General features: G+C 71.0%; 44 protein-coding genes (1 of these 44 cut by a window edge). 21 read left to right on the top strand and 23 right to left on the bottom strand.

Annotation, left to right across the window (positions count from 1 at the left end; genetic code table 11):
- The 6 genes from ABT352_RS17900 to ABT352_RS17875 all read right to left on the bottom strand — a co-directional run.
- Positions 1–78: the 5' portion of an ABC transporter family substrate-binding protein gene (locus ABT352_RS17900; RefSeq protein ID WP_350945942.1), read on the bottom strand. Its footprint begins 1,626 nt before the window's first position; 78 of the gene's 1,704 nt are visible here — the first part of the coding sequence; its start codon is at positions 76–78; its stop codon lies off the left edge, out of view.
- 28 nt (positions 79–106) lie between these two features.
- Positions 107–2,344: a dipeptide ABC transporter ATP-binding protein gene (locus ABT352_RS17895; protein WP_350945941.1), complete on the bottom strand. Its 2,238-nt coding sequence runs from the start codon at positions 2,342–2,344 to the stop codon at positions 107–109.
- Positions 2,341–3,255 (bottom strand): ABC transporter permease, encoded by a 915-nt coding sequence (locus tag ABT352_RS17890; RefSeq protein ID WP_350945940.1) that lies wholly within the window; start codon positions 3,253–3,255, stop codon positions 2,341–2,343. The genes ABT352_RS17895 and ABT352_RS17890 overlap by 4 nt, the downstream gene beginning before the upstream one ends.
- A 7-nt stretch (positions 3,256–3,262) precedes the next feature.
- Positions 3,263–4,246 (bottom strand): ABC transporter permease, encoded by a 984-nt coding sequence (locus ABT352_RS17885; RefSeq protein ID WP_350945939.1) that lies wholly within the window; start codon positions 4,244–4,246, stop codon positions 3,263–3,265.
- Positions 4,247–4,362: 116 nt separating this feature from the next.
- Positions 4,363–6,729, bottom strand: coding sequence for an AAA family ATPase (locus ABT352_RS17880; RefSeq protein WP_350945938.1), 2,367 nt, complete (start codon positions 6,727–6,729; stop codon positions 4,363–4,365).
- Positions 6,730–7,234: 505 nt separating this feature from the next.
- Complete coding sequence (locus ABT352_RS17875; RefSeq protein ID WP_350945937.1) at positions 7,235–9,055, bottom strand: CHAT domain-containing protein; 1,821 nt, start codon at positions 9,053–9,055, stop codon at positions 7,235–7,237.
- 414 nt (positions 9,056–9,469) lie between these two features.
- Here ABT352_RS17875 and ABT352_RS17870 point away from each other — a divergent pair, with 414 nt between their 5' ends.
- A complete protein-coding gene (locus tag ABT352_RS17870; RefSeq protein WP_350945936.1) occupies positions 9,470–11,026 on the top strand; it encodes an MFS transporter in 1,557 nt (518 codons plus the stop codon).
- 148 nt (positions 11,027–11,174) lie between these two features.
- Positions 11,175–11,948: a DoxX family protein gene (locus tag ABT352_RS17865; RefSeq protein ID WP_350945935.1), complete on the top strand. Its 774-nt coding sequence runs from the start codon at positions 11,175–11,177 to the stop codon at positions 11,946–11,948.
- A 119-nt stretch (positions 11,949–12,067) separates the two neighbouring features.
- Here the strand turns inward: ABT352_RS17865 and ABT352_RS17860 are convergent, their stop codons facing one another.
- Positions 12,068–12,415: a winged helix-turn-helix transcriptional regulator gene (locus ABT352_RS17860; protein WP_350945934.1), complete on the bottom strand. Its 348-nt coding sequence runs from the start codon at positions 12,413–12,415 to the stop codon at positions 12,068–12,070.
- Here ABT352_RS17860 and ABT352_RS17855 point away from each other — a divergent pair.
- Entirely contained in the window at positions 12,337–13,170 is an 834-nt protein-coding gene (locus ABT352_RS17855; RefSeq protein ID WP_350945933.1) for an NADPH-dependent F420 reductase, read from the top strand. The two genes, ABT352_RS17860 and ABT352_RS17855, sit on opposite strands and share 79 nt — an antisense overlap.
- A 147-nt stretch (positions 13,171–13,317) precedes the next feature.
- On the opposite strand, the gene sthA is transcribed toward ABT352_RS17855, so the two are convergent.
- The 3 genes from sthA to ABT352_RS17840 all read right to left on the bottom strand — a co-directional run bounded on the left by sthA (position 13,318) and on the right by ABT352_RS17840 (position 19,022).
- Complete coding sequence (gene sthA, locus ABT352_RS17850) at positions 13,318–14,721, bottom strand: Si-specific NAD(P)(+) transhydrogenase (protein WP_350945932.1); 1,404 nt, start codon at positions 14,719–14,721, stop codon at positions 13,318–13,320.
- 291 nt (positions 14,722–15,012) lie between these two features.
- The gene (locus tag ABT352_RS17845; protein WP_350945931.1) at positions 15,013–15,258 is read right to left on the bottom strand and encodes a metallothionein; all 246 of its coding nucleotides are present in this window, start codon (positions 15,256–15,258) and stop codon (positions 15,013–15,015) included.
- A gap of 221 nt (positions 15,259–15,479) precedes the next feature.
- Positions 15,480–19,022 carry a protein kinase domain-containing protein gene (locus tag ABT352_RS17840; protein ID WP_350945930.1) on the bottom strand — a complete coding sequence of 1,181 codons (3,543 nt, stop codon included), beginning with the start codon at positions 19,020–19,022 and terminating at the stop codon, positions 15,480–15,482.
- A 74-nt stretch (positions 19,023–19,096) separates the two neighbouring features.
- On the opposite strand from ABT352_RS17840, the gene sigJ reads away from it, so the two are divergent.
- The 3 genes from sigJ (at position 19,097) to ABT352_RS17825 (ending at position 20,923) form a co-directional block, all read left to right on the top strand.
- On the top strand, positions 19,097–20,002 hold the full coding sequence (gene sigJ, locus ABT352_RS17835) for an RNA polymerase sigma factor SigJ (protein ID WP_350945929.1): 906 nt from the start codon (positions 19,097–19,099) through the stop codon (positions 20,000–20,002).
- On the top strand, positions 19,999–20,463 hold the full coding sequence (locus tag ABT352_RS17830) for a carboxymuconolactone decarboxylase family protein (RefSeq protein WP_350945928.1): 465 nt from the start codon (positions 19,999–20,001) through the stop codon (positions 20,461–20,463). Before sigJ ends, ABT352_RS17830 begins: the two co-directional genes overlap by 4 nt.
- A gap of 286 nt (positions 20,464–20,749) precedes the next feature.
- Positions 20,750–20,923: a hypothetical protein gene (locus ABT352_RS17825; RefSeq protein WP_350945927.1), complete on the top strand. Its 174-nt coding sequence runs from the start codon at positions 20,750–20,752 to the stop codon at positions 20,921–20,923.
- A 145-nt stretch (positions 20,924–21,068) separates the two neighbouring features.
- On the opposite strand, the gene ABT352_RS17820 is transcribed toward ABT352_RS17825, so the two are convergent.
- Positions 21,069–21,746 carry a GntR family transcriptional regulator gene (locus ABT352_RS17820; protein WP_350945926.1) on the bottom strand — a complete coding sequence of 226 codons (678 nt, stop codon included), beginning with the start codon at positions 21,744–21,746 and terminating at the stop codon, positions 21,069–21,071.
- Positions 21,747–21,873: 127 nt separating this feature from the next.
- Here ABT352_RS17820 and ABT352_RS17815 point away from each other — a divergent pair, with 127 nt between their 5' ends.
- From ABT352_RS17815 to ABT352_RS17780, 8 genes are all read left to right on the top strand, one after another.
- Complete coding sequence (locus ABT352_RS17815) at positions 21,874–22,677, top strand: FAD binding domain-containing protein (RefSeq protein ID WP_350945925.1); 804 nt, start codon at positions 21,874–21,876, stop codon at positions 22,675–22,677.
- A 71-nt stretch (positions 22,678–22,748) separates the two neighbouring features.
- On the top strand, positions 22,749–23,285 hold the full coding sequence (locus tag ABT352_RS17810) for a (2Fe-2S)-binding protein (RefSeq protein WP_350945924.1): 537 nt from the start codon (positions 22,749–22,751) through the stop codon (positions 23,283–23,285).
- A complete protein-coding gene (locus tag ABT352_RS17805) occupies positions 23,282–24,667 on the top strand; it encodes a xanthine dehydrogenase family protein molybdopterin-binding subunit (RefSeq protein ID WP_350945923.1) in 1,386 nt (461 codons plus the stop codon). The genes ABT352_RS17810 and ABT352_RS17805 overlap by 4 nt, the downstream gene beginning before the upstream one ends.
- Before the next feature lie 3 nt (positions 24,668–24,670).
- Positions 24,671–25,708 (top strand): xanthine dehydrogenase family protein molybdopterin-binding subunit, encoded by a 1,038-nt coding sequence (locus tag ABT352_RS17800; protein WP_350945922.1) that lies wholly within the window; start codon positions 24,671–24,673, stop codon positions 25,706–25,708.
- Between the two features lie 40 nt (positions 25,709–25,748).
- Complete coding sequence (locus ABT352_RS17795) at positions 25,749–26,051, top strand: EthD family reductase (protein ID WP_350945921.1); 303 nt, start codon at positions 25,749–25,751, stop codon at positions 26,049–26,051.
- Positions 26,052–26,071: 20 nt separating this feature from the next.
- A complete protein-coding gene (locus ABT352_RS17790) occupies positions 26,072–27,091 on the top strand; it encodes an AAA family ATPase (protein ID WP_350945920.1) in 1,020 nt (339 codons plus the stop codon).
- On the top strand, positions 27,084–28,358 hold the full coding sequence (locus ABT352_RS17785; RefSeq protein ID WP_350945919.1) for a vWA domain-containing protein: 1,275 nt from the start codon (positions 27,084–27,086) through the stop codon (positions 28,356–28,358). Before ABT352_RS17790 ends, ABT352_RS17785 begins: the two co-directional genes overlap by 8 nt.
- Positions 28,359–28,425: 67 nt before the next feature.
- Positions 28,426–29,340 (top strand): amidohydrolase family protein, encoded by a 915-nt coding sequence (locus ABT352_RS17780; protein ID WP_350945918.1) that lies wholly within the window; start codon positions 28,426–28,428, stop codon positions 29,338–29,340.
- A 245-nt stretch (positions 29,341–29,585) separates the two neighbouring features.
- Here ABT352_RS17780 and ABT352_RS17775 read toward each other — a convergent pair whose 3' ends face one another.
- The 4 genes from ABT352_RS17775 to ABT352_RS17760 all read right to left on the bottom strand — a co-directional run bounded on the left by ABT352_RS17775 (position 29,586) and on the right by ABT352_RS17760 (position 34,535).
- Complete coding sequence (locus ABT352_RS17775) at positions 29,586–30,194, bottom strand: cadmium resistance transporter (RefSeq protein ID WP_502992870.1); 609 nt, start codon at positions 30,192–30,194, stop codon at positions 29,586–29,588.
- Positions 30,195–30,408: 214 nt separating this feature from the next.
- Complete coding sequence (locus tag ABT352_RS17770; RefSeq protein WP_350945917.1) at positions 30,409–33,231, bottom strand: vitamin B12-dependent ribonucleotide reductase; 2,823 nt, start codon at positions 33,229–33,231, stop codon at positions 30,409–30,411.
- 84 nt (positions 33,232–33,315) lie between these two features.
- Complete coding sequence (gene nrdR, locus ABT352_RS17765) at positions 33,316–33,777, bottom strand: transcriptional regulator NrdR (protein WP_350945916.1); 462 nt, start codon at positions 33,775–33,777, stop codon at positions 33,316–33,318.
- A gap of 485 nt (positions 33,778–34,262) precedes the next feature.
- Positions 34,263–34,535 (bottom strand): LysM peptidoglycan-binding domain-containing protein, encoded by a 273-nt coding sequence (locus ABT352_RS17760; RefSeq protein WP_350945915.1) that lies wholly within the window; start codon positions 34,533–34,535, stop codon positions 34,263–34,265.
- Between the two features lie 890 nt (positions 34,536–35,425).
- On the opposite strand from ABT352_RS17760, the gene lexA reads away from it, so the two are divergent.
- Positions 35,426–36,136, top strand: a complete 711-nt coding sequence (gene lexA, locus ABT352_RS17755; protein ID WP_350945914.1) for a transcriptional repressor LexA — start codon at positions 35,426–35,428, stop codon at positions 36,134–36,136.
- A gap of 473 nt (positions 36,137–36,609) precedes the next feature.
- Here the strand turns inward: lexA and leuS are convergent, their stop codons facing one another.
- Positions 36,610–39,078 (bottom strand): leucine--tRNA ligase, encoded by a 2,469-nt coding sequence (leuS, locus tag ABT352_RS17750; protein ID WP_350946108.1) that lies wholly within the window; start codon positions 39,076–39,078, stop codon positions 36,610–36,612.
- Positions 39,079–39,631: 553 nt separating this feature from the next.
- Between leuS and ABT352_RS17745 the strand changes: the two genes are divergently transcribed.
- Positions 39,632–42,064, top strand: a complete 2,433-nt coding sequence (locus tag ABT352_RS17745) for a hypothetical protein (protein WP_350945913.1) — start codon at positions 39,632–39,634, stop codon at positions 42,062–42,064.
- A gap of 49 nt (positions 42,065–42,113) precedes the next feature.
- On the opposite strand, the gene ABT352_RS17740 is transcribed toward ABT352_RS17745, so the two are convergent.
- Both ABT352_RS17740 and ABT352_RS17735 read right to left on the bottom strand, forming a co-directional pair.
- Entirely contained in the window at positions 42,114–43,289 is a 1,176-nt protein-coding gene (locus ABT352_RS17740; RefSeq protein ID WP_350946107.1) for a cytochrome P450, read from the bottom strand.
- A 340-nt stretch (positions 43,290–43,629) separates the two neighbouring features.
- Entirely contained in the window at positions 43,630–45,207 is a 1,578-nt protein-coding gene (locus tag ABT352_RS17735; protein WP_350946106.1) for a GMC family oxidoreductase, read from the bottom strand.
- A 171-nt stretch (positions 45,208–45,378) separates the two neighbouring features.
- Here ABT352_RS17735 and ABT352_RS17730 point away from each other — a divergent pair, with 171 nt between their 5' ends.
- Positions 45,379–46,911, top strand: coding sequence for a long-chain-fatty-acid--CoA ligase (locus tag ABT352_RS17730; RefSeq protein WP_350945912.1), 1,533 nt, complete (start codon positions 45,379–45,381; stop codon positions 46,909–46,911).
- A gap of 103 nt (positions 46,912–47,014) precedes the next feature.
- On the opposite strand, the gene ABT352_RS17725 is transcribed toward ABT352_RS17730, so the two are convergent.
- The 4 genes from ABT352_RS17725 to ABT352_RS17710 all read right to left on the bottom strand — a co-directional run bounded on the left by ABT352_RS17725 (position 47,015) and on the right by ABT352_RS17710 (position 52,424).
- On the bottom strand, positions 47,015–48,274 hold the full coding sequence (locus ABT352_RS17725) for a class I SAM-dependent methyltransferase (RefSeq protein WP_350945911.1): 1,260 nt from the start codon (positions 48,272–48,274) through the stop codon (positions 47,015–47,017).
- A 17-nt stretch (positions 48,275–48,291) separates the two neighbouring features.
- Positions 48,292–49,641, bottom strand: a complete 1,350-nt coding sequence (locus ABT352_RS17720) for an FAD-binding oxidoreductase (RefSeq protein WP_350946105.1) — start codon at positions 49,639–49,641, stop codon at positions 48,292–48,294.
- Between the two features lie 118 nt (positions 49,642–49,759).
- Positions 49,760–50,740, bottom strand: coding sequence for an NAD(P)-dependent oxidoreductase (locus ABT352_RS17715; RefSeq protein WP_350946104.1), 981 nt, complete (start codon positions 50,738–50,740; stop codon positions 49,760–49,762).
- A gap of 1 nt (position 50,741) precedes the next feature.
- On the bottom strand, positions 50,742–52,424 hold the full coding sequence (locus ABT352_RS17710; protein ID WP_350945910.1) for a serine/threonine-protein kinase: 1,683 nt from the start codon (positions 52,422–52,424) through the stop codon (positions 50,742–50,744).
- Between the two features lie 200 nt (positions 52,425–52,624).
- Here ABT352_RS17710 and ABT352_RS17705 point away from each other — a divergent pair, with 200 nt between their 5' ends.
- Both ABT352_RS17705 and ABT352_RS17700 read left to right on the top strand, forming a co-directional pair.
- Positions 52,625–53,758: a CaiB/BaiF CoA transferase family protein gene (locus ABT352_RS17705; protein ID WP_350945909.1), complete on the top strand. Its 1,134-nt coding sequence runs from the start codon at positions 52,625–52,627 to the stop codon at positions 53,756–53,758.
- Positions 53,758–54,411 (top strand): nitroreductase family protein, encoded by a 654-nt coding sequence (locus tag ABT352_RS17700; RefSeq protein ID WP_350945908.1) that lies wholly within the window; start codon positions 53,758–53,760, stop codon positions 54,409–54,411. The genes ABT352_RS17705 and ABT352_RS17700 overlap by 1 nt, the downstream gene beginning before the upstream one ends.
- An 82-nt stretch (positions 54,412–54,493) precedes the next feature.
- Here the strand turns inward: ABT352_RS17700 and ABT352_RS17695 are convergent, their stop codons facing one another.
- Positions 54,494–54,961, bottom strand: a complete 468-nt coding sequence (locus ABT352_RS17695; RefSeq protein WP_350945907.1) for a GyrI-like domain-containing protein — start codon at positions 54,959–54,961, stop codon at positions 54,494–54,496.
- Positions 54,962–55,095: 134 nt separating this feature from the next.
- Between ABT352_RS17695 and ABT352_RS17690 the strand changes: the two genes are divergently transcribed.
- Both ABT352_RS17690 and ABT352_RS17685 read left to right on the top strand, forming a co-directional pair.
- Positions 55,096–56,535, top strand: coding sequence for a GuaB1 family IMP dehydrogenase-related protein (locus ABT352_RS17690; RefSeq protein ID WP_350945906.1), 1,440 nt, complete (start codon positions 55,096–55,098; stop codon positions 56,533–56,535).
- 127 nt (positions 56,536–56,662) lie between these two features.
- A complete protein-coding gene (locus ABT352_RS17685; protein WP_350945905.1) occupies positions 56,663–57,535 on the top strand; it encodes a YflT domain-containing protein in 873 nt (290 codons plus the stop codon).
- Positions 57,536–57,671 lie beyond the last annotated feature (136 nt).

Below are 57,671 nucleotides of genomic sequence, written 5' to 3'. Positions count from 1 at the left end.
TCCGGCGAGACCCGGTGCGACGGCCAAGGCCACGGCCAGCGCGGCGGCGAGCGCGCCCACGCGCCGGATTGGTATCACGGTGTTCCTCCCGGTGCATACGGCTGGGTCATCCGGCGTCGGCCCTCTCGGCGAAGTGGCATGAGACGCCGTGGTCGTCCCCGACCTGCCGTATCAAGGGCTCCTCGTCCACGCAGCGTCGCCGGTCGGTCTCGCCGAGGGTTTTGAACAGGGGGCAGCGGGTCCGGAAACGGCACCCGGAGGGAGGGTCGGCGGGGCTCGGCAGGTCCCCCTCCAGCAGGACGCGCTTCCTGGAGCGTTCCAGTAGCGGGTCGGGAAGCGGGACCGCCGACAGCAGAGCCCGCGTGTAGGGATGCAGCGGGGTGTCGTAGACGGCGCCGACCCGGCCGATCTCCGCGATCCTCCCCAGATACATGACCGCGACCCGGTCGGCGATGTGCCGGACCACGGCCAGGTCGTGCGCGACGATGAGGTACGACAGGCCCAGGCGGCTCCTCAGCCCCTCCAGCAGGTTGAGCACCCCCGCCTGGATGGACACGTCGAGCGCCGAGACCGGCTCGTCCAGCACGACCAGCCGGGGCCGCGGGGCGAGGGCACGGGCGATGCCGATGCGCTGACGCTGGCCCCCGGAGAAGTCCTGCGGGTAGCGGGCGGCGTGGCCGGGTTCCAGGCCGACGAGGTCGAGCAACTCGCCGATCCTCGGCCCCGGGTCCCGTTCGCCGTGCGCGCGCAGCGGTTCGGCGAGAATGTCGTAGACGGTCATCCTCGGATCCAGCGAGGCGAGCGGATCCTGGAAGACGACCTGCATGTCGCGCCGCACGGCCATCCGGTCGCGGGCGCTCATCCTTGAGGTGTCGTGGCCCAGCACCGTGATCCTGCCGCGCTGCGGTGCGGCCAGTTCGAGGATCTCCATCAGGGTGGTGGTCTTACCGCAGCCCGACTCGCCGACCAGGCCGAGCGTCTCGCCCTCGCGGACGTCGAAGCCGACGCCGTCCACCGCGCGGACCGTGCCGACCCTCCGCCGCAGGAGCGTCCCGGCGACCAGGGGGTAGTGCTTGACCAGGCCCTCGACCCGCAGGACCACGGCGCGCTCCTCGCGCGGGCGCGGCGGCTCCTCGACGCCGGGAGCGGCGAGGCCGGTGGAGTCGATGGAGGCAGTGGAGGCAGCGGAGTCGGTGGGGCTCACAGGGCTCGCGGGGCGCCGGGCGGGAGCGGCGGCGGCACGTGTGGCGGCGCCCGTGGCCGGTCCGCGCACACCGTAGACCTGGTCCGGCGACCATCCCGCCGCCTCGATCTCGCCGGAGCGCACGCACGCCGCGAGGTGGCCCGGCGAGTCCACGGGCTCCGGCTCCGGCTCGGTCTCGGAGCACGCCGGGACGGCGATCGGGCAGCGTGGCTCGAAGGGGCAGCCCGGCGGCAGCGCCGCCGGTGACGGCGGGCCGCCCTCGATGGGCACCAGCGGGCGTCCCCTGCCGCGGTCGAGGCGCGGGACCGAGCCGAGCAGGCCCATGGTGTACGGCATGCGACTGCGGTAGTAGACCTCGTCCACCGAGCCGACCTCGACGGGGCGCCCGGCGTACATGACGAGGACCCGGTCGGCGAACCCCGCCACCACCCCCAGGTCGTGGGTGATGACGACGATCGCCGCGCCGGTCTCACGCTGCGCCGTCTTCAGCACCTCCAGCACCTGCGCCTGGATGGTCACGTCGAGCGCGGTGGTGGGCTCGTCGCAGAGGATCACGTCGGGGTCGTTCGCGATCGCCATCGCGATCACCGCGCGCTGGCGCATGCCACCGGAGAACTCGTGCGGGAACGCCCTGGCCCGCCGCGCGGCGTCGGGGATGCCGACCAGGTCGAGCAGTTCGACCGCACGCCTGGCCGCCTGGGCGGCGCCCACCCGCTGGTGGACGCGGATCGCCTCGGCGACCTGGTCGCCGACCCGGTACACGGGGGTGAGCGCGGAGAGCGGATCCTGGAAGACCATGGAGACGGTCTTGCCGCGGAACGCGGTGAGCGTCCTCTCCGGGGCGCCCAGGATCTCCTGCCCGAGCAGCCGGACCGAGCCGGTGACGCGGGCGTGCGCCGGGAGCAGGCCCATCACGGCGAGCGAGGTGACCGACTTGCCGGAGCCGGACTCCCCGACGACACCGAGCACCTCGCCGGGACGGACCGCGTAACCCATGCCCCTGACCGCGCGGACCGCCCCCGGCCCCGAGCCGAAGGTGACGTCGAGGTCACGCACCTCTAGCACGGGGGCGATCGGGCCGGGCACCGGCTCGCGCTCGCCGGCCCTGGACGTCGTGCCCGGGAATCGCTCGCCCGTCATCGGTCACCCGCCCCGTGGGACGTGGGGTCGAAGGCGTCGCGCAGGGCGTCGCCGACCAGGTTCACCGCGAGCACGGTGACGATCAGCAGCCCCGCGCAGAACCAGAACGTCCAGGGGGCGTACAGGGCCGTCCGCGCGCCGTCGGCGATGAGGCTGCCCAGCGAGACGTCGGGCGGCTGGATGCCGAAACCGAAGTAGGACAGGGACGTCTCGGTGAGGATCGCGGCGCTGACGTTGAGCGTGGCGTCGACGACCAGCAGCGAGGACATGTTGGGGATCACATGCCGGAAGACGATCCTCGTCGGGGGCACGCCCATGAACCTGGCCGCGTGGATGAACTCCCGCTCCCTGAGGGAGATGGTCATGCTCCGGACGATCTTCGAGGTGACCATCCAGAGGAAGAGCGCCAGCACCAGCACGAACACCGGCCACTGCCTCCCGGCGAAGAGCGGGGACATGATCGCCAGGATGAGGAAGGCCGGGAGCACGAGCAGCAGGTCGGTCAGCCAGGTCAGCGCCCGGTCGGTCCAGCCTCCGAAGTATCCGGCGAAGGCGCCCACCACGGCCGCGAGCGCGGTGCCGACCACCGCGGCGAGCAGGCCCACGATCAGGGACCTGCGCAGGCCGCGCAACGTGACCGCGTACACGTCGGCGCCGGTCTGCAGGGTCCCCCACCAGTGCTCGGCGGAGGGAGGCGCGAGAAAGGCCGTGTAGTCCTTCGAAACGTACGTCCAGCGGGTGAGGTGCGGCCCGGCGAAGGCGAGCAGGAAGATCAGCACGAGCAGGGCGAGGCCGATCCTGCCCCGCCCCGAGCGCAGGAGACGGCCCGCGACCACCCGCAGCCGCGAGGGTGCCTTGATCCTGTCGACGGACGACTGCTGCTCGGCGAGCTCCTCGTCGGCGATGGCCATCTCCGGATCACCCCACCCGGACACGGGGATCGAGGACGGCGTGGAGCATGTCGGAGGCGAGCGCGGCCAGCAACACGGCCAGCGCGGCGAAGCAGCTGATCGCCGCGACGGTGTTGACGTCGTTGGTGGAGATCGAGTCGACCAGCTGCTCCCCCAGGCCGTGCCAGCCGAAGATCTTCTCGGTGAAGGTGGTGCCGACCAGCAGCGCCCCGAAGGTGAAGGCGAAGTAGGTGACCGCCGGGATGAGCGCGGTGCGCAGCGCGTGCCGGGTCAGCGCGGCCCTGCGGCTCAGCCCCTTGGCCATGGCCGTACGGACGAAGTCGGCGCCGAGCACGTCGAGCATCATGTTGCGCTGGTAACGGCTGTAGACGGCGACCAGTCCGAGCGAGAGCGACAGCGTGGGCAGGACCAGGTGCCTGATCCTGTCGAACACGGCGGCGGCGAGCCCTCCCTCAAGGCCGGGGGTCGCCTCTCCGCTGACGAGGACGATCTGGGTGCCGGCCGCCTCGTTGAGCCGGATGGCGGCGATGATCAGCATGTTGGCCAGCACCACCGTGGGAATCGCGAGCACGACGAAGGACAGGACGGTCGCCGATCGGTCGAAGAGGCCGTACTGTCTGACCGCGGCGTAGGCTCCGATGAGCACACCTCCGACGCTGCCGAGAACGAGTCCGATCGTGATCAGGCGCAGGGTGACGCCGACGCGGCGCCCGAGGTCGTCGTTGACCGATCCTCCCCCCACCGTCTTGCCGAAGTCTCCGCGCACGACGCCTCCCGCCCAGGTCAGGTAGCGCTCGAACAGCGGGGTGCGGTCGTTCAGGTTGAGCTCGGTGAGGTGCGCGTCGACGACGGCCGACGGGAGCGGGGGGTTGCGGCCCTCGTAGTTGGAGCGCGGGTTGAGCGCGGAGGCGGCGAGCATGTAGGCCAGGCTGGTGGCCACGACGATCAGCACCAGATAGTTGAGCAGCCTGCGGGTAAGGAATCCCGCCATCTTTCCTCCTCCGGAGCCCCGCCGCTGTCGGTGACCATCTTGCTACACTCGGCGACCGACGGACTGCACAGCGTACCGAGTCGGAGGGATCTCGATGGGAGATGGCGGAGCCGAGGTCACTTCCCCGCGAGCTCGTCGACGGCCGCGCGCAGGTCGGCACCGGTGATGGTGGTCAGGTCGGCGGCGCTCGCGGTGGCTCCGCCGAGGGCGGCGAGACGGACGTCCCTGCGCATCGCGGCGCGCTCGAAGAGCGAGCGCGCGAACCTGCCGTTGCCGAGCCCGTCGATCAGGCCCTCGTCGCAGACCCAGGTGAAGACCTCGGCCAGGTCGCGGCGGGCGTCGTCGTCGAACCGGTCTCCCGAGGAGTCGGCGAGCAGCACCGCGATCTCGGTGAGCTCTCCCGGCGAGTACGAGGGAAACTGCACCCGCTGGTTGAACCTGCTGCCCAGGCCCGGGTTGGAGGCCAGGAAGGCGTTCATCTCCCGCTCGTATCCGGCCAGGATGATCACCAGCCGGTCGCGGTCGTCCTCGGCCCGCTTGAGCAGCGTCTGCACGGCCTCGGTGCCGAAGGCGTCGCCCCCGCTGTAGCCGGAGTTGACCAGGCTGTACGCCTCGTCGACGAACAGCACCCCGCCGAGCGCCCGGTCGACCAGCTCGTTCGTCTTGATCGCGGTGGCGCCGAGGTGCTGGCCGACCAGGTCGGCCCGCTGCGCCTCCACCACGTCGGGCTGGGTGAGCAGGCCGAGCGCGGCGAAGATGCGGCCCAGGATGCGGGCCACGCTGGTCTTACCGGTTCCCGGCGGTCCGGCGAAGACGAAGTGCCGCATCTGCGGCGGGGTCGGCAGCCCGCGCTCCTCGCGCATCTTGGCCACCCTGAGCTGCGCGGCGATCGCGTGCACCTGCCGCTTGACCGGCTCCAGCCCCGCCATGCGGTCGAGGTCGGCGAGCGCCTCCTCAAGGGAGGGGGCGGCCTGGTAGCCCCGGTAGCGGGCGGTGAGCTCGTCGAAGGCCTTGACGACGTCGGCCTCGATCGTGGTGACCAGGTCCTCGGTGGTGGGCGCGCCGCCCGCTCCCACCACGCGCACGTCCCTGGCCTGCGCGACGGCCTCCACGAGGCTGCGGACGAACCGGGCGTTGCCCAGGTCGTCGACGATCGCGCGCCGGTGGATGTCCTCGAAGCGGGCGAGCAGGGCGGACGCGGCCTCGGGCGCCATCCGGTCGCCCCTGCGCCGCTGCAGCAGCTCGGTGATCCGGAGCAGCTCGTCGGGAGCGTAGCTGGGAAAGCGGACCCTGCTGGAGAACCGGCTGGACAGGCCGGGGTTGGACGACAGGAAGGTGCCCATCTCCTTCTCGTATCCGGCCAGGATGACGATCAGCCGGTCGCGGTCGTCCTCGGCCCGCTTGAGCAGCGTCTGCACGGCCTCGGTGCCGAACCTGTCGGGCTGGCCGTCACCGGAGTTGATCAGGCTGTACGCCTCGTCGACGAACAGCACCCCGCCGAGCGCCCGGTCGACCAGCTCGTTGGTCTTGATCGCGGTGGCGCCGAGAAACTCCCCCACCAGGTCGGCCCGCTGGGCCTCCACCACGTAGGGGGTCTCCAGCAGGCCGAAGGAGTAGAAGATCTTCGCGACGGTCCTGGCCACGCTGGTCTTGCCGGTGCCGGGAGGGCCGACGAACACGAAGTGCCGCATCGGCGGCTCGGTGGAGTATCCGGCCTCCCTGCGCAGCCTGGCCGCCTCGATCGAGGCGGCGATCGAGCGGACCTGCTCCTTCACCGGGGCGAGGCCGATCATGGCGTCCAGCTCGCCGAGCGCCTCCTCCACCGAGATGGGCGGGGGATCGTCGCGCTCGCCGGCGCTCTGGGCGGGGGTGGGGTGGCCGCCCTCGCGGACCCGGAGCCCGCTCTGGCGCCGCTCCCCCGCCTCCAGCGCGGCCCGCACCCGGCGGGCCTGCAGGAACCGGTGGACCAGCACCCCGGCCGCCACGGCGTACGCGGCCCAGACGGCGACGGCGGGCACGAACCCGGTGATGACCACGTCGAGCAGGACGGCCGTCAGCCCCGCGGGCACCAGTGCCATGACCGTGGTCGCCCACGGTGGGACCCAGCGGATGAGGTGGGCGGCCCCCGCGACCAGGAGGCCGAGGAGCATCAGCGCCGACGGGACCGGCGAGTTCGGTCCGAAGAGGACGGCCCGGAAGATCAGGACTCCCCCCAGCCAGCCGAGCACCACGAGCAGGGTCGCCGCGGCGCGGGGGAAGCTCAGGGTCAGCGCCGCGAAGCCGAGCAGCACCAGGGTGGAGAAGAACGTGTTGAGGACCGACCAGCCGAGTCCGAACGCCAGCGCGACCGCTCCGACCAGCACCGCGACGTAGATCAGCCTGCGCAGGGGCGGCGAGAGCCGAAAGTAGCCCAGCCGAACCTGCTCGAACAGATCCCGTGCCGCCGCGCGCCCCGCCGGACGGGCCCTGCTGGATTCCCGCATCACGCCTCCCCGGTCCGCCCCTGGTTATACCGCAACAAGGGGGCGTTTGCGCGTGCCTGAGGGTCGCGCCACGCCGTCGTGTGGGCAGGATCAGATATCCGGATGAGAGCGGATGAAACCAACGTTCGAGGTAGCAAGCTCTTTCCGCGTGGTCCCTCCGGCCACGCCTCTCCCTGTGCCGCCCCCGCGCCCCGCGCGCGGCGACCCTCGCCCGCGTTCCCCCGAGGCGGTACGGCCCGGTCCCGGCCGCCCCCGCCGTTCGCCCGCCCGGGGAGCCATGCCGGGTCGCGGGCGTCGCGGGCAGGGAAATGTCACCGCCCGGCAAGACGGTCCACGGCTCCGCGCCCCGCGGGTCACGTGGCCCTTGGACGCCCCGGTCCCGGCATGGCTCCCCGGGCGGGTCGCGTTCCCGGCGAGGGCATCCACCGCGCTCCGGGGAGAACCGGATCCCGGCACGTGCCGCCTCGCGCACCGCAGGACGGTCCCGCGCTCCGGGGAGGACCCCTCAGCCGCGGCGGGCTCGGCCCTGGTGGCGGCCGGGATACTCGCCGACCACGACCTCCTTGGGGGTGATTCTCAGCAGGTCGGCCTCGGTGTCGCCGACGGCGACGCCCCGTACCTCGGCCCAGAACCGGCGGTCGAGCGGGTCGGCGACGAAGACCGCCACCCTGGGGTCGCGTTCGGCGGCCTCCCAGGCGTCGGAGGCGGCGATCAGGCGCAGTTCGCCGCTCGGGCCGACCGAGCTGACCGCGCCGACGGCGAGCGCGCGCGGACCGCTGGGATCGGCGTACGCGAGCACCACGCCCCGCGCGTAGGTGAAGGCCGCGCGCACCTCCCCGCTGAGACCCACCGGCGCTCCCGCGTCGCCGGGGAGGCGGCTCCCGCAGCCGTCGCACATGACCAGCGAGGCCCGCCACGGCCCCGGCGCGCCGTGCCACCACGCCCGCACCGATCTCGTGGCGAATACCGCCACCGGTACGGCGAGCAGCGCGATTCCCGCCCACCAGGCCCACTCTCCCGGCGGGTCGAGCCCGAGAGCCGGTGCCGCTCCGGCCACGCCGAGCAGGACCGACGCCGAGGCGGACAGCGCCAGGACCGCCACCAGCGCGCGGTCGGAGGCCGACGCGCGGGCGAGTCCGAGGGGCGGACCCACCCGGACTCGCAGCCGGCCGAGCGCGAGCGGTACGGCGAGGGCGGCCAGTGCCCAGCTCCGCTCGTCCAGGACGATCACCGCCACCGTGACCGCCGCCGGTACCGACCAGACCCTGACCGCGACGAGCCAGAGCGTCACGTTCACGTCGCGCCTGGCCGTGCGATCGTCACCCGCGGCGGCGAACTCGGCCAGCGCGCTGACCGGCCGCCCGCGCCACGCCTCGACGAGGACGCGCAGGACGAGCAGCACCATCCCGTTGAGGAGCACCAGTCCGGCGAGACTCGCCCAGAGCGCACCCGGCACCGGACCGGAGGGGGGCGGCGGGATCTCCGCGGGGAGGATGGCGACGACCGCGACGTATGCGGCCACGGCGACCAGGGTGATCGAGACCGATGTGCTGAGCCACAGGTCGCGGGCGAGCATGCCCGGCACGTACGACCAGAGCCTGACCCGCTGCGCCCGCCTGAGGGTGATCGCCAGGACGGCGAGCAACACCAGCCCGCCGCCGATCCTCGCCACGGAGGCCAGGCCGAACCCGAACTCGGTCGCGCAGACCGCGACGAGGGCGACGGCGAGCAGGATCCGGATCTGCCGCGACCATGTCGCCAGGGCACGTCTGGCCCGGCCGGTCTCGCGGGGGTCGACCGGCCAGGCGGGGTCGTGGTGGGCGCGCGGGCGCTCCCAGCGCAGCCGTGCCAGGCCGAGGTTCACCCTCGCGCCCGGGTGGCCGGGCAGCAGGCGCAGCGCCTCGCGGTAGGCGGCCTCCGCGGCGGCGTACTCACCCCGCAGCAGCGCGAGGTCACCGGCGAGAACGTGCGGGTCCGGCTCCTCCGGCGCGTAGCGTACGGCCCTCGCCGCCTGCGCCCGCGACTCGCGCCAGCGTCCCGGCACCCTGCGCAGCGCGGCCCCCAGCCGCATTCGCGCGGCCCAGGAACCCGGTGCGAGGCGTACGGCCTCCTCGGCCGCGGCCACGGCCTCCGCGTCGCGGCCGAGCCGCTCGAACGCGAGGCTCGCGAGGCGGTATCCCCAGTCGGTGCCGGACTCGGACCGGGGGTCGAGGTCCAGCGCCTTGCGTGCGGCCTCCAGCGCGGCCTCGGGCCGGTCACGGGCCAGCCACGCGGCGGCCACCGCGCACCACTGCCGGGGGTCGGCGGGATCCCGCGGCGGCGGCACGGGCCCCGAGGCGAGGTCGTTCCCTGACCGGGAGCCATGGAGGTCCTGCGGCGACGCGGTGACCCGGCCGAGGGCATTCCCGGACCGAGAATCGACAGGGTCCCGCGGTGGCGGGATCGAGGCGGGGTCATCCCCGCCGGACCCGCTCACCACGGCGGCTCACGGGCCTCGCGCTGGCTCCCCACGATCGCCATGGTCGGTGCGAGATCACCTTTTGCCTAGATGTCGGTATATGCCTGTATCTCTCTAGAGAGGTCGCTCGCAGTGGCCAGAGAACCGCCGAACACCGCCCTACTCGGGGCATAAAACGGACATTCCCCTGTGAATCAATCACCCAATGCAGCCCCGGGCACTGCCCGGCTTCGCCTAAGCTGCGACGCATGTTCGTCCAGGCCGACAGATCCTGAGCGGCTCATGACCACCGTCATGGCCAGACGCGCGGACGGCGCCCCACGGGCATCCGGGACCGGCCGGTGGTCGGTCCTCGCCGTCCTCTGCTTCAGTCTGCTGCTGATCACGGTGGACGCCACGGTGCTGCACATCGCGGTACCGGCGCTGACGGCCGCCCTTGAGCCGTCCTCCGTGGAGCTGTTGTGGATCATCGACGTCTACTCGCTGATGGTCGCGCCGCTGCTGCTCACCTTCGGCACGCTCGGTGACCGCTACGGGCGCAAGCGCCTGGTGCTCGCCGGATACCTGGTCTTCGGCGTCGCCTCGGCCGCGGCGGCGTTCGCGCCGACCCCGCTCGCGCTGATCTCCGCACGCGCACTGCTCGGTCTCGGCGGAGCGATGATCATGCCCGCCACGCTCTCCATCATCCGGCAGGTCTTCACCGACCGGCACGAGCGGGCGATCGCGCTGGGTGTGTGGAGCGCGGTGGCCGCGGCCGGGGCCGCGGTCGGCCCGATCATCGGCGGGGTGCTCGTCGAACACTTCTGGTGGGGCGCCGTCTTCCTGATCAACGTCCCCATCCTGCTGGTCCTGATGCCCGCCGCGGCCAGGATCCTCCCCGAGTCCCGCAGGCGCACCGGTCAGCCGTGGGACGCGCTCAGCGCGGCGCTGTCGGTGCTGGGCATCCTCGGGGTGGCCTTCGGCCTGAAGGAGGCGGGGGCCGGGCATCCGGGCGGGGTGGTGGCGTTCCTGAGCGGGGTCTGGCTGCTGGTGTGGTTCGTCCGCAGGCAGCGCTCACTCGCCGTCCCCTTGCTGGACCTGAGCCTGTTCCGGAGGCGGGCCTTCTGCGCGGGGGTGGGCGGCGTGCTGCTCACGGTCTTCGCCCTGGTCGGGCTGCAGCTCATGCTCGCCCAGTATCTCCAGCTGGTCCTGGGTCACAGCCCGATCCAGGCGGCCGTACGGATGCTCCCCCTCATGATCGCCGCGATCGCGGGCGGTCTGGCCGGGGCGCGGCTGCTGCGCTGGTTCGGGCTGCGCGCCACGATGGGCGGCGGGCTGGCGTTGACCGCCCTCTCCCTCGCGCCCACCCTGACCTGGCACACCGAGGGACATCCGGTGGCCCTCACGCTCTGTTTCATCGGCATCGGCTTCGGCATCCAGGTCACCCTGCTCGCCGCCTCCGACACGATCATGTCCTCCACCCCCGAGTCCCACGCGGGCGGCGCCGCCGCGATCGAGGAGACCGCCTACGAACTGGGCGCCGGACTCGGTGTCGCGGTGCTCGGCACGATCACCACGGCCGTGTACGCCCCCTCGCTGCCCCCGGTTTACGGTGTCGCGCCCGCGATGATGGAGCAGGCCCGCCAGTCGCTCGCCTCCGCCGCCCACGTGGCGCGGGAGATCGGCGGCGGCGTGGGAGACGCCCTGCTCGACGCGGCCCGCGTCGCGTTCGTCTCCGGTCTGCACACGACGGTGGCGGTGAGCGTGTTCCTGCTCGCCGCCACCGCTCTGGCCGTGACACTCCTGGTGCCCCGCCGCCCCGTCGGCGAAGAGAGGGACGCCCCTCGTGGAGGTTCGTGACGGGTCGCGAGGGTCACCAAGGGTCGCCGAGGGTCGCCGAGGGTCGCCGAGGGTTGCCGAGGGTCGCCGAGGGTTTGGACGGCCCCCGCTCGGTCATCTATCGGTCAAGCATGGGCAGGAACGGGGAATCTAACCAGAATGAGGAACCGTGCGACAAACCCTTCATGATCTTGCTTCCCTGGCCGCCAGACTTGGCGTGGGCGGGATCTTCTTCGCCAACGGCTGGCACAAGCTCGAAGCGGGCCTGAACGCCACCGCCGAGCAGTTCACGAGCCTGGGCGCCTCCGGGCCCTACGTGTGGGCCGCGACCACCATGCTCACGGAACTCATCGGCGGCGCGCTGCTGGTCGCGGGGCTCGCCGTGTCCGCCTGCGGGCTGCTGCTGTTCGCCGAGGCCCTCGCCGTGTTCATCCTGGCCAGCGGCGAGGTGGGCCTGCCGCTCACCGGTGGCGACGCCAAGCTGATCGTGGCCCTTGGCGCGGCCTCCATCCTGCTCGCGGTCGGCGGCGCGGGCCGCCTCTCGGTCGACCACATGGTGGTGATCAAGCGCCGTGAGGCCGAGGCCGCCGAGGACTTCGCCGCCGAGAACGAGGCCCACGACGTCATCGCCTCGCTGCGCGAGCCCGAGACCCACGCGGCGCCCGCCCTCGCCCGTCCCACCTCGGGGAAGAAGCCCGACGAGGCGTCCCCGCCCGCCTCAGAGCCGGAGGGATCCGCCTCGGAGAGCACCACGGACACCGCGGAGTTCCCCGCCGCCCCCCGTCCTCGTACGCGCACCCGCAAGCCTCCGTCCGGCGCCGCGACGTCCACACCCCCGGCGACCCCCGCGACCGCGCCCACGCCGGTCGGGCCCCCCGCGCCCGGCAAGACCTCCGACACCCTCGTGGCCGGGAAGAAGGAGCGCCCCTCCTCGGGGAGCTGAACGACCCCGGCGCCCGGTCATCCGGCCGGGCCGCCGAGGCCGGGGGTCCTCGATCGGCCGCGGGCGCTCCCCGCGGTCATGCCCGCCCCCCGCCGCCCCCCGCGCGGACCGCCACGACCTCACCCGGTGAGCCCCTCGGCACGGTCCTGGGCGTCGAGGACCTCGTCGCCGTGGTCGAAGGCCCACTCGCCGAACGCCCCGATCAGCGGCACCAGCGTCCGGCCCAGGTCGGTGAGCCCGTACTCGACCCTGGGCGGCGCCTCGGCGTAGGCCCGACGGGAGACGAGGCCGTTGTACTCCAGCCTGCGCAGGGTCTCGGTGAGCACCTTCGCACTGATCCCGCCGATCTCCTCGCGCAGCTCGCCGGGACGCCGGGGACCGGCGCGCAGTGCCCAGACGACGACGGCGTTCCAGGTGTTGCCGATCAGGTCGAACGCGAGCCGGGCGCGGCAGTCGGCGAGGAACACGCCGGGTCCTCCAGTCTCTCCGAGACGTCACGCACCGAACGGTGCCCGATGAATTCTCTACCTTCGTCCCACAGCAGCAGTCGAGCAGGGGAGGACGGATGCGCATCGGCATCCTCGGCGCGGGCCGCATGGCGGACGCGCTCGGAACGCACTGGGCCCGCGCGGGCCACGAACTGACGGTGAGCGGCCGAAACCCGGTCAAGGCCGCCGCCCTGGCGGCCAGGCTCGGGCCCGCCGCGCGGGCGGGCACCTGGGAGGAGGCGGCGGTCTTCGGCGAGGTGACGCTGCTCGCCGTCCGCGACCACGCCGTGACCGAGGTCTTGGAGGCCGCGGGAGGCGGCCGGGGGACGCTGGACGGCCGGGTGCTCGCCGACTGCGTCAATCCGGTCGTCCAGGGACGCTTCACCCTCGCCACCGAGGGCGGCCCCTCGATGGCGCGGCGCGTCGCGGAGAGCACCGGCGCGCACGTCGTCAAGGCGTTCAACCTCTGCCATGAGGACGTGTGGCGGATGACGCCGCCCGCCTTCGACGGCGTCCCGCTGGCGGTACCCCTCTGCGGCGACGACCCCGCCGCGCTGGCCGCGGTACGCTCCCTCGTCACCGATCTCGGGTGCGAGCCCGTCGACGGCGGCGGCCTGGAACGCGCGGGCCTGCTGGAGGCGACCGCGGCGTTCATGATCGGTCTGTGGGTCGGCGGCGCGGACGCCCGTGCGGTGCTGCCACCGCTGAGGTACGCCTTCGGCGATCGGGGCTGACCACCCAGGGCGGATCCACAGGTCGTGGCCCGGGTGACCGCGGCGAGGCCGCCGTTCGCGGCCCGTGGTTCCCGGCCCGCGAGAACGGCGCCGTGGAGAAGCCGCGGGACATCGCGGCCCTCCCGTACCGGCCGCGATGTCCCGCGGTCAGAGTTCGAAGCGGGCCACGCGGCGGAGTTTGTTCATGGCGTCCAGTGCGGCGACCTTGTAGGACTCGGCGAGGGTGGGGTAGTTGAAGACGGCGTCGACCAGGTAGTCGATGGTGCCGCCGCAGCCCATGACGGCCTGGCCGATGTGGATGAGCTCGGTGGCGCCGGTGCCGAAGACGTGCACCCCGAGCAGGGCGCGGGTCTCCGGGGAGACCAGGAGCTTCAGCATGCCGTACGTGTCGCCGATGATCTGGCCCCTGGCCAGCTCGCGGTAACGGGCGATGCCGACCTCGAAGGGGACGTGGGAGGCGGTCAGCTCGTCCTCGGTGGGGCCGATGAAGCTGATCTCGGGGATGGTGTAGATGCCGATCGGCTGCAGGTGGTGGATGCCGCCCAGCGGCTCGCCGCAGGCGTGGTGGGCGGCGATGCGGCCCTGCTCCATGGAGGTGGCCGCGAGCGAGGGAAACCCGATGACGTCGCCGACCGCGTAGATGTGCGGCACGACGGTGCGGTAGTGCTCGTCGACCTGGATGCGTCCCCGGGCGTCGGCGGCCAGTTCCGCGGCCTCCAGGGCGAGCTCGTCGGTCATGCCGTGGCGTCCGGCCGAGTACATCACCGTCTCGGCGGGGATCCGCTTGCCGCTCTCCAGCACGGTCAGCGCGCCCCGGGAGCGGCGCTCGACGGCGGCGACGGTCTCGCCGAAGCGGAAGGTCACCGCCAGGTCGCGCAGGTGGTACTTGAGCGCCTCGACGATCTCCAGGTCGCAGAAGTCGAGCATCCGGTCGCGGCGCTCGACCACGGTCACCTTGGTGCCCAGGGCGGCGAACATGGAGGCGTACTCGATGCCGATCACCCCGGCTCCCACGACCACCATCGAGTCCGGGATGTCCTGCAGTTGGAGGATGCCGTCCGAGTCGATGATGGTGTGGCCGTCGAACTCCACGGTGTCGGGCCGGGCGGGCCTGGTGCCCGTGGCGATGACGATCTTGTCGGCGGTGACCTTGGTCTCGTGGCCGTGCTCGTCGACGACGCCGACCGTGTGCGGATCCACGAAGTGGCCGTGCCCGTTGAGCGTCGTCACGTGGTTGCGCGACAGCTGGCTGCGGATCACGTCGATCTCCCGGCCGATCACGTGCTGGGTGCGGATCCCCAGGTCCGCCGCGGTGATCTCGTCCTTCACCCGGTAGCTCTGGCCGTACATACCCCGCTGGTTGAGACCGGTCAGGTGCAGCACGGCCTCGCGCAGCGTCTTGGAGGGGATGGTGCCGGTGTTGATGCACACCCCGCCGAGCATGTTGCGCCGCTCGACGAGCGCGACACGCCGTTCGAGTTTCGCCGCGGCGATCGCGGCTTTCTGTCCACCCGGTCCGGAACCAAGAACAAGGACATCAAAATCCCTCATAGGCCCCAGTGTGCAGGCAGGAGACGGTCTCAGCCAGACTCACGGAATACCAGATCATGGCAGTCTCGTTAATACCGCCTCACACCGCCACACGGCCGTAATATCCCCAGCGTCCGCAGGGCGGTACGCGCCGTCACCGCGCGCCGGACCGGGACCGCGGCGCGGCGCCGCCCGCCGTCACCGCGCGTCGAACCCGGGCCGCGACGGCACCGGCACCGCGTGGCGCCACGCGCCGTCACACATCGTCGCCGCGTCGGCCGGGGGCGTGACGCGCCGCCGGCCTCCCGCGACTCACACCTGCGCGCCGACCCTGTCGACGATCCTGTCCGCCCCCTCCTTGCGCGCGCAGTGCGCGCAGCAGAACCAGCGCCGGTCGGCCTCGACGCCGTGCCCGACGATGCGGACCCCGCAGTGCTCGCAGATCGGCGCCATCCGCTGGATCGCGCACTCGAAGCTGTCGAAGACGTGCACCGTGCCCTGGGCGTGCACCTCGAAGCTCATGTCATAGTCGTTTCCGCACATTTCACAGATCGCCATGTTTCCCCCCGAAAACTCGTGGCTTTTCCGGTGAGGGTCCTACCCAGGTATCCGCAGGTCAGACAACCCGCGCCGTCGCGACCGCCCTCGCGGGCGAGGTGGACACCACAGGCATGACAGGCATGGCCGAAACCTTCGCACCGACCGCCCCGGGCCCACGACCGGCTCCCTACCGATCTCGTACGGTCCGCGACGCGCCCTGAGGAGACCCTCTTCAGGCTTCAGGCGGGGCAGACGTCCCGGTAGGCCAGATCCCCCAGGTAGGTGCGCCACTCCTCGCGCGACAGGGTGCGGCCCGCACGCTCGCAGACCGCCCGTGCCACCGCCTCGGGCGCGACCGGATACTCGCTCAGGGTGCCGGCCTCGTCGACGGCGATCAGCCGGGCACCGTCGGGGCTGAACGCCAGCGCCCGCAGGTCGCCGGTCTGGGCGACGATCGGCTGGCCGAGGCGGCGCCCGGTCTCGACGTCCCATATCCCCACCGACCGCGCGGTCACCGCCGCGGCGATGAGGTCACCGCGGGGGGAGTACGTCAGGTTGGCCCCCGTTCCCGCTCCGCCCCGGATCACGGCGCCCACCCGCTTCCTGCCCCGGGTCTCCAGCACCGAGATCCGCCCCACATGGTCGGCGACGGCGAAGCGGTCACCCTTCCGGTCGAAGGCGAGCGCGATCGCCGGGATGCTCGCGGTGGGCGAGCCGTAGGTGTCTCCGAACGGCTCGCCGGTGCCCGCGTCCAGCAACCGGTGCTCACCGCCCACGACCGCGAGCGCCCTGCCGTCCGGGGTGAACACCAACCCCTCGACGACGACCTGGGGCCGCGACCAGCGGAGCCGGCCACTGGGCACGTCCCAGACGTGGATCTCCCCCTCCGGTTCCACCCCGGAGTCGTAGTAACGGGTGAACGAGGCCGCGGCGGTGCCATCGGCACTGATCGCCACGGCGGACACATCGCCGTCGCGGGCGAGGGTGGCCGTGGTGATCCGCTTGAAGGTGGAGGTGTCCCAGACGGTCAGCCCGGAGCTCTTCCCGCCGTCGTTGACCACCAGCCGCCCGCCGTCGGCGCTGAAGGCCATCGTGAAGGAGCGGTCCGCGTCACCGGGGCCGATCTTCAGCGAGCCCACGCGTGCGCGGCGGCGGACATCTCGGATCACGACCTCGCTCGCCTCGCCGTCCACGGAGGCGAGGAGCCGCCCGCCGGGGCTGAGGACCGCCCGGTCGGTCCCCGAGCCCTTCAGCGTGACGGGCCTGGTCAGCGCGGAGACGTCGAGGCTCGTCACCGAGTCCTCCGCGAGGTAGCGCAGGGTGCGCCCGTCCGGGTCGAAGGCCACGACGGGGTCGTAGGCGTCGATCTTCTGGGTGAGCAGCAGCCTGCCGTCCTCGACCCGCCAGAGCCGCAGGGTCGTGTCGAACGCCGAGGCCAGGAAGCGCCCGTCGGGGCTGAAGACGAGTTTGCCGGTCGCGCCCTCCTCGAAGAATTTGTCCAGCTTCGCCCCGGTGAACGCGTCGCGTAGCTCGACGGTCCTGCCCCTGGCGACGGCGATGGTCGCGCCATCGGGGCCGTAGGCCAAACTCTTCCGCTCGCAGGCGTTGCAGCGGCTCCCCAGCGGAACCTTGCGCAGACCGTCCAGCGCGAAGGCCGCCACATCACCGTTGAGGTCCCAGGACGCGAACCCGCGCCCGTCCGCGGAGATGTCGCCGCCGAGGGCCCCGCTGAGCGGGAAGAGCCTCTGCCCGGTCACGATGTTCCAGGCGGTGAAACCCTCCCCCTGGCCGACCATGAGCCAGTCCTCCGACTGCCCGAAGGACGCGGTGGTGTCGCCACCCGCGTTCGGCCCCTGGACCTCCAGGACGGCACCCGTCGGCCTGCCGGTCCGCATGTCCCAGATCCTCAGCCTCAGGCCGCTGATCACGGCGAGCCGGCCGCCTCGCGGGCTCAACGCGATCCCGCGCAGGTCGCCGCCGATCCCGGTGAAGCCCCCGGTGCGCCTGCCGGTCCGCACGTCCCAGACACGCACCTCGCCGTCGCTCACGCTGACGAGCATGCGCCCGTCGGCGCTCAGCGCCCTGAGGGTCTGTATCCCCGTGGCCGGGTCGTGGAAGGCCGCGGACTCCCGCTGGGCCAGCGAACCGGTCAGGCTCGCCCTCGCCTCGGTCACCGGCGCCAGCCGCCAGGCGGCCACGCTGAGCAGCATCGCCGTGACCGGCTCCGAGCTGCGGAGCGTCTCCGCCGTCGCGGCGAGCCTGGCGGCCGTCGCCTGGTCGCGCTGGGAGGCGATGACGGCGCTGCGCGCGTCGGCCACCCTGCCCTGCCACACGGCGAACGCCCCGGCGGCCAGCGCGACGACGAGCAGCACGGCCAGCGTGCCGGAGAGCACCCTGCCCCTGCGCGCCCGGCGCCGGGTGAGAGCGGCACCGGCCTCCAGGAAGTCACGCTCGACCGGGCTGAGCGTGATGTTGCGGCGCCCGGTGGCCGCCCAGCGCATCGCGTTCTCCAGGCTGCCGCCCTGGAACAGGTCTCCGTCCCTGCGCCCCTGGACCTGCCAGCGCCGCGCGGCGGTGAGGATGCCCCGGTGCACGGCCAGGCCGTCCAGGTTGGACTGGACCCACCCGCGCAGCCTGGGCCAGGCCCGCGGCAGCGCGGGCCGCGACAGCCACACCTCCCGGTCGTCGTGAGCCAGCAGGTACGCGAAGACCTCCATCAGGCGTCGTACGGCGGCGGCCTCCCCCTCCCCTCGCCCGTCGAGGAGCTCGCCCCACTGCGCACGGCGTACGACGAGCTGGTCGTCGTCGGTCACGGTGACCAGCCGCAGGAAGATCTCGGGGGCGAGCTCCCGCTCGGCGGGGCCGAGCGCGGCGTAGGCGTCCTCGGCGAGAGTGCCGAGCGCGGGGTCCGTCGAGGTCGCGCGGACCTGGGACCCGGCGTCGCTGCCCACCGCGAGCAGCCTCGGGGTGTCGAAGGTCCTGCCGCCGCTGACCAGGGCGAGCAGCAGGTCCCTCGCGGTCGGCCTGGACTCGGGGTCCTTGGCGAGCGAGGCCGCGACCAACGGCCGCAGGTGCTCGGGAAGCATGTCCAGCTGGGGTTGCACCGACAGCACGCGGTGCATGACCCCGCCCAGGCTCTCCGCCCGGAACGGGTCGGCGCCCGTCGCGGCGAAGACCATGATCCCGCCCCAGGCGAAGACGTCGACGGCCGCGGTCGCGCGCAGGCCCATGAAGATCTCGGGGGCCATGTAGGTCGGGGTACCCGCCACCATGCCGGTCGCGGTCAGCGACATGTCCTCGGTGCGGGCGACACCGAAGTCGATCACCCGCGGGCCGTCCGGGCCGAGCAGCACGTTGTCGGGCTTCAGGTCGCGGTGGACGACCCCCGCCTCGTGGACGGCGGTGAGCGCGGTGGCGATCGCGGCCGCGAGACGGTGCAGGTCACCCCCGGTGAAGCGGCGCCCCTCGGCGACGGCCCTGCGCAGGCTGGGCCCCTCCACGTACTCGCTGACGATGTACGGCCTGGGCCCGTCGAGATCGGCGTCCAGCACGCCCGCCGTGCAGAAGGAGGCCACCCGGCGGGCGGCGGCGGCCTCGCGGCCGAACCGGTCGCGCAGTTCGGGGTCGGTCCCCGCGTCACCGTGCAGGACCTTCACCGCGACGCGCGTGCCCTCGGCGTCGTACGCCTCGTAGACCACGCCCTGGCCGCCCGCGCCCAGCCGCCCGGCCAGCCAGTAGCCGCCCAGCCGCTGCGGATCACCATCGATAAGTGCCGTACTCAACTCACGCTCCGTTCTCCGGTGGATTGGACGCCCCGGAGGACGGTGAGGTTCGGGCGATGTCACAGACTCGGGACATGTCTCGTCCTCCTTACGTGAACGGTGACGAAGCTCTCGCGGCAGAGTTCGATGCCATCCGGCCACGGCTGGTCGGCGTGGCCTACGGCCTGCTCGGCAGCGTCGACGAGGCCGAGGACGTGGTCCAGGACGCCTGGTTCCGGCTGGGCAGGGCGGAGCGTTCGGAGATCGGCGACGTGACGGGCTGGCTGGTGGTCACAGTATCGAGACTCGCGCTGGACGTACTGCGTTCGGCGCGCGTACGGCGCGAGGAGTATGTCGGGCCGTGGCTGCCGGAGCCGGTGGTCGGCGAGGGCGACCCCGCCGACAGGGTGACCCTGGACGAGTCGATGAGCATGGCGATGCTGGTGGTGCTGGAGTCGCTCAGCCCCGCCGAACGCACCGCCTTCGTCCTGCACGACGTGTTCGGGCTGCCGTTCGGGGAGGTCGCGCGCGCGGTCGGGCGCTCGGCCGCCGCGTGCCGGCAGCTCGCCGCCCGTGCCCGCGGGCACGTCGCGGCGCGGGCGCCCCGCTTCGAGGTCGACGAGGCCGAGCACCGCAGGGTGGTCGAGGCGTTCGCGCGGGTCATCCGAGGCGGGGACGGCGACGGTGACATCGACGGTGACATCGACGCGCTGATGGCGCTGCTCGACCCCGACGTGGTGCTGCGCAGCGACGGCGGCGGGGTGGTGGGGGCGGCGAGGCGTCCTGTCCACGGCTCCGAGCGGGTCGCCCGCTTCCTGCTCGGCATCGCCAGGAGGATCGGCCGCGCCGACCGGCTGGCCGTGACCACGGTCAACGGCCGGGCCGGGCTGTTGCGAACGTCGGGAGACGGGCTCTCCGTCTACGGGCTGACCGTCTCCGAGGGCCGGATCACCGGGATCGACATCGTGAGAAACCCGGAGAAACTAAGGAGTGTCCGATGAAGCAGCGGATGAACATCGGCGAACTCGCCCCCGAGGCCTACCGGGCCATGCAGGGGCTGGAGAAATACCTGGCCGGCAGCGGGCTGCCCCACACCACGAGGGAACTGGTCAAGATACGGGTCAGCCAGATCAACGGCTGCGCCTTCTGCGTCGACATGCACGCCCATGACGCGAAGGCGGCCGGGGAGAGTGACGAGCGGCTGTTCTCCGTGGTGGCCTGGCGGGAGGCGCCCTTCTTCAGTGACGCCGAGCGGGCGGCCCTCGCCCTGGCCGAGGAGGCCACCCTGCTCGCCGTCCACGGTGAGAGGGTGCCGGACGCGGTGTGGGAGGAGGCCGCCAGGCACTACGAGCCCGAGGTGCTGGCCGCGCTGGTCGTGACGATCTCGACGATCAACGCGTGGAACCGGATCGTCGTCACCACACGTGTGGTTCCAGGGACCCTGCGTAGCCAAAACGGTTGATCGGGAGGGGTGGGGCGCACTAGGTTTGGCTCGCACGGTTGCCCGTGCGAGCCGGACGCGCGAGCGTCCGGCGGATCGGTGTCACAGGACGCGGAGCACGGCGAGCCGGGGAAGGGGGCGGATCATGCGTCGACCCACTCGGATCATCCGGTGCCGCCCCGCCCGCACCCCGGGTGAGGATCCGCGGCCTCCCTCAGGGCACCCCTGTTGACCTGGTCTTTACGGCAGCCTTATGCGGCGATCTGTAGATACTTCTCATAACGGAACCATCACGCCGGGGGGCTCAATGAAGAGACTTGTGGTCGTGCCACCATATGTCGCGCGGCTGAAGATCAGGGACATTCGTTCCGTGACACGCCGTGGCGCGACCGGTGATGCCAAGGTCGTCGACCTCAGCGCCTACACGGGCCGCAACGTCCTGCGTTTTCCACGGACGAGCGGTCCCACGTCCGCCGCCTGACCCCCGTCACCGTCGGACGACCCCACGTCAGGCCTCCTCGCGAAAGACCCGCCACGGCGGGTCTTTCTTCGTTTCCCCCGTTCGGACCGGTCGGTACCTTCGCCCCGGACGAGGGCTTTCCCCGCGTGTCCACCCGCGCGGTGACTCAACCGGCGGCGGTGTCGCGGACCCGGCCGTGGGCGTCGTGCGGGAGGTCGGCGTAGTGCCACTGGTGGTCGCGGGCGTGCTTGCAGGCCGTCTCCAGGTCGCCGCGCTCGATCACCGCGAGCAGTTCGGCGTGGTCGCGGGCGATCTCGTCGAGGTTCACGCCGGTCGCGAGCATCGTGACCGAGGTGCGCGCCTCGATCTGCAGCCCTTCCCAGGAGAGCCTGAGCAGCTCGTTGCGAGAGGCCTCGACGATGCGCCGGTGGAAGGACACGCTCGCTCGCGCGGACGCCTCGCCGTCGCCTTCCGCGGCGGCGACGCGCATCGCCTCCACGTCCGATGCGAGCGCCTCCAGCGGGACGGTCCCGGCGAGCAGGGCCAGGCGGATCGCCGTCTCCTCCAGCGCGGCCCGCACGACGTAGCTCTCCCTGAGCGTCTCGTGGACGAAGGGGCGTACGAAGGTGCCCCTGCGTGGCTGGGTCTCCACCAGCCGCATGACCTCCAGCTCGCGCAGCGCCTCGCGGACCGGGGCCTGGCTCGTGCCGTACGTCGCCGCGAGACGCGTCTCCACCAGGCGCTCACCGGGTCCGAGCCGGCCGGAGATGATCCGGCTGACCAGTGAGTCGCGGATCTGCCGCGACAACGTCAGCCTCGGCAGCTTGGAGGGCTCCTCGGTCATGGAGCGCATCCTACCGAGCATCGATTCTCGCTCATCGATCTCCTCTTGACTCCGGGGTGACACCCAGCTTACGGTGCCGATAATCAATTATCGATAATTAACCCATTCGTAACGCAGGGGGCCGGACATGATGATCCAGGCAGTCCACGTGCCCGAGTCCGCGGAGGCCGTGGCGGTCCACTCGGCGAGGGGCGGCCAGATCATGGGCGGCGGCACCGTGGTGATGCCGCTGGTCACCGGCGGAGCCGCGCCCGGAGGCGAGCTGATCAGCCTGCGCCGGGCCGGGCTCTCGGGGATCGAGGTCCGCGACGGCCAGGCCAGGATCGGCGCGGCGGCCCCCCTGTCCTCCGTCGAGGAGCATCCCGGCCTCGGTTTCCTGCGCCCGGCGATGCGCAGCATCGCCTCCCCCACGATCCGCAACCTGGCGACCGTGGGCGGCAACCTGTTCGTCGAGCAGCCGTACGGCGACCTCGCCGTCTGCCTGCTCGCCCTCGGCGCGGTGTGCGAGATCGCGGGTCCCGGCGGGCGGCGCGAGGCCCCGGTGGCCGACGTGCTCGCCTCGGGAGTCGACCACGGCGAGTTCGTCACGGCGGTGGTGACCGCACTGCCGGAACCGGGAACCTGGTACTACCACAAGGCCATGCGCCGCAGACTGAACTCGGCCTCCATCGTGACCGTCGCGTCCGTGACGCGGACCGAGGACGGCGTGGTGACCTCGACCGTGATCGCCCTCGGCGGTGTCGCCCCGCGCCCGGTACGCGCGGTATCGGCCGAGCGGCTGCTGCTGGGCCGCCCGCTGAGCCCCGAGGTCCTGACCGAGGCCGGAGAGGCCGCCCGCTCCGACGCGGCGCCCTTCGACGACGCCTACGCCAGCGCCTGGTACCGGGCGCGTGTCCTGCCCGTGCACCTCCGCCGGGCCTTCACCGGCTAGCGGTCCCGCCGCGTCCACCAGACACCCCTCACCTCATGAAAAGCCCGCCCACCCCCAGAAAGGGCCGGACAATGTCGTCACAGATCGTCTCGCTCGTCGTCAACGGCGAGCCCCGGGAGTTCATCGCCAAACCGGGCACCACACTCCTGGCGGTCCTGCGCGACTCGCTGGGGCTCACCGCGGCCAAGCGCGGCTGTGCGCAGGGAAGCTGCGGCACCTGCACCGTGCTCGTCGACGACCGGCCGGTGACGGCGTGCCTGATCGCCGTGGAAACGGTCTCGGGGGCCTCGGTCCGCACCCTTGAGGGGGTGGCCGCGGGCGGAGACCTCGACGAGGTGCAGAGCGCCTTCGTCGACAACTTCGCCACCCAGTGCGGCTTCTGCACGGCGGGCATGATCATGGTCGCCGAGGCCCTGCTGGACCGCGACCCGGACCCGAGTCAGGAGGACGTGGCCGAGGCGATCTCGGGCAACGTCTGCCGGTGCACCGGCTACCAGCCCATCATGATCGCCATCCTGGACGCGGCCAGACGCAGGCGCGGAGAATCCCCCAAGCCGGTGCCGGCCTCGGAGGAGACGGTGTCGCGGGAAGAGAAGGTGTCGCGATGACCTACCGGCTCGCCCCCATCGACAAGGACTCGTTCGCCGCCGAGCGCGAGGACGACTTCACCGTCATCGGCTCGGTCGTCCAGCGCTCCGACGCGCTGGGGCACGTCACCGGCAGGACCGAGTTCTTCGAGGACGTCGCCCCGCCGGGGATGCTGCACCTGAAGATGCACCGTTCGGCCCGCCACCACGCCAGGATCAGGGGCGTCGACCTGACCGCCGCCCTCGAGGTGCCCGGCGTCACCCGGATCCTCACCCACGCCGACATCCCGAACAACCTCTACACCCCGCTGAAGCTGATCGGCGTCGGGCCGGACGACGAGCCGATCCTCGCCGTGGACAAGGTCCGCTACCTCGGCGAGCCGATCTGCGCGGTGGTCGCCGAGTCCGAGGCCGCGGCCCTGGAGGGGGTGGCCAGGATCAGGGTCGACTACGAGGACCTGCCCGCGGTCTTCGACGTCGAGGAGGCTCTGGCGGAGGGGGCGCCACTGGTCAACGAGTACCACGGCCGCAACTTCTTCACGTACGAGGGACACCACTGCCGACGGATCCGGTTCGGCGACGTGGAGAAGGCGTTCGCGCAGGCCGACCACATCTTCGAGTGGCGCTACGAGTCCGCGCCGATCGAGCAGGCTCCCACCGAGACCACCGGCTGCGTGGTGGTCCCGCAGGCCGACGGCCGGTTGCGCATCCACTCCGACACCCAGGCGTGCTTCTTCACCCTCGACAACACCGCGCTCATCCTCCAGACCCCGTTCAACAAGCTGCGCATCGTCGGCGGGACGGTCGGCGGAGGCTTCGGCGGCAAGGTCGACGTCGTCGTCGAGCCGGTCGCGTGCGTGGCCGCCATGACGACCGGCCGCCCGGTCAAGTTCGTCTACGGCAGGTACGAGGAGATGCAGGTCTCCTCGCCGCGCGCCGCCGAACGCATCTACATCAAGGACGCCGTGATGGGCGACGGCCGGATCATCGGCCGCAAGGTCACGTTGTACGTCGACTCGGGCGCCTACGCGCGGCACACCCCGTACGGCACCACCAAGGCCGCGGCCCACCTGCCGGGACCGTACTCGATCCCGAACGTGTGGGCCGACTGCCACTGCGTGTTCACCAACCGCACGCCCTCCAGCGCGATGCGCGGGTTCGGCGTGACCATCGGCGACTTCGCACTGGAGTCGCAGATGGACCGGATCGCGAGGGCCCTCTCGATGGACCCGCTGCGGCTGCGGCTGCTCAACGCCTACCGCGACGGCGACCTCAAGGCCCACCGCAAGGTCGCCGAGGGCACGGCGCTGGTCGAAGTGATCCAGAAGGCCGCGGAGATGTCCGGGCACGAACTGCCCGAGGCGTACCGCCGGATGTCCTCGACGACACGAGAGGGGCTGTAGGCCATGGCCAGGCTGCGCGGACGCGGATACGCGTCGGTGAACTACCCGACCGGCATGAACCTCGGCGGCGACCCCTCACAGGCGCTGATCCACTCCACGACCACGGGCACCTTCGTGATCACGCTCTCCTCGGTGGACCTCGGCCAGGGCATCAAGACGATCGCCGCGCAGTGCGCGGCCGAGACGCTCGGCCTGCCGATCGAGAACGTCCTGGTCAACACCGCCGACACCGACACGGGCCCGCACTGCATGGGCACCTTCGCCAGCCGGGGCACCCATCGCGTCGGCAACGCCGTCATCATGGCGGCGGCCGAGGCGCGCGGCGTGATGCTGGAGGTCGCCGCCGAGGAGCTGGAGGTCGACGCCGGAGACCTGGAGACCGACGGCACCGGCGTCATCAAGCTCAAGGGCTCCGACGAGCCGAGCATCCACATCACCGAGCTGGCCATGGCCGCGCACTTCAAGCACGGCCGTACGATCTCCGGGCGCGGCATCTTCCTCAAGGAGCCGAGCGTGCCGGTGCCCGAGACGGGAGAGATGGACCCCGACTCGTGCCAGGCGCACGCGTGCACGGTCGCCGTCGTCGAGGTGGACGACGAGACCGGGGTGGTCGAGGTGCTGGAGTTGTACAACGCCTACGAGATCGGCCGCGCACTCAACCCGGCCATGGCGACCCAGCAGGTCGAGGGCGGTGCCTGGATGGGCGTGTCGCACGCCCTGTTCGAGACCACCGAGCCCTACTACCCGCGGCGCGACCACGGGCCCCGCGACTTCGCCGACTACCTCATGCCGGGCCCGGCCGACATCCCCGTACAGCACAGCCTGTTCCTGGAACGCCCCGCCGGCAACGGCCCCTACGGCGCCAAGGGCATCGGCGAGATGACCGCCAACGCGCCGATCCCCGCCATCGCCAACGCCATCTACGACGCCTGCGGCGTGCGTATCACGGCGATGCCCTTCACCCCCGAACGCGTCCTGCGCGGGCTGGACGCCCTCGCGCGAGACGCCCCGCACGAGGTGCCCTCGCACGAGGGCACCTGAACACCCGGAACACCCACCCGATCCGAAGGAACCGATAACCATGCTGAAAGTCGTCTCGCTGCTCAAGCGCGCGGAGCACCTGTCCCACGAGGAGTTCGCGAAGTGGGTCGTGGAGGACCACGTCGAGTTCGCCAAGAAGCTTCCCGGGCTGCGCAAGTACACGGTGAGCGTCAGCAACGGCGATGACGCGCCGTTCGACTCGGTGAACGAGCTCTACTTCGACGACGAGGACGCCCGCGCCGCCGCGTTCGGCTCCGAGCACGGCAAGGCCGCCGCGGCCGACGCCGCCGCGCACACCACCCAGCGGGTCCACCTGCTCACGACCGAGCACGCCCAGCTGTGATGTCCGGCGGGGCGTCCCCGGTGTCCGGCGGGTTCCCCTCCGCGCCCGGTGGGTCCTTCCCGGTGGCCGATGGGGCCTTCCCCGCCGACAAGTCCTCCTCGGCGGCCGGGTCCTCCCCGGCGGCCGGCGGAGGGGCGGCGCACGGCGGAGAGGCGACGGACGGAGGGGCGGCAGCGACCTGCCCGCCGGACGAGCACGCGCTCGCCGCCGCGCTCGAACGGGAGGGGTACTTCGCCGACGAGGGTCTTCGCACCGCCGTCCACCTGGCGCTACGGCTGGACCGGCCGCTGCTGCTCGAGGGAGAACCGGGAGTCGGGAAGACCGAGGTCGCCGCGGTGCTCTCGCGCGTCGTCGGCCGGGAACTCATCCGGCTTCAGTGCTTCGAGGGACTGGACGCCGGACAGGCACTGTACGAATGGGACTATCCCAAGCAACTCCTGCATGTCCGGGTGGCGGAGAGTCGCGGCCAGGAGGTCGGCGACCTCTACCGCGAGGAGTTCCTGTTGCGACGGCCACTGCTGCGCGCCCTGGAGTCGGATCGCGGCGCGGTCCTGCTCATCGACGAGATCGACCGCGCCGACAGTGAGTTCGAGGCGTTCCTGCTGGAGTTCCTGGGCGACTTCCAGATCACCGTCCCCGAGCTGGGAACCATCCGGGCGCGCACGCCCCCGATCGTGGTGCTCACCTCCAACCGGACCCGCGAGCTGCACGACGCCCTCAAACGGCGATGCCTCTACCACTGGATCGCCTTCCCCGAGGTCGACCGCGAGCGGGCGATCCTGCGCGCGGCCGTACCCGGCCTGGAGGAGACGGCGGCCGAAGGGCTGGTACGCGCCGTCCAGCGGGTGCGCGGGCTGCCCCTGCTCAAACGGCCCGGTATCGCCGAGTCCGTGGAGTGGGCCAGGGGGGCGGTGACCCTCGCCGAGGGCGGCAGCCCGTGGCCCGTGGCGCTGCGCCGTGCCCTCGGCCTGCTCATCAAGGACGAGGAGGACACCCGGCTGCTCGCCGGGCACGCGGAGGAGCTGTTCGGCGATGTCTGATCCCGCCGCCGTCGCGGGAAGCCCGTCCCCAGGCTCCGAAGCCGTTCTCCCCACAGCCGCCGTCCCGTCAAGGGAGCCGTACGACGACTCCGAGCCCGGCGCCCTCGCCGCGCGTCATCTGTGGGGATTCCTGTCCTCGCTGCGCGCCGCCGGCGTGACCACCGCGCTGCCGAAACAGGCCGACCTGCTGCGGATTGTCGGCGCGTCACCACCGCGTGACCTGACCGCCCTGTACTGGTACGCCCGGATCACCCTGCTGCACGACATCGGCGAGCTCGCCGCCTTCGACCGGGTCTTCACCGCGTGGTTCCGGCAGGGCGGCCCTCCTGACGCCGTACCGCCACCCCCGGCGGGGGAGAGCGAGTCCCCCTCCCTCCAGGGGCCGGGCGAGGACGACCCCGCCCCGCGAGAGGTGCTGCCCGGTGACGGCGTCGAGGCCAGCACGCTCAGCACGTACGGCAGGCGGGACTTCGACGCGGCCGACGACCGGTGGCGCTCGGTCGTCCGCGCACTGGAGGCAGCCTGGCCCGCCGCACTGCCCCCGACCCCGTCCAGGCGGCGGCGTCCGGCGCGTTCCGGCGACCGGCTGGACATGCGGCACACCTGGCGTCGGGCGCGCCGCCACGACGGGGAGATCATCGAGCTGCGCCTGCGTGCCCGCCCCCCGCGTCCGCGCCGCCTGCTCATCCTGGTCGACGTCTCGGGCTCGCTGCGGCGACACACCCCCGACCTGCTCCGTCTGGCGCACACGGCCCTGCGCGCGGCGCCGGCCCGTACCGAGGTCTTCACCTTCGGCACCCGGCTCACCCGGATCACCTCCGTGCTGTCACACCCCCACCCCGGCCGGGCGCTGCGCGCGGTGTCCGAGCTGGTCACCGACGCCGACGGCGGCACCGCGATCGGGGCGGCGCTGCACGAGTTCCTGGGAGTCCCCCGGTTCGTGGCGCTCGCGAGGGGCGCTCTCGTGATCGTGCTCTCCGACGGGCTCGAACGCGGCGACCACGTCCCCATGGTCCGCGCGACCGCCCGCCTGTCCCGCCTGGGCCACCGGCTCGTCTGGTGGTCACCGCTGGCGTGCTCCCCCGACTACAGCCCGGTCACGCGCGCCATGGCCGCCCAGCTCCCCCACCTGGACCACCTCGGCGGCGTGCGCGACCTGCCCACCGCTCTCGCGGAGGTCCGCCGCCTCCCCGCGGTCCTGTCCGGCCCCCGGGGCGCGGCGGCCAGGCGGTGGCCCATCCCACGCCCCACGGGAACCCGTCCATGACATGCCTCACGGTCCCGCGTCCCCTCCCCGGGGCCGAAGCCGGAGGTCCCCACGCCGGAGGTATTCGATGAACGACACCACCGCCAGTCCGGCTCTCGCCGGGATCGTCGACGCGCACCACCACATCTGGCGCGCCGCCGACCTGCCCTGGCTCCAGGGGGAGATGATCCCGCGCATCTTCGGTCCCTACGAGTCGATCCGCCGCGACTACCCGGTGTCGGAGTACGTCGAGGAGGCCACCGGCTGCGGTATCACCTCCTCGGTCTACGTCCAGGCCAACTGGTCTCTCGACCGCTGCCTGGACGAGGTGCGCTGGTTGCGCGACACCCACGCGGAGACCGGCTGGCCGATGGCCGTGATCGGCTCGGCGGACCTCTTCGACGAGGGCGCGGCCGACGTGATGCGCCGCCAGGCCGCGCTCACCCCTCTCATGAGGGGAACCCGTCTGCAACTGCACTGGCACGAGCGGCCCGAGTTCCGTTTCGCCTCCGCCCCCGACCGCATGAAGGATCCCGTCTTCCGGCGCAACATCGCCTCGCTCGCCGATCTCGGCTGGCTGTTCGAGCTCCAGGTGTTCACCGACCAGATGGCCGACGCCGCGAGTTTCGTGGACGACTTCCCCGACGTCACGTTCGTGCTGGTCCACGCGGGGATGCTCGAAGAGTCCGGGGCGTCCCGGGTGGCGGAGTGGAAACGCGGCCTGAGGCTGCTGGCCGAGCGCCCCAACGTCGTGGTGAAGCTCACCGGTCAGGGCACGTTCGTGCACCGCGTGGACCGCTCGCTGATCGAGATGGTCGCGGACACCTGCCTGGAGGCCTTCGGCTCCCACCGCTGCATGTGGGGCAGCAACTTCCCGATCGAGAAGATCTGGACCGACCTTCCCACCCTGGTCTCCACCTGGCAGGAGGTCCTCGCCCGCCGGTCCCCCCAGACCGTCCAGAACGTGTTCGCCGCCACCGCCCGCCGGGTCTACCGCCTGTGAGAGGCCGGTGCCGTCACTCGGCCGTCGGCGGTGAGCACCCGGCTCAGACGTACCCGCCATCGGCCGTCCCCCATCACCGGGACCGGCCTTGATAGCGACTGTCATCCGATGGGTGAGATGCAGAAATCAGGCGATTCGTTCGCCGTCAACCTCGCGGGCGACGTCCTGAGAACGCCGAAGGGGGACCGGCCTCGATCTCCCTTCGGTGCCCAGCCGCTCCACAGGCGCCGCTTCGTGACGAAGCTCTACAGGCCGAAGGCGCCGCCCTCGATCAGGATGAGCAGGCCGATCCCGACCAGCACGACCGGCAGCAGAATGTGTCCCCACCGGCTCAGTGCCCTGGCGACGATCGGTCGAGTGGCGAAGAACCGCCCGGCAAGGCACCACACGGCCACCAAGGTCAGAAAGACGGTGACGTAGACGGCCATCGAGCCGACGCCCGCGGTGGCGAAGACGGGGACGTACACGCCGATGTTGTCGCCGCCGTTCGCGAAGGTGACCGCGGCCACTTCCAGGACCTTCGGCCCACCGGCATGCTCCTCCGCCGTCTCCCCGGCTCCGTCGCGCCCATCGCGGTGGGCCTTCCACGCCTGCCGACCCGCCTTGACGCCCAAGACCAGCGGGAGCAGGCCCAGGTAGGGCAGGACCGGCTCGGGGAGGAAGGTGGCACCGAAAGCCGCGGCCACCGCCACGGCCAAGATGCCCAGGAAGCCGAGATACTGACCGGCCACCACCCGCGCGGCGGCTCCGCGCCGTCCGGCGCCCTGGGCGAAGAACAACGCCAAGATCAAAATGTCGTCGATGTTGGTTACAGCGAACAACCCCATCGCCTGCCCGATGATGCCCGCATCCACGATGAGACGTTCCCTTCAACCGCAAGATGTCCCCGGCGACCCTACCGGCCGGGAAAACGACGGGCGATCACGGTGTTCTCACTGCACAGTCCCAGAGCGTCCGAGAACAGAGAAGGGGGCCGGAGTCGACTCCGGCCCCCCTTTTTCCGGTGGGCGTTACGCGGGTTCGGCTTTCTTACCCAGCGCTGCTTTTCTGCTCCGAATCAGCTCTGAATCAGCTGCAACCGCTGGTGGAGCCGCAGCCCTCGCAGACGTAGCAGCTGCCGGCGGGACGCATCTTGGTGCCGCAGGTCATACAGAGAGGCGCGTCGGCGGTGCGGCCCTGGTGGGATTCCAGGGAGCCGGTGCGGCGCGGGGTCTCCGCGGGTGCCGCCTCGGGGCGGGACTGCGGCTCCTCGATAGGAGCCGAGGTGGCGAGCTCGGCGATGACCTCGTCGCTGTGGATCGGGGCCGGGTCCTCACCGCGCTGCTGCGCGGCGCGCTCGGAGGCGGAGAAGATCCCGAGGGCGGCGCGGTCGTCGTAGGGCAGGTGGTCCAGGGCCAGACGGCGGAAGATGTAGTCCATCACCGAGGCGGCGATACGGACATCCGGGTCGTCGGTCATACCGGCCGGGTCGAAGCGCATGTTGACGAACTTGCCGACGTACGTCTCCAGCGGCACCCCGTACTGTAGGCCGATGGAGATGGCCACCGAGAACGCGTCCATGACGCCCGCGAGGGTCGATCCCTGCTTGGACATCTTCAGGAAGACCTCACCGAGGCCGTCGTCGGGATAGGACGAGGCGGTCATGTAGCCCTTGGCGCCTCCCACGGTGAAGCGGGTGGTGGTGCTGGGGCGCTGGTTGGGCATCCGGCGGCGGGTCGGGCGGCTGATCTCCACGACCTGGATCGCCGGCTCGGCGGGCTCCTCCTTCTCCTCGGTCTTCTTGCCCGAGGCCGAGAGGGGCTGGCCGACCTTGCAGTTGTCGCGGTAGACCGCCAGGGCCTTCAGACCGAGCTTCCAGCCCTCCATGTAGACCTGCTCGATGTCCTCGATCGTCGCGGACTCGGGAAGGTTGACCGTCTTGGAGATGGCTCCGGACAGGAACGGCTGGGCCGCGGCCATCATGCGCACGTGGCCCATGGGCGCGATCGCACGCTCGCCCATCGCGCAGTCGAACACCTCGTAGTGCTCGCGCCGCAGGCCGGGGGCGTCGACGACATGACCGTGCTCGGCGATGAACTCGACGATCGCCTCGACCTGCTCCTCCTGGTAGCCGAGCCGCCGCAGCGCGCGGGGAATCGTCTGGTTGACGATCTGCATGGAGCCGCCGCCGACGAGCTTCTTGAACTTGACCAGGGCGAGGTCGGGCTCGATGCCGGTGGTGTCGCAGTCCATCATCAGGCCGATGGTCCCGGTCGGAGCGAGGAGCGATGCCTGGGCGTTGCGGTAACCGTTCTTCTCACCGAGCCTGAGGCACTCGCTCCACTGGCTGGAGGCCTCGCGGTGGATGGCACCGTCGATCTCGTCGACCGTGCGCAGGGCCTCGTTCGCGTCGTTGTGCTTGCGCATGACCCGCTTGTGCGCGTCGGCGTTGCGGGCGTAGCCGTCGTAGGGGCCCACGACCGCGGCGAGTTCGGCGCTGCGGCGGTAGGAGACGCCGGTCATCAGCGAGGTGATGGCCCCGGCGACCGCCCGGCCGCCGTCGGAGTCGTAGGCGTGGCCGGTGGCCATGAGGAGTGCGCCGAGGTTGGCGTAGCCGATGCCCAACTGGCGGTAGGCGCGGGTGGTCTGGTCGATCTTCTCGGTCGGGAAGTCGGCGAAGGTGATGGAGACGTCCATCGCGGTGATGACCAGCTCGGTGATCTTCACGAAGTTCGCGATGTCGAAGGTGTCGTCGTCCTTCAGGAACTTCAGCAGGTTGATGCTCGCCAGGTTGCACGAGGAGTTGTCCAGGTGCAGGTATTCCGAGCAGGGGTTGCTGGCGGTGATGCGACCCGTCTCCGGGCTGGTGTGCCAGTCGTTGATCGTGTCGTCGTACTGGACCCCGGGGTCGGCGCACTCCCAGGCGGCCTTGCCCATCTTGCGGAACAGCTCTCTGGCGTCGATCTTCTCGATGACCTCGCCGGTGAGGCGGGCACGCAGGCCGAACTCCTCACCGTTCTCCACCGCGCGCATGAACTCGTCGGAGACGCGCACCGAGTTGTTGGCGTTCTGGTACTGGACGGAGACGATGTCCTTGCCGCCCAGGTCCATGTCGAACCCGGCGTCACGGAGGGCGCGGATCTTGTCCTCCTCGCGCGCCTTGGTCTCGACGAACTCCTCGATGTCGGGGTGGTCGACGTCGAGGACGACCATCTTGGCGGCGCGGCGGGTGGCGCCCCCGGACTTGATGGTGCCCGCGGAGGCGTCCGCGCCGCGCATGAAGGAGACCGGGCCGCTGGCGGTGCCCCCGCTGGAGAGCAGCTCCTTGGAGGAACGGATCCTGGAGAGGTTGACGCCGGAGCCGGAACCCCCCTTGAAGATCACCCCCTCTTCCTTGTACCAGTCGAGGATCGACTCCATCTGGTCGTCGACGGCCAGGATGAAGCACGCGCTGACCTGCTGCGGTGACGCGGTGCCGACGTTGAACCAGACGGGCGAGTTGAAGCTGAAGACCTGGTTGACCAGGGCGTGCTTGAGCTCGTGGTCGAAGATCTCGGCGTCCTCGTCGGTGGCGAAGTAACCGTGCTCGACCGCCGTACGCGTGTAGACGCCCACCACCCGGTCGATCAGCTGCTTGAGGCTCCACTCCCGCTGCGGGGTGCCGACCGCGCCGCGGAAGTACTTGGTGGTCACGATGTTGGCGGCGTTGACCGACCACGACCGGGGGAACTCGACACCGCGCTGCTCGAAGTTGATCGAGCCGTCGCGCCAGTTGGTCATGACGACGTCACGGCGCTCCCAGACCAGCTCGTCATAGGGATGCACGCCTGGCGTGGTGAAGATGCGCTTCATCTTCAGACCCTTACGTGGCCTCTTGCCTCCACGTGTCACCGCACCGGCGGTCTCCGTCATGACTTCCCCCTCCTGGGGCTCCGTGGAACCCTCGAATCGGACCACACCAACGCGCCGCATCACCCCCGGCGCCCGGGGTCTGTATCAGTCCTGCTTGGTGGAGCGCTCCGCCCGGAGCCGCTCGATCTCCGCCTCGAAGTCGGCCAGCGTCTCGAAACCGCGATAGACGGAGGCGAACCGTAGGTACGCCACCTCGTCCAGTTCGCGGAGCGGGCCCAGGATGGCCAGCCCGACCTCGTGGGCCGCGATCTCGGCGCATCCGGTGGCCCGGATGCTCTCCTCGACCCGCTGGCCCAGTTGCGCCAGGGAATCCTCACTGACGGACCGCCCCTGGCACGCCCGCCGGACCCCGGCGATCACCTTGTCCCTGAAAAACGGCTCCGTCACACCGCTGCGCTTGCTCACCATGAGCAGAACGGTCTCCTGCGTGGTGAACCTGCGCCCGCATTCCGAGCACGTGCGCCTGCGGCGGATCGCCCCGCCGTCCTCGGTGGCCCGGCTGTCGATGACTCGCGTGTCCAGATGGCGACAGAACGGACAATGCACGCGTGTCGCCTCCTTGACCTACCGAAGCGGCCGACCCACCTCACCTACCCACGACACGCACGGCCAGACGCCCGCGCACACATCTTGAATAGTCGAGATGCGGTAATGGAAACACAAGCTGTGGTGAAGTGTTGCGATGCAGCCACTAGATGTTGTGGTCCAACCGTAGAAGTGCTCGACCATGAACGCAAGTTGAAACGACCTTGCGGCACGAAGTCGCTGATCAGCCCGCACATCCCGGCGTGTCGCCACCCATGCGAGACCCCTCTCGCCCCGGACGCCTCTCGTCTCACAGTCGCCCCAGGCGACCCGTCGGACGAGTCCCTCGCATCCCCTCTCACACCCCTCGCCCCACCCGCGCCGCCGACCCGCCTCACCCCGCCGGAACGAGGCCCGCCCGTCTCGCCGGCCGCCCCGCCGGAGGCCGGCCGGGCGCCGCAGCGGTCCCACGAGCCCCGGCCCGATCGCCGGAGCCCGGACCGGCCTCACCTCACGGAGACGAGGCCCTCCGGGAGATAGAGCCGGGTCCCCGGCCGGACCTCCGAGCCGGACAGCCCGTTGAGGTCCATGATGCGACGGACCGCCGAGCCGGTGTCCGCCTCCTTCGTCAACGCGTCCGCGATCTCCCACAGCGTGTCGTCCGCGTGCACCGTGATCCGCGGCAGCCCCTCAAGGCCCGCCCGCTCGTCCGCCGCGACCATGTCGATGCGTCCGCCGATCCAGAGCACCGCCAGGCTGAACAGTGCGAGCACCGCCACCACGACGATCCTTCCACGCCGGGTGAGTCGAAGAGGCCGCCGAACCGCTCCCTTCCGGCCGACACCCGGCCGACGGGTGCCCGCCGAGGATGCCGTCGCCGATCGCGGCGCCCTCCTCGGCCCGGCCCCGCGTCCGGCCCCCCGTTCCGGATCACGCCCGGACCACCGTCCCCGCTCACGGCCGGGGCTCCATCCCCGCCCACGCCCGAGCGACCGCCTCGCCTCGCGTCCGGGACTCCGCCCAGGCTCACGCCCGGATGCCCCGCCGGGCTTTCGCTCGGACTCACGCGAGGCCCGCCCCGGCTCCCGCCCACGCTTTCGCCCGGACTCCCGAGCGGATTCCCGTCTCATCTCGCGGCCGGACCTTCGCGCAGCCTCACGGCCGGATCCTCGCCCGGGCTCACGCTCGAAGACCCGCTCGGGCTCCCCCCCGGACCTTCGCCCCGGCTCACGGCCGAGGCGCGCCCTCGGCACAGGTCCCGACACCGGCACCGAGTCCCACACGGCCTCCCACCCCTGCTTCGCCTCGGACCTCCGCCCGGGCTCCGGCGCGGGACCGGGCTCCGGCTCCGGTCTCGGGGGCGGCACGAGCCGCAGGCGCGGCGCTCCCGGTGATCGCTGCGCCGCCCGGGACCTCGGCGCGATCCTGGATCGTGGTGTCGTCGCGGTCGGTTTCACGGTGGCCCCCCATCCCCTCGACCTGGCCGAACACATGTCGAAGAAAGATCGGTGAATCGAACACGATGTCGATCAAACTCCCGTACGATGTTGTACACCACGGCGTCGCCGATTTCGAGGACATTCGAACAATTGTTTGAGTATGATCTTCGGCCGAGGTATGGTCGCTGTGTGCGACGTCTTAAATACAGACCGGGAGGCGAGGAGTTCGTATGAGCCAGCACAACGAGAACGGTTCGGCCGCCAGCGACCTGGCGGTGCGAAGGCGTGACTCCCTTGGCCTCACCCCCAGGCAGCGGAAGATCCTTGAGGTGATCCGCGATTCCGTGCAGCAGCGCGGCTATCCGCCGTCCATGCGGGAGATCGGCGAAGCGGTGCAGCTCACCAGCACCTCCAGCGTGTCGCACCAGTTGACGGCTTTGCAGCGCAAGGGCTACCTGCGGCGTGATCCGCACCGCCCCCGCGCCTTGGAGGTCCGCCTTCCCGGCGAGCCCGTGCTGTGGGTTGACCCCGACTCCGGCGAGGACGAGACTCCGGTCAGCCGTCCGACCGCCGCCTATGTGCCCCTCGTCGGTCAGATCGCCGCCGGTGGCCCCATCCTCGCCGAGGAGAGCATCGAAGACGTCTTCGCCCTGCCCAGGCAGCTTGTCGGTGAGGGCACGCTCTTCCTCCTCCAGGTGACCGGCGACTCGATGATCGAGGCCGCCATCGCCAACGGTGACTGGGTGGTCGTGCGCCAGCAGCCGGTCGCCGACAACGGCGACGTGGTCGCCGCGATGATCGACGGCGAGGCCACGGTCAAGACCTTCAAGCGCAGAGACGGCCACGTCTGGCTGGTCCCGCACAACCCCAACTACGACCCGATCCCCGGCGACGAGGCCACCGTGCTCGGCAAGGTCGTCGCGGTCCTCCGCAAGCTCTGACGCGAGCGTCCCACGCAGGCTCCTCACCGCTCTCCACGGGCTCCGGCCCGTGGAGGCGTCGCCGTCTGAGAGCGTCACCCGGCACGCGGGTCCGGACCGAGCCACACCGTGGTTACGCGAGCTCGGCATCACGCGCCTCCGGCTTTCTGTGCGACACGCCATAGAACGACACGCCGGATGGGGCCCGACATCTGATGTCGGGCCCCATCCGGCGTTCTCAGGTGATGGGACATCCCCGGGAAGATCTCTCGCCGGCGGGCACGGAAACCCACCCGGCGAGGCCGAGATGGAGGCCCGCCGCTTGAAGCGGCACGGGTTCTCCCCCGAAGTGGTCACGGGGACACGCCGGCCGAGTTGACGCGCGACACCCGGGGTGCCCTCGCAAGGGCACCCCGAGTCCGTAGCGACCCCGCGAGACGTCCGCGGCCACGACGGTCACTCAGTCGTCCGCGGCCCGAGGGCACGCGGGACGACTACGGCACGATGTTGACCAGCTTGGGCGCGCGGACGATCACCTTGCGCGGCGTGCCGGACAGGAAGGGCTGAACCTTCTCCGACCGCAGGGCCAGCGACTCCAGGTCCGCCTCGGAGATCTCCGGGGAGACCTCCAGCCGGTCGCGCACCTTGCCCGCGACCTGGACGACGCAGGTGACCGACTCCTGGACCAGCAGCGCCGGGTCGGCCACCGGCCAGCCCGCGGTGGCGACCGAGGCGGCGTGTCCCAGCCGCTCCCAGCCCTCCTCCGCCGCGTACGGCGCGACCAGGGACAGCATGACCGCGAGGGTCTCGGCGGCCTCCCTGACCGCCGGGTCGGCGGCTCCGGGGCCGGAGTCGATGGCCTTGCGTGCCGCGCTCGTCAGCTCCATCATGCGGGCCACCGCGACGTTGAAGCGGTGCGACTCGACCAGCTTGGTGACCTCGTCGATGGTGTGGTGGACGACCTTGCGCAGGTTCAGGTCTCCCGCGGTGACGTCGACGCCGGGCGCGGAGGCCGCGCCGGCCTCCGCCATCACGCGGAACGCGCGGGCGAGGAACTTCTGCGAGGCCGCCGGGGAGACGTCGGACCAGTCGATGTCGTCCTCGGGCGGTCCGGCGAAGACGACGGTCAGCCTGACCGCGTCGACACCGTAGGCGTCGATCTGCTGGCCCAGGTCGACGCCGTTGCCCAGCGACTTGGACATCGCCTTGCCCTGGTTGATGACCTGCCCCTGGTTCAGCAGACGGGTGAAGGGCTCGACGAAGTCGACCATTCCCATGTCGTGCAGGACCTTGGTGAAGAACCTGGCGTACAGCAGGTGCAGCACGGCGTGCTCGACGCCGCCGATGTACTGGTCGATCGGACCCCACCTGCGCACGCGCTCGACGTCGAACGGCCCCTCGTCGTAGGCCGGGTCGACGTAGCGCAGGAAGTACCACGAGGAGTCGACGAAGGTGTCCATCGTGTCGGTGTCGCGCTTCGCCGGGCCGCCGCACTTGGGGCAGGAGACGTTGACCCAGTCTTCGGCCGAGGCGAGCGGGGAGATGCCCTTGGGCGCCAGGGCCTCGCCACGCATGTCGGGCAGGGTGACGGGCAGCTGGTCGTCGGGGACGGGGACCTCGCCGCAGTCGGCGCAGTGGATGATCGGGATCGGGCAGCCCCAGAAGCGCTGGCGGGACAGCAGCCAGTCGCGCAGCCGGAAGTTGACCGTGAAGTGACCGGTGCCCCGCTCGCTCAGCACCTCGATGATCTTCCGGATCGCCTCGGCCTTGGCCAGGCCGTCCAGCGGGCCGGAGTTGACCATCGCGCCGTCACCGGTGGTGGCGACACCGGTCTCGCCGGGATCGGCCAGACCGGTGTGCACGACCACCCGTACCGGCAGGTCGAAGGTACGGGCGAAGTCCAGGTCGCGCTGGTCGTGGGCGGGCACGGCCATGATGGCGCCGTGGCCGTAGTCGGACAGCACGTAGTCGGCCGCCCAGACCGGCATGCGCTCACCGTTGACCGGGTTGATCGCGTACCGGCCCAGGAAGACGCCGGTCTTCTCCTTCTCGGTGGACAGCCGGTCGATGTCGGACAGCTTGGACACCTCGACCCGGTATGCCTCGAACGCCTCACGCCGGTCGTCGGTGACGATCTCCTCGGCCAGCGGCGCGTCCGGGGCGACCACGAAGAAGGTGGCGCCGTACAGGGTGTCGGGACGGGTGGTGTAGACGGTGACCGGCTCGTCCCGGCCCTCGATCACGAAGTCGACGTCGGCACCCTCGGAGCGGCCGATCCAGTTGCGCTGCATCGTCAGCACGCGCTCGGACCAGCCGCCTTCCAGCAGGGACATGTCGTCCAGCAGCCGGTCGGCGTAATCAGTGATCTTGAAATACCACTGGGTCAGCTCGCGACGGACGATCTCGGCGCCACAGCGCTCGCACCTGCCGTCCTTGACCTGCTCGTTGGCGAGCACGGTCTGGTCGTTCGGGCACCAGTTGACCAGGCCACCCTTGCGGTAGGCCAGGCCACGCTCGAAGAAGCGGTTGAAGAGCCACTGGGTCCATTTGTAGTACGAGGTGTCGCTGGTGTGCAGACGGCGGGACCAGTCGAAGGAGATCGCGTAGCGCCGGTAGGAGTTGGCCTGGGTCTCGATGTTGGCGTAGGTCCACTCCGCCGGGTGCGCGTTGTGCTTGATCGCGGCGTTCTCGGCGGGCAGGCCGAAGGAATCCCAGCCGACGGGGTGCAGCACGTTGTAGCCGCGCTGGACCCAGTAGCGGGAGATGACGTCGCCCAGGGCGAACACCTCGGCGTGCCCCATGTGCAGGTCGCCCGAGGGATAGGAGAACATGTCGAGCATGTAGCGCCGCTCGCGCGGGTCGGCGGGGTCGTCGGAGGCCCGGAAGGGATCCAGTTCCTCCCACCTGCGCTGCCACTTGACCTGCAGGACCTGCGGGTCATAGTGCTGCTCGTCGCTCTGCATGTCGGCTCGCTCGCTCACGTCGATCTTCCTCGGGGTATGCCTGCGTGGATGGTCCGACCCGTCCGGCCCAATGCAAAAACCCCCCGCTCACGCGGAGGGCAGCCGCATCGGCAGGGCGCTCAGGGACGGGAAGGCCGATGCGGCCCGATAAGCAGGGTCGCGGCACGCATAGGGCAAGACTATCGCAGCCCGCAAGGCGTATTCGTGGCCGGCGAGAACAGGACCGATCACGGCAAACAGGAGACAGGATCCGGCCAGGTCAGCAGAATGGAGGCTCCCGTTCTCCCGGGGGCAACGAGACCCGATGGCTATACGCCTGTTGTGACCTCGTATGTCTCTCGCGTTTACTCTTCTAACCGTGGCACATTCAGCAGAGTCGGGGCAGGGCCCGGATCCGATGGAGGTCGGCCTGCCCATGCAGGATCCGCCGACCGACCCCACCGGACTCCAGTTCAGGGGGGCGTTCTCCAGTTTCCCTGCGAGCCCCCCCGTCTCACGTGAGACCATGCCCAATACGCCTAATTCGGGCACCCGCGCGGGAGGTAAGGAAAGCATGGCCTCGGAGCAGTCCAGCCAGTCCCACCTGCCTTCGGCATGGCCGGAGGCTGCCGAGCCGTCGCCCTCGTGGTCGAACGATTCGCTTGGCACCGGACCCCGGCTGCCCCTCCCGCAGGACGAGCGGCAGAGCGGCAACGGCCCCTCCTGGCAGACCTCACCCGGCGAAGGACAGCGCGCCTCCACATCCCAGGCCGACCTCCCCGGCGGCGGCCGGTCCCAGAGCACCCCGCCCCAGAGCGACGGCCGCCCGCAGAGCCCGCAGGCCGACGGCTGGGCGCAAGCCTCTGCCCCGCAGAACAACGACGGCTGGGCACAGGCGACCAACCCTCAGGTCAACAGCTGGCCTGATGCCTTCAGTCCACGCAACGACGGCTGGGCGCAAGCCTCTGCCCCGCAGAACAACGACGGCTGGGCACAGGGGTCCGGTTCTCAAGCAGACGGCTGGGCACAGGCATCCGGTTCACAGGCCGACGGCTGGGCACAGGCCTCGGCCCCGCAGAACAACGACGGCTGGGCGCAAGGATCCGCCGCACAGCCCGACGGCTGGGCGCAGGCGTCGGGCCCGCGGGGCACCGACAACCGGCACCAGACCCCACCCGGCAACGGCAACGGATGGCCGCAGCCCACCTCCCCCCAGTCCCACAACGGCGACCAGCGCCAGGCCCCCCAGACGGACTCCCCCGGCGGCCGGCCCCAAGCAGCCACTCCCGACGACACCTGGCCCCCCACCCCACCCCACGGCGACCGCACCCAGAACCCGCAGGCCGACAGCTGGGCACAGGCGACCAGCCCGCAGGCAGGCGGCTGGGCACAGGCCTCGGCTCCGCAGAACAACGACGGCTGGGCACAGGGGTCCGGTTCTCAAGCAGACGGCTGGGCACAGGCGACCACTCCTCAGGCCGACGGCTGGGCGCAGGCATCCGGTTCACAGGCCGACGGCTGGGCGCAGGCGACCAGCCCGCAGGGGAACGCCCAGCGGCAGGGTTCCGGCGCCGCGGGTGAGGCGTGGCAGGCCACCGCACCGGGGCAGCCCTCCGGTCGCCCCTCGGCGGAGAACAACGCGTGGCCGCCGGCGCAGGCGGAGAACACCGCTTGGCCGCCCACCTCTCCGGGGGGCGGTGACACCTGGCCCCCGGCCTCCCCGGGAAACGCGGGATTCGCCGAGGCCCCCACCTCGACGTTCTCCCCCGCCTGGGCGAACGGTGATGCTCCGGCCGCTCGCTCCGGCGGCGCCCTCCCCGGCACCGCTCAGGGTTCCCAACCCGGCGCCACCCCCTTCGGCGGCAGCTCACCCGATGGCGGCCACCCGAACGGTCCCCAGAACGGCGGCGACTCCGGCGGCGAAAACGCCCGGCGCGGTTACGGCGTGCCCGACAACCCCGCCATGTGGGCCCTGGCCGCGGCGAACGCGGCGGCCCCCAACGCGTCCTCGGCTCTGGGAGCACCCCCTGTTCACCCCGGAACCGACCCGCGACAGGGCGGACCCCAGCAGGGGCAGTCCCAGCCAGGCCAGCCTCAGCCTGGTCAGGTGAACCAGCCTGGCCAGCCCGGCCATCATCTGAGTCGTGACCCGTCCGACCCGAACAAGCCGTTCGTCACCGCGGGTCAGATCAGCGGCCCGAAGACCCCTCCGCCGGAGCGCCAGCAGGAGTTGTGGAACACGGTCTTCGGCGACAACTATCAGGCCATCGAGGACGAGGAGGACGGGGAGCGGGGCCGACCGGTCTGGATCTTCGCGCTCGCAGGATCCGTGGTCATCGCGCTGCTCGGCGCGGTGCTCTGGGCCTTCCTGGCCGGGCCGCTCGCCTCGGCCGACGAGGAGACCCCCGCCGATCCCAAGCCCGCGGCGACCCAGAAGTCGACCAAGCCCGCCGCCATCGGCCGTCTGCCGCGCTTCACCGGCGACGCCTCACCGGTGGCCGGTACGCTCACCGACCAGCAGGCGGGGATCACCCTGGCACAGCTCGGTGCCCCCTGGCGGCAGGACCAGCGTCCCGGCATGCCCGCCAGCTACGGCTTCACGACCCGCCAGTATCTCCCCGCGGGCCCGGACTCCACGGGCAAGACCCAGTTCGCCCAGCTGATGTCGGGACTGCTCTCCCCGCGTTTGAAGGCGAAGTACACCTCGCCGGAGAACCTCGCGCCGGTGATCAACGCGGTCGCCTCCAGCGGGCGCAACAAGTTCTTCCCCGAGGGCAACACCGCCCGCAAGACCGCCCAGCAGACCCTGTCGGTGAACGGCCTGCCCGGCCAGCTCGCCGCGTATGAGATCACCTCGGGCGACTCGAAGACGACCATGGTCGTGGCCGCCGTGAGCACCGGCGCCGACCTGCCCGCGATCGTCTACATGTCGGTGCCGGACAGCAAGAAGGAGTTGCTCCCCGACATCAACACCGTCTTCAAGTCGATCCGCGCGCTGGAGCGGTGAGCACCGCTCCCGTTCTGAGGGGCGGGGAGCACCCGAAGGTCACGGAAGGCTAGAAGGTGCACCTCATCCGCTTGATGCCGTTGATGAAGCTGGAGCGCAGACGGTCGGGCTCCCCCTCGGAACGGATGTCGGGCAGGCGGGTGAACAGCTCGCGGAACATCACGGTGATCTCGCGACGGGCCAGGTGGGCGCCGAGGCAGAAGTGCGGCCCTGGCCCGCCGAAGCCGATGTGCGGGCCCTCGGTGCGCTGGATGTCGAAGCGGTGCGGATCGGTGAAGACGCTCTCGTCGCGGTTGGCGGCCCAGTAGTACAGCAGGACCTTCTCGCCCTCCCGGTAGAGGTGGCCGTTCATCTCGTGGTCGCGGGTGAGGCTGCGGCGCATCCAGGCGACGGGCGAGGCGAGGCGGACGATCTCCTCGACGGCACCGGGCAGGCGTCCTTCGAAGTCTTCGAGCAGCAGTGCTCGCTGGTCGGGGTTCTCGCTGAACAGGTGCAGACCGTGCGAGATGGCGTTGCGGGTGGTCTCGTTGCCCGCCACCACCAGCAGGATGAAGAACGAGCCGAGCTCCTGCATCGTCAGCTTCTCGCCGTCGATGTTGGCGCTGGTCAGTGCGGTGGTGAGGTTGTCTCCGCCCTCGGCGGCCAGGGAGACGACGAGGTCCTGGAGCCCTTGCCCCGCGCCGAGGAGCAGTTCGGCGGCGCGGCTGACGTCGGCGATGAACTCGGGATCTCCGCCCGACAGGATGATGCTCGTGGCGTCGAAGACCGCCTGGTAGTGCTCGGGTCCGATGCCCATCATGTCGCAGATGATCTTCAAGGGCAGTTTCGCCGCCACCTCGGTCACGAAGTCGCAGCCGGGGCCCTTCGCGATCAGATCGTCCACGATCCGCACGGCGGCGGCCTCGACGTCGACCTCGAACTGCTTGATCATCTTTGGCGTGAACGCCCGGGAGACGATCCTGCGCAGTCTCGCGTGCCGGGGATCGTCCATATTGATCATCGAGCCGAAGTACTCACCGAAGTCGGGGCCGAGGTCCTGGATGGACGTCGCCCCCCGGCCGGAGGAGAAGACGTCGGGGTGGCGGCTCGCCTCGATGATGTCCGCGTGCCGTACGAGGGCGTAGTAGCCGGGACCCGGCGGGGCGAAGGGGATCTCGGGCTCGGCGAAGAGGACGGGGCCCGGCTGCGCGCGAAGCACCGCGAAAGCGGCCTCCCGCTCCGCCATCGGCCGCTCCCAGAAGGAGATGTCCGACAGGTCGATGTCCGCGAGTGAAACCGTCACGCCAGCCTCCACTAGAACCGCGTTCTGTTTCTTGGATCCTGCCACAGGACCCTCACCTCAACCAGCGCAGAACGAGGTCGTCGCCTTTCCCGGAGCACTCCCGATGTGGGAAGCGCCCGGCCTGGAGAACATGCTCCCCCCTGCGACCCCGCGAAAGGAAGGCCGGAGCCCGGCCAAGCCGGTCCTCCCGCGCGACCGGTACGCGGGAGACTCCCCGGTGACCGACGTCACAACGCCCCGCACCCCGACACCCCGACACCCCGACACCCCGGCATCTCGCGCCTCAACGCCTCGGCGAGTCCTCGGCGAGGAGGTCGGCGGCTCTTTCGGCGATCATTACGGTGGGCGCGTGGGTGTGCCCCCGGGGAATGACCGGCATGATCGAGGCGTCGGCCACCCTCAGACCGGCGATCCCCCGCACCCTCAGGGCGGGATCCACCACCGATCCGGGATCCTCACCCATCCGGCAGGTGCCGACCGGATGGTAGAGGGTCTCGCTGCGTTCGCGGATCCAGCGGACGAGCCCCTCCTCGGTCCTCGGACCCCAGTACGGGTCCATCGGTGCTCCCGCGAGGGGCCGGAGCGCCTCCGTGGCGAACAGCTCCCCGGCCTTGCGCAGCCCGGCCACCTGACGGCGGACGTCGGCCCGCGCCGTCAGGTAGCCGGGGTCGATCACGACGTCCTCGCCGTCCAGCGAGAGGCGGCCTCGGCTCTCCGGCCGGAGCAGGATCGAGGCGATGGTCAGACCGTGGCCGGGCGGCGGGGTGAGGCCGTGGCCGATGAACGACCCGGGAGCGAAGATCAGCTCGATGTCGGGGGCGGGCTCCTCGTCCGAGGTGCGGATGAACGCCACGGCCTCACCGACGTTGGAGGTGAGCATGCCCCGGCCTCCGGCCAGGAAGCGGAGCAGGTTGCCGGGCGACTCGGCACCGGCGAGGGTGATCGGCTTGAGGCAGTGCAGGAAGACGCCCGAGGCGAGATGGTCCTGGAGGTTGGCGCCGACCTCGGGCAGTTCGTGGACCGGCCCGACGCCCGCGGCCAGCAACTCGTCCACCGGGCCGATGCCCGACAGCATGAGCAGGTGCGGCGAGCCGATCGCCCCGGCCGACAGGATGACCTCTCCCCGCGCCCGGGCCACCGCCGCGTCGCCGTCGCCGTCGCCGTACTCCACCCCGGTTGCCCGCCCGTCCTCGACGAGCACCCGGCGTACCCGCGAGGAGGTCAGCACGGTGAGGTTGGGACGCCCGGCCGCGGGGGCGAGGTAGGCGTCGACGGAGCTCCAGCGGCGGCCCCTGTGCTGAGTGACGGGTGTCGGCGAGCAGCCCTCGTTGGAGGGGCCGTTGAGCTCGTCCAGGCGGGCGATGCCCAACTCCTCGCAGGCCCGCAGGAAGAGCGCGGTGGCGGGGTTCGGGGAGCGCAGCTCCGAGATGTGAATCGGGCCCCTCGTGCCGTACACGTCTCCGTGGTTGGAGCCCGTGCGGCGCTCGGCCCTGCGGAAGTACGGAAGGACCTCCTCATAAGACCAGCCTGGCACGTTCCATCCGTCGTAGTCCGCGCGGTGCCCGCGCACCCACATCTGTGCGTTCATCGAGGAGGACCCGCCGAGCATCCGGCCGCGCGGCCAGTAGAGTTCCCTGCCGGACAACTCGGGCTGCCCGACGGTGGTGAAGTCCCAGTCGCACTCGGTCTTGAAGAGCCTGGCGAAACCGGCGGGCATCCGGACCTCGAGTCTCCGGTCGGAACCACCCGCCTCGATGAGGGCGACCCTCGTATGAGGGTCGGCGGAAAGACGGTTGGCCAGTACGCATCCGGCCGACCCCGCACCCACGATGACGTAGTCATACTCCACGTCGTACTCCACGCTCAATGACCTCTCATCGCACAGACGACCGGCCCGTCTCCCCGTAAGCGCGCTCTCATCTGCTTACTCCCCCACGCTTCGCCGGTCAATTCGTAGCCGCGCTACCTACCGGTCGGTATCTCCGGCTGCCAGTATGAGCAAGTCAGAGCCCACTCGGAGGAGGACGCAACGATGCTCAACCTGTCGATCGCCCTGGAGGACAGCGCCCGGGAGGCCCCCGACCGCACCGCACTGGTCTTCGGTGACCTGCGGCTGCCGTACTCCCTGGTCGACACCATCGCGAACCAGGTTGCCAACCTACTGGTCTCCCGGGGGATCGGTAAGGGCGACAAGGTGGCGCTGGCCTGCCCCAACCTGCCCTACTTCCCCTTCGTCTACTACGGGATCCTCAAGGCCGGCGCGACGGTCGTGCCGCTCAACGTGCTGCTGCAGTCCAGGGAGATCGCCTACCACCTGGAGGACTCGCAGGCCAAGGCGCTGTTCTGCTTCGAGGGCACCCCCGAGTTGCCACTGGGCGAGCGCGGGAGGGCGGGCTTCGAGGAGTCCTCGGCGGAACACCTCCTCATCCTGCCCGCCACCGCGTTCGCCACCGAGTCCGAGTACGGGGAGACGTTGTGGGCGGCGCTGGACGGCGTGTCCGGCGAGTTCGAGACCGTGCAGACCTCACCCGACGACACCGCGGTGATCCTGTACACCAGCGGCACGACGGGCCAGCCCAAGGGCGCCGAGCTCAGCCACCAGAACATGCTGCTCAACGCCATGGTCGCCGATGAGATGTTCCCCAGGAGCGAGGGCGGCGACGCCTATCTCGCGGTGCTGCCGCTGTTCCACTCCTTCGGGCAGACCGTCGTCATGAACGCCGGGTTCCGGCGCCAGGCGACCATCGTGCTCCTGCCGCGCTTCGAGCCGGGCCCGGCCCTGGAGTTGATGCGCGCCGAGAACGTCACGCTGTTCGCGGGCGTGCCGACCATGTACTGGGCCATGCTGTCGAAGATCCACGCGGACGGCGACGAGGTGCCCACCTCGCTCAAGGTCGCGGCCGCCGGTGGCGCCTCCTCCCCCGTCGAGGTGCTCAAGGACTTCGAGAGGACCTTCGGGATCGGGATCCTGGAGGGCTACGGCCTGTCGGAGACCTCCCCGGTGGCCAGCTTCAACCAGCCGGGCAGGCCCAGCAAGCCCGGCTCGATCGGCACCCCGATCTGGGGGGTGGAGATGAAGCTGATCGACGCCGACTGGAAGACGATCGAGGGTGAGGGGCCCGGCGAGATCGCGATCCGCGGTCACAACGTCATGAAGGGCTACTACAACCGGCCCGAGGCGACCGCCGAGGTCATGCGGGACGGCTGGTTCCGCACCGGCGACATCGCCACCCGCGACGCCGACGGCTACTACGCCATCATCGACCGGGTGAAGGACATGATCATTCGGGGTGGCTTCAACGTCTACCCGCGCGAACTGGAGGAGGTCCTGATCACCCACCCCGAGGTCTCCCTCGCGGCGGTGGTCGGGATCGCCCACGACTCGCACGGCGAGGAGGTCAAGGCGTACGTCATCCGCACCCCCGGCGCGACGATCACCGAGGACGAGCTCGTCGCCTGGAGCAGGGAGAACATGGCCGCGTACAAGTATCCGCGGATCATCGAGTTCCGTGACACCCTGCCGATGACCGCGACCGGGAAGATCCTCAAGCGCGAGCTCCGCTGAGAGACGAGAGGTCCGCGGCCGGTGAGAGCACGGCGGCGCCGCCGGTTCCGGGAGGCACGCGACGTGCCTCCCGGAACCCGCGCGTGAGCGGGTGTCCCGGAGATCAGGGCCAGTCGGTCGAGGGGCGGAGCGGGACGCCGGCCCTGCCGTCGTCGTGGAGCCTCACCCCGAGGACCTGGTGAAGCTGGATCTTGTTGCGTTCGAAGCCGACCACGCAGGCCGCCATGTAGAGGCGCCAGACCCGTGCCGTGCCCTCGCCGACCTCCCGGACCGCCTCGTCCCAGTGGTCGTCGAGGTTGGCGCACCAGAAGCGGAGGGTCTGCGCGTAGTGCTCGCGCAGGTTCTCCTCGTGGCGGATCTCGAAGCCGGTGTCCTCGATCTGGCGGGCCAGGTAGCCGACCGACTCCAGCTCTCCGTCGGGAAAGACGTAGCGGTTGATGAACCCGCCGGCGTTGAGCGTCTTCTCCGTGCCCGTCGGGCGGGTGATGCAGTGGTTGAGCAACCGTCCGCCGGGGACGAGCTTGTCGTAAAGGAAACGGAAGTAGAAGGGCAGCTGCTCCTTGCCGATGTGCTCGGTCAGGCCGATCGAGCTGACGGCGTCGAAGCCGGTCTCCGACACGTCGCGGTAGTCCATGTGGCGGACCTCGGCGAGCTCACCGAGACCGGCCTCGGCGATGGCCTTCTGCGCCCACTCGGCCTGCTGACGCGAGAGCGTGACACCCAGCGCCTTCACGCCGTACTCGCGGGCGGCGTGGATGACCATGCCGCCCCAGCCGCAGCCGACGTCCAGCAGCCTCATGCCGGGCTTGAGTGCCAGTTTGCGGGCGACGAGCTCGAACTTGGCGCGCTGCGCCTCCTCCAGCGTGGAGTCCTGCTCGGGGAAGACCGCGCAGGTGTAGGCCATGGAAGGGCCGAGCACCCACGAGTAGAACTTGTTGGAGACGTCGTAGTGGTGGTGGATGGCTTCGGCGTCACGCTGCTTGGCGTGCCTGCTGCCCATCCGGGCGAGCACGCTGCGCCGCACCTCCTGCGGAGGCGGCGGCATTCGCGTCAGCAGCGGACGGACCCCGATGGCTCGAATGGCCGAGAGTTTCTGCCCGACCGGGATGTCGTTGACGGTGAGCGACCACATGCGGGACAGCAGGGTGTACATGTCCCCGTGGACGTCGAGATGTCCTGACACGTACGCCCTCGCCAGACCCAGCTCTCCGGGTGCCTGCGCCAGGTAGGCGACGGCCGCCGGGGTTTTCACCTCGACGCTGATGTCGGCACCGTCCGGTCCGGCCTTGCTTCCGTCGTAGGCGACGAAGCGCACGTCCGCCTCGGGCCCCATGACCTTCTCGAAGATCTCTGCGAGCGACACAGAAACAACCTCTCCTACTAACGCCCCCGAACACACTTGTCGTAGAGATCGAGCAACCGGCCACCCCCGTCGTATGCCCGCTTGACCGGCCAGTAGGCGGTTCCGTTATAAAACCGCCAGAATTCATCTTCTGGGTAAAACGAAGTGGAGTACAGCGATTTATGCCCCTCCAGCTCGTGGACCCGATTCTCGATCAGACGGTTGTGATAGCCGTCGAACTGCCCCCTGGGGAGCGGCACCGTTCCCCAGAAGCCGAAGTTGACGTAAAGCCGTCCCGGCTCCAGCGGGTAGAGCGGCCACTCGCCCGTGGACCTCAGCGGGCACATCCAGACCGGCGCCATCCCGACCTTGCTGTGGAAGAAATCCAGGAACTCGGCACCGCGCTCGACGGGCACCTCGATGTCCTGGATGACCGACTCCTGTACCGGCAGGTCGCGCCAGCGATCGACCCTGGCGATCACCCCGTACTTGCGGTCGAGACCGACGAGCCTGCGGTAGACGTCCGAGCGCATCCACTTGCGCGGCATCAGGGACCGCACCAGCGCGGTCTGCACGCCGAAGGCACGTGAGCACCAGAACCAGTCGGTGTCCCAGCGCCACAGGTAGTCGCGCACGGTGAGCCAGTCACGGGTCCTGGTCTGGATCGACCGGTAGTAGATGCGCATCCCGGTGTAGTCGGAGAGGTAGGGGGCACGGTCGGCGAAGCGGCCCACCGTGATGTAGAGCTCGCCGGGCTCGAAGAACGTGCCGTCCACGAAGTCGACGCGCTCGCCCTCGTACTCGCCGCGCTCGCAGATCTCCCGCATCGCGAGCATGCACTTGTCTGCGTCGCCGAACGGGATGTGGGTCAGCCTGACGTAGGGCTGGACACGCTTGAGTTTGATCCGGATCCGCAGGGCGTAGCCGAGCGTGCCGTAGGAGTTGGGAAACGCGCGGAACAGGTCGCGGTGCTCGTTGTCGTCACGGGCCACGACGATCCGTCCGTCACCGGTGAGGATCTCCAGCTCCTCCACCGACTCGTGCGGCAGCCCGTCCCTGAAGCTGGTGGACTCGATGCCGAGCCCCGTCACCGCCCCGCCCAGTGTGATCGTCTTCAACTGTGGCACGACGTGCGGCATGAACCCGTGGGCGAGCGTGGCGTCCACCAGGTTCTCGTAGGTGGTCATCCCCTGGACCTCGGCGGTCATCGCCACCGGGTCGACCTCGATCACCTGGTCCAGGTCCTTGGCCGACAGCTTCGCCGAGCGGGCGCCGTCCCTGAACCGGAACAGGTTCGTGGTGGCCTTGGAGAGCCGGGGCGCCGCGTCCTGCGGGATGGCGGCGTAGGACGCCCTGATCTGTTCCACCGCCTGCCGGTGCGCCGGCATCCCTGTCGTCTGTCGCACGGTAATCACCCCCATGACCTCATCAGAAAGATCGCCCCTAGGCACGCTATATCTCGGATGTCTCCGGAACCAGGTGGGACGCGTTAAACACGAGAAAACTCTACGACCGCTCTTCCAATGATCTTCGACCGACCACCGCATCAACCCCGTTGACCACATTCGTCACAGGGCGGCCCTCGATCGCGGCCTCCAGGTTGTCCAGCACGCAGCGGATCAGGCGGCCGGTCGACTGAGGGGTCACCCCGGCCACGTGCGGCGAGAGCAGGACCCGGGGAGCGGTGCGCAGCGGGTCGTCCTGCGGCAGCGGCTCGGTGTCGAACACGTCGAGCGCGGCGCCGCCCAGGTGCCCGGACTCCAGGGCCTCCAGCAGCGCCGCCGAGTCGACCACCTGTCCCCTCGCCGCGTTCACCAGCAGCGAGCCCGCGGGCATCAGGGAGGGGTCGATCATCCCCCTGGTCTCCTGCGTCAGCGGGACGACCAGAACGAGCACCCGGGAGCTCGCGACGAGATCACCGAGCTCCCGGTAGGTGTAGGGCACCTCGCGCGGCGTACGGGTCCAGTAGGAGACCTCGCACCCGTGGGCGGCGAACATCCGGGCGGCGGCCTCGCCGATCGGGCCGAACCCGACGATGCCGACGTGTGATCCGCACAGCTCGGCGGGGCCGAGGTCCAGCTGCGGCCAGCGCCCCGCGCGGACCGCCGCGTCGGCGTCGAGCAGCCGCCGCGACAGCGCGAGGGCGGCGGCGAGGCACCACTCGGCCACCCCGATCGCGCTCACCCCCGCGGTGTTGGCCAGCGGCACGCCCGCCGCGGCGAGCGCGGCGAGATCGTGACCGTCCACCCCCACGGAGGGCTGTTGCACGAACGCCAGGTCCGGCGCGGCCCGGACGGCCTCGGCGTCCAGGGTGAGGCCGCCGCTCCAGTCGCCGACCACGATCTCGGCGTCGCCGAGTGCGGCGAGCAGCGACTTTCTGTCTCGGGTCGCGGGGACCGAGACGGCGACCCGGTCGCCGAGCGAGCCGAGCAGGTTGCGCACCGCATCCTCGGGCAGCGGCGGCAGCGCGAGCACCTTCCAGGGCATGTCACTCACCCCCGCGGGGGTGGAAGCTGTTGAACACGCGGGTCATGAGGGCACGCTGGGTGTCCCAGTCGGCCTCGTGGGTGGTCCAGCTGAGCACCAGCACCGAGTTGCCCACCGCGATGAACCGCCGCACCTCGTGATAGGTCACCCCGGACTTGGCCCAGGGTGCTCCCCCGCCGTCCTTCATACTCCAGGTGAACTCCCACTGGAGCCCGGACCCGTAGGCGAGGGGGATGCTGAGCGTGTCCTCGGAGTGGATCTCACTCCACTGGGCCGCGTTCTCCCTCACGACCTCCTGGAGTGCCTCCAGTCCGTCGGCGTCTCCCTCCAGCGGCTCCACCGACATGTGGGCGGCCCCGTCGCGACGCAGCCACTGGGTGTATCCCGTCTCGGCCGCCCAGTCGCCGCTCCATCCGGCCGGGTAGCTGATCGACCAGTTCTCCGGGGCACGTGCCCGCCACAGCTTCAGCCCGCCGGCGGGCGCCGTCGTTCTGGTCGGGGTCGGAGTCTGGGTGGGGGTCGGGGTCGGGGTGGGCGTCGGCGACGTGCTCTGCTCCACCGGCGTCGGCTCGGTCTGGGCGACCGTGGGCACGGAACGTGCCACCGGCTGCTGGTCGGACCCCGACATCGCCACGGCCGCCGCGGCGCCACCCGCGGCCAGGACCACGACGGCACCCAGGATCAGTGGGAGCCGCCCTCCCCCGCGACGACCGGAGGCGGCCGAGGTCCCGGTCTCGTGCCTGTTCTGGGCGGTCCTGCCGGTGTGGCCGAAGCTCTCCTCCGTACGGTGTCCCCGACCATCCGTGCGGTGCCCCCGGCCTGCCGGTGCGGGGCGGACGGCGGTCTCCCCGGTGCGGCGGGCCGCGGCCGACGGGTTGTCGATCACCTCCGCCAGCATCGCGTCGGCCTGCCGCACGGTCAGCCGGTGGGCGGGCTCCCGCTGGAGCATGCCCATGAGCACCGCGCGCATCTCCGGGGGTACCGGACCGAAGTCGGGCTCCTCGGTGAGGAGCGCACTGAGGGTGGAGATGGCGTCGCGGCGTTCGAAGGGCCCCCGGCCGACCAGGGCCGCGTAAAGGGTGGCGCCGAGTGCCCACAGGTCCGACCAGGGGCCGGCGTCGACGCCGGTGGCGCGCTCGGGCGGCAGGAAGCTGGGCGAGCCCGTCACCATGCCCGTCTGGGTGAGCGACGTGTCGCCCTCGACGGTGGCGATGCCGAAGTCGGAGAGCACCGCGCGTCCCTCGGCGTCCAGCAGGATGTTGCTCGGCTTGACGTCGCGGTGCAGGATCCCGGCCTCGTGGGCCGCGCGCAGGGCCGACAGGACCTGGCGGCCGATGTCGGCGATCTGGCGCACCGGCAGCGGGCCGACCTCGTCCAGCCCGCGCGCCCTGACCAGCTCCATCACGATCCAGGGGCGGCCGTCCTGCTCCGCCACGTCGTAGATCGCCACGATGCCCCGGTGGTTGAGCCTCGCCGCGGTCCTGGCCTCGCGGGAGGTGCGGGTCAGCTGGACCTGGTGCTCGGCCGGGGAGAGGTTGGGCGGTAGGAGCACCTCCTTGACGGCGACCGAGCGGTCGAGAAGGGTGTCGTGGCCTTCCCACACCACGCCCATCCCGCCCCGGCCGAGCTCTCGCAGCAACCGATAGCGCCCAGCGACCACCCGTTCACTGTGCGGATATGTCATCGTAAGACCCCTAGGTACCATTCGGAGAGGGCGCAAGTTTCCCATACACGCGCGGGCCTCATGTGGCTCCTGGCGATGTGTCTTGCCATCGAAAGTCGAATGTTGTTCTACTGTGGCGGGAGACGGCAGCGGTCACGACCAAGTGATTGCTTGCCGACGCCGTACCCGAAGAGAACCGGCGACACCCGAGGAGAATGTCGATGGAGCGCGTGACCAGGAAGGGCCCGCTGGCCGGAGTCCGCGTGCTCGAACTGGCGGGACTGGCCCCCGGACCGTTCGCCGGGATGATGCTGGCCGACCACGGGGCCGAGGTGCTGCGCGTCGATCGCGTGAGCGTCGTCGCCAAGGCCGGGGACAGGCCGCGCGCCGGCGTGATGGACCGGGGCAAGCGGACGGTCGGCCTGGATCTCAAGTCCCCCGAGGGGGTCGCCGCGTTCAAGGAACTGGCCCGCCGGGCCGACGTGGTCGTCGACGTCTTCCGGCCGGGGGTCGCCGAGCGCCTCGGCATCGGCCCGGCCGACCTGCACGCGGTCAACCCGCGCCTCATCTACGGCCGGATGACCGGCTGGGGCCAGGACGGCCCGCTCGCCCCGACCGCGGGGCACGACATCGACTACATCGCCGTCTCCGGCGCGCTGTCGATGCTGGGCCGCGCGGGCGAGCGCCCCACCCCGCCGATCAACATCCTCGGCGACTTCGCCGGAGGCGGCCTCATGCTCGCGTACGGCGTGCTGCTGGCACTGATCGAGCGGGAGCGGACCGGCGAGGGACAGGTGATCGACGCCGCCATGGTGGACGGCGCGGCGACGCTGTTCGCGATGTTCTACCACGGCGTGCAGACCGGCGGCTGGGGCCCGCGCGGCACGAACCTGCTGGACACCGGCGCTCCGATGTACGACACCTACGAGACCGCCGACGGCGGATACATGGCCGTCGGCGCGCTGGAGCCGCAGTTCTGGACGGAGATGATCACCTTGATGGGCCTGGAGGACCTGCCCGACCGAGACGACAGGTCACGGTGGCCCGCGCTCCGCGAGCGGCTCGCCGAGGCGTTCCGATCCAGGACCCGCGCCGAGTGGGAGGCGGTTTTCGACGGTACGGACGCCTGCGTCTCCCCGGTGCTGGAGATGGGCGAGGCCGCGGATCACCCGCACCACAAGGCGAGGGGCACGTTCGTCGACATCGGCGGGATCAGACAGCCCGTGCCCACGCCACGCCTGCTCGGCGCGCCCGAGCAGGACCTCTCCCCCTCCACCCGGCTGGACGACCTCTCCTCCTGGGGCCTGGCCGACGAGACCGCGGCACGGCTGCGCGAAGCGGGGGTGCTGGCCTGATGGACGTCTTCGAGGCCCTCTACACCACCAGGGCGATGCGCAGGGTCAGGCCGGACCCGATCCCCGAGGAGGTCCAGCGAAGCATCCTGGACGCCGCGGTCCGCGCGCCCAGCGGCGGCAACGTGCAGAGCTGGCGCTTCCTGCTCGTCGACGACCTCGCGGTGAAGGAACGGCTCGGCCCCCTCTACAGGGACGCGCTCGGACAGCTCTTCGAGGGCCACTACCGGCCGATGCGCGAGAAGGCCGAGGCCGAGGGCGACACCCGGACGCTCAGCGTCCTGAAGTCGGCCCAGTACCTGGCCGACCACTTCGAGGGCTATCCGCTGCTGCTGTTCGCGTTCGTCCGCAACGACCCGTCCGGCGGCTCGATCTTCCCCTCGGTGTGGAGCGCGCAGCTCGCCGCCCGCGCCCACGGAGTGGGCAGCGCGCTGACCAGCGTGCTCGGCATCTTCCACGCCGAGGAGACGCTGCGGGTGCTCGGCGTGCCCGAGGGAAAGGGCTGGGCCCTGGCCTGCACGGTCACCTTCGGCTACCCCACCGGGCGCTGGGGTGTCGCGCCCCGACGTCCCGCGCACGAGGTGAGCTACCGCAACCAATGGGGCCAGGACGTGGGCTTCGAGATCCCCGAGCCCCTGTGGGGGCAGGAAGGCTGAACACCGAGGGCACCGAGGGCGCCGAAAGCACCGAGCCGCCCGGTCGGACGCGTCACCGCGAGCCGACCGGAGCCGACCACACTCAGCGCATCGGGGACAGGACCGCCGCGTAGATGTCGGCTCCCTGAGGGTGGTGCACCTCCAGGTCGGTGGTGAAGGCCCTCGGCGGGGTGCCACCCGACTCGGTGTGCTTCCACAGCTGCTGCCACCCCTCCAGCAGGACACCCGGCATCGGCCCGCGGACCTCGACCTTCAGCGACGGCACTCCCGGCACCCGTACCGCCACCATCCCCTCGGGCAGCGCCGCGGCGCTGCGCACGGCGACCCCGACGATCTGGGTGTAGGCACCGTGGTGGTCACTCTCGTAGTCGGTGAGCACCGCGTAGATGTTCTCGTCGACCCGTCCCGGCACATGGGCGAAGGCCCCCGGGGACCCCGCCCGCGCCCAGAGCGCGCCGAGCCTCCCCCGGCCGGGCTCCGTCTCGTCGGCGTTCGACGTCCGTACGGCATGACCTACGACGAGCATCTCGGGCCGATCAACCACGATCACAATGCCTCCTCATGGCCATCCACTTATTCACGCAAACCGGATCCTAGTCCCCGCTCCGAGCTGCCAGTCCTCTTCGAAGGCCGGGAAAAGGGGAACGCTCATATCCGGCAATTCACGGCATAAGGTGGAGCAACGTGAGATTCCTCAATGAGATGGCACCGGCCTACGACCTGACCTACAGCGACGTCTTCATGGTTCCGTCGCTCTCCTCCGTCGGCTCGCGGCTCGCCGTCGACCTCTCCAGCCGGGACGGCACCGGAACCACCATCCCCGTCGTGGTCGCCAACATGACGGCGGTGGCGGGACGGCGGATGGCGGAGACCGTCGCGCGGCGGGGCGGGATCACCGTGATCCCGCAGGACATCCCGATCGACGTGGTCGCCGACGTCGTCGACTGGGTCAAGAAACGCGACCTCGTCCACGACACACCGCTCACGCTCACCCCGCACGACACCGTCGGAGAGGCGCTCAACCTGCTGCCCAAGCGGGCCCACGGCGCGATCATCATCGTCGACTGGGACAACCGCCCGGCCGGCGTGGTCACCGAGAGCGACTGCTCGGGCGTGGACATGTACACCCAGCTCTCCCAGGTGATGTCCGACCACCTGCTCACGCTGCCCGCCGGGCTCGACCCGCGTGAGGCCTTCGACCGCCTCCACGAGGGCCGTCACCGGCTCGCCCCCGTCGTGGACGCGGACGGCCGGCTGGTCGGCATCCTGACCAGGACGGGCGCGCTGCGCGCCACCCTGTACCGGCCCGCCGTCGACGACTCGGGCAGGCTCCGCGTCGCGGCGGCCGTCGGAGTCAACGGCGACGTGGCCGCCAAGGCCAAGGAGATCCTCGACGCCGGGGTGGACTGCCTGGTCGTGGACACCGCCCACGGACACCAGGAGAAGATGATCAGCGCCCTGAGGGCGGTCCGCGCGCTCGGCCCCGACGTGCCCGTCGCGGCGGGCAACGTCGTCACCGCCGCGGGCGTGCGGGATCTCGTCGAGGCGGGGGCCGACATCGTGAAGGTCGGCGTCGGCCCCGGGGCGATGTGCACCACCCGGATGATGACCGGCGTGGGCCGCCCGCAGTTCTCCGCCGTGCTGGAGTGCTCCGCCGAGGCCCACGGGCTGGGCCGCCACGTGTGGGCCGACGGCGGCGTCCGCCATCCCCGCGACGTCGCCCTCGCCCTGGCCGCGGGGGCGTCCAACGTGATGATCGGCTCGTGGTTCGCGGGCACCTACGAATCGCCGGGCGACACCCGTACCGCCGCCGACGGGCGCAAGTACAAGGAGAACTTCGGCATGGCCTCGGCCCGCGCGGTGAGACTGCGCACGGCGGAGGACTCCCCCTTCGACCGGGCGCGCAAGGCCCTGTTCGAGGAGGGCATCTCGACCTCCAGGATGTATCTCGACCCGGCCATGCCCAGCGTCGAGGACCAGATCGACGCCATCGTGGCCGGTCTGCGCTCCTCGTGCACCTACGCGGGGGCCTCCACCCTGGAGGAGTTCCACGAGCGCGCGGTGATCGGCGTCCAGAGCTCGTCCGGCTACACCGAGGGAATGCCGCTCCACCAGAGTTGGTGATCCGTCCCACCGTTCCCCCGGGATCTCGCCGTAACCGGCGAGATCCCGGGAGAGGACACGCATCCTCCTACCGCCACGGGGTAGTCGGCTCGTCGAGCCATCTTCCACCACCGAAAGGCGAGCGGACATGAATGGAACGCCCACCGGCCTGGACACGCAGGTCGTCGTGGACCGGAGGGTCCTGGCAGGCTACGACAACTACCTCGCGGCACAGCGAACCGTGGACGGGCTCTCCGACGCGGGCTTCCCCGTCGAGAACGTGGCGATCGTCGGCAGCGACCTGAAACTCGAGGAGACCGTCACCGGCAGGATGACCAACGGGCGGGCCGCGCTCACCGGAGCCGGAAGCGGCGCGGCCTTCGGCGCCGTGGTGGGAATGTTCCTCGGCCTGTTCACCTCGACCACGATGTCGTTCTTCGTCCTCGTGCTCTGGGCGGCCCTGTGGGGTGCCGTGATGGGAGCCGCGTTCGGGTTCATCAACCACCTCTTCACCGGCGGCAAGCGGGACTTCGCCTCGCGCAGCGCGATCGTCGCCGGCCGCTACGACGTGCTGGTCGCGGCCTCCCACCTGGACCACGCGCGGGCCGTCCTGGAGTCGACCCCCGGCCCCGCCGACACCATGGTCGTGGAGGTTCCCCCGTCCGCCGGCATGTACGACCCGGCCGCCACCGGGGCCACCTCCCCCACCCACGCCACCCCCGCACAGACGCTCGCCACCGACATCCCCCCGCAGCCGTCCGCCCCCGACCTCTCCGGCCGTCCGGTCACCTCCGACCTGCCCCCGCAGCCGGTCATCCCCGGGCGCGCCGCGCGACCGGCCACCGCGGACCACCCCGCGCCCGCGGACGACCCGGCTCCCGCGTCCCCCGCGCCGTCGCACGCCGAGGAGGACGCCGAGCCGGTGCGGCCCGGCACCGCAGAGCACCGGATCCCCGCGCAGCCGACCTCTCCCGACCGCCCCGCCGCCCGGTCGGCCGGTTCCGAGCGGCCCGACTCCTGAGTGCGCCTGGTGAGAGAGTCCCGGCAGAACATCCGGCGGGGGGGCCCCGCCCGGCGGCCCCGCCGCCCCCCCCCCCGGCGACACGGGCGCGCGAGAAGCCGAAACAACAAAAAAAAAACAAACAAAAAAAAAAAAA

The sequence above is a fragment of the Streptosporangium sp. NPDC000563 genome (assembly GCF_040299985.1).
GTDB lineage: Bacteria > Actinomycetota > Actinomycetes > Streptosporangiales > Streptosporangiaceae > Streptosporangium.
Note: the sequence above shows the minus strand (reverse complement) of the source record. Positions and strands in the feature narration are given on the sequence as shown.

Bases quoted from the DNA above. Each gene is read 5' to 3' on its own strand.
- ABT352_RS17895 (WP_350945941.1), bottom strand. From the start codon at position 2,344: ATGACGGGCGAGCGATTCCCGGGCACGACGTCCAGGGCCGGCGAGCGC.
- ABT352_RS17890 (WP_350945940.1), bottom strand. From the start codon at position 3,255: ATGGCCATCGCCGACGAGGAGCTCGCCGAGCAGCAGTCGTCCGTCGAC.
- ABT352_RS17885 (WP_350945939.1), bottom strand. From the start codon at position 4,246: ATGGCGGGATTCCTTACCCGCAGGCTGCTCAACTATCTGGTGCTGATC.
- ABT352_RS17880 (WP_350945938.1), bottom strand. From the start codon at position 6,729: ATGCGGGAATCCAGCAGGGCCCGTCCGGCGGGGCGCGCGGCGGCACGG.
- ABT352_RS17870 (WP_350945936.1), top strand. From the start codon at position 9,470: ATGACCACCGTCATGGCCAGACGCGCGGACGGCGCCCCACGGGCATCC.
- sthA (WP_350945932.1), bottom strand. From the start codon at position 14,721: ATGAGGGATTTTGATGTCCTTGTTCTTGGTTCCGGACCGGGTGGACAG.
- ABT352_RS17845 (WP_350945931.1), bottom strand. From the start codon at position 15,258: ATGGCGATCTGTGAAATGTGCGGAAACGACTATGACATGAGCTTCGAG.
- sigJ (WP_350945929.1), top strand. From the start codon at position 19,097: ATGTCTCGTCCTCCTTACGTGAACGGTGACGAAGCTCTCGCGGCAGAG.
- ABT352_RS17830 (WP_350945928.1), top strand. From the start codon at position 19,999: ATGAAGCAGCGGATGAACATCGGCGAACTCGCCCCCGAGGCCTACCGG.
- ABT352_RS17825 (WP_350945927.1), top strand. From the start codon at position 20,750: ATGAAGAGACTTGTGGTCGTGCCACCATATGTCGCGCGGCTGAAGATC.
- ABT352_RS17820 (WP_350945926.1), bottom strand. From the start codon at position 21,746: ATGACCGAGGAGCCCTCCAAGCTGCCGAGGCTGACGTTGTCGCGGCAG.
- ABT352_RS17815 (WP_350945925.1), top strand. From the start codon at position 21,874: ATGATGATCCAGGCAGTCCACGTGCCCGAGTCCGCGGAGGCCGTGGCG.
- ABT352_RS17810 (WP_350945924.1), top strand. From the start codon at position 22,749: ATGTCGTCACAGATCGTCTCGCTCGTCGTCAACGGCGAGCCCCGGGAG.
- ABT352_RS17805 (WP_350945923.1), top strand. From the start codon at position 23,282: ATGACCTACCGGCTCGCCCCCATCGACAAGGACTCGTTCGCCGCCGAG.
- ABT352_RS17800 (WP_350945922.1), top strand. From the start codon at position 24,671: ATGGCCAGGCTGCGCGGACGCGGATACGCGTCGGTGAACTACCCGACC.
- ABT352_RS17795 (WP_350945921.1), top strand. From the start codon at position 25,749: ATGCTGAAAGTCGTCTCGCTGCTCAAGCGCGCGGAGCACCTGTCCCAC.
- ABT352_RS17785 (WP_350945919.1), top strand. From the start codon at position 27,084: ATGTCTGATCCCGCCGCCGTCGCGGGAAGCCCGTCCCCAGGCTCCGAA.
- ABT352_RS17780 (WP_350945918.1), top strand. From the start codon at position 28,426: ATGAACGACACCACCGCCAGTCCGGCTCTCGCCGGGATCGTCGACGCG.
- ABT352_RS17770 (WP_350945917.1), bottom strand. From the start codon at position 33,231: ATGACGGAGACCGCCGGTGCGGTGACACGTGGAGGCAAGAGGCCACGT.
- lexA (WP_350945914.1), top strand. From the start codon at position 35,426: ATGAGCCAGCACAACGAGAACGGTTCGGCCGCCAGCGACCTGGCGGTG.
- leuS (WP_350946108.1), bottom strand. From the start codon at position 39,078: ATGCAGAGCGACGAGCAGCACTATGACCCGCAGGTCCTGCAGGTCAAG.
- ABT352_RS17745 (WP_350945913.1), top strand. From the start codon at position 39,632: ATGGCCTCGGAGCAGTCCAGCCAGTCCCACCTGCCTTCGGCATGGCCG.
- ABT352_RS17740 (WP_350946107.1), bottom strand. From the start codon at position 43,289: ATGGCGGAGCGGGAGGCCGCTTTCGCGGTGCTTCGCGCGCAGCCGGGC.
- ABT352_RS17730 (WP_350945912.1), top strand. From the start codon at position 45,379: ATGCTCAACCTGTCGATCGCCCTGGAGGACAGCGCCCGGGAGGCCCCC.
- ABT352_RS17720 (WP_350946105.1), bottom strand. From the start codon at position 49,641: ATGCCGGCGCACCGGCAGGCGGTGGAACAGATCAGGGCGTCCTACGCC.
- ABT352_RS17715 (WP_350946104.1), bottom strand. From the start codon at position 50,740: ATGCCCTGGAAGGTGCTCGCGCTGCCGCCGCTGCCCGAGGATGCGGTG.
- ABT352_RS17710 (WP_350945910.1), bottom strand. From the start codon at position 52,424: ATGACATATCCGCACAGTGAACGGGTGGTCGCTGGGCGCTATCGGTTG.
- ABT352_RS17705 (WP_350945909.1), top strand. From the start codon at position 52,625: ATGGAGCGCGTGACCAGGAAGGGCCCGCTGGCCGGAGTCCGCGTGCTC.
- ABT352_RS17700 (WP_350945908.1), top strand. From the start codon at position 53,758: ATGGACGTCTTCGAGGCCCTCTACACCACCAGGGCGATGCGCAGGGTC.
- ABT352_RS17685 (WP_350945905.1), top strand. From the start codon at position 56,663: ATGAATGGAACGCCCACCGGCCTGGACACGCAGGTCGTCGTGGACCGG.